This window comes from Paenibacillus foliorum, from assembly GCF_013141765.1.
GTDB lineage: Bacteria > Bacillota > Bacilli > Paenibacillales > NBRC-103111 > Paenibacillus_S > Paenibacillus_S foliorum.
Genome location: NZ_WHOD01000109.1, coordinates 115,343 through 173,013, shown reverse-complemented (window position 1 = coordinate 173,013; position 57,671 = coordinate 115,343). Strand labels below are relative to the sequence as shown.

Annotated in this window: 49 protein-coding genes (2 of these 49 running past the window's edge); 32 read left to right on the top strand and 17 right to left on the bottom strand. The window is 43.6% G+C overall.

Going from position 1 to position 57,671, the window contains the following annotated elements:
- The 13 genes from GC093_RS29555 to GC093_RS36510 form a co-directional block, all read left to right on the top strand.
- Positions 1-141 carry the 3' end of an ABC transporter permease gene (locus GC093_RS29555; RefSeq protein WP_171655527.1) on the top strand. 702 nt of this gene lie to the left of the window's left edge, so only the last 141 of its 843 coding nucleotides appear in the window; its start codon lies off the left edge, out of view; it ends in the stop codon at positions 139-141.
- Between the two features lie 146 nt (positions 142-287).
- Positions 288-1,610, top strand: a complete 1,323-nt coding sequence (locus tag GC093_RS29550; RefSeq protein ID WP_171655526.1) for a hypothetical protein — start codon at positions 288-290, stop codon at positions 1,608-1,610.
- Entirely contained in the window at positions 1,607-2,074 is a 468-nt protein-coding gene (locus tag GC093_RS29545; RefSeq protein ID WP_171655525.1) for a hypothetical protein, read from the top strand. Before GC093_RS29550 ends, GC093_RS29545 begins: the two co-directional genes overlap by 4 nt.
- Entirely contained in the window at positions 2,071-3,165 is a 1,095-nt protein-coding gene (locus GC093_RS29540; RefSeq protein ID WP_171655524.1) for a CehA/McbA family metallohydrolase, read from the top strand. The genes GC093_RS29545 and GC093_RS29540 overlap by 4 nt, the downstream gene beginning before the upstream one ends.
- A gap of 18 nt (positions 3,166-3,183) precedes the next feature.
- Positions 3,184-3,945 (top strand): MgtC/SapB family protein, encoded by a 762-nt coding sequence (locus tag GC093_RS29535; RefSeq protein ID WP_171655523.1) that lies wholly within the window; start codon positions 3,184-3,186, stop codon positions 3,943-3,945.
- Between the two features lie 194 nt (positions 3,946-4,139).
- Positions 4,140-4,310 (top strand): hypothetical protein, encoded by a 171-nt coding sequence (locus tag GC093_RS29530; protein ID WP_171655522.1) that lies wholly within the window; start codon positions 4,140-4,142, stop codon positions 4,308-4,310.
- 221 nt (positions 4,311-4,531) lie between these two features.
- Complete coding sequence (locus GC093_RS29525; protein WP_171655521.1) at positions 4,532-5,269, top strand: helix-turn-helix domain-containing protein; 738 nt, start codon at positions 4,532-4,534, stop codon at positions 5,267-5,269.
- 3 nt (positions 5,270-5,272) lie between these two features.
- Positions 5,273-6,748, top strand: coding sequence for a sulfatase family protein (locus GC093_RS29520; RefSeq protein ID WP_171655520.1), 1,476 nt, complete (start codon positions 5,273-5,275; stop codon positions 6,746-6,748).
- Between the two features lie 185 nt (positions 6,749-6,933).
- Complete coding sequence (locus GC093_RS29515) at positions 6,934-8,112, top strand: MFS transporter (protein WP_171655519.1); 1,179 nt, start codon at positions 6,934-6,936, stop codon at positions 8,110-8,112.
- A 150-nt stretch (positions 8,113-8,262) separates the two neighbouring features.
- Positions 8,263-8,568, top strand: a complete 306-nt coding sequence (locus GC093_RS29510; RefSeq protein WP_171655518.1) for a hypothetical protein — start codon at positions 8,263-8,265, stop codon at positions 8,566-8,568.
- A gap of 35 nt (positions 8,569-8,603) precedes the next feature.
- On the top strand, positions 8,604-9,515 hold the full coding sequence (locus GC093_RS29505) for a helix-turn-helix transcriptional regulator (RefSeq protein ID WP_171655517.1): 912 nt from the start codon (positions 8,604-8,606) through the stop codon (positions 9,513-9,515).
- 63 nt (positions 9,516-9,578) lie between these two features.
- Positions 9,579-9,962, top strand: a complete 384-nt coding sequence (locus tag GC093_RS29500; protein WP_171655516.1) for a GyrI-like domain-containing protein — start codon at positions 9,579-9,581, stop codon at positions 9,960-9,962.
- Between the two features lie 204 nt (positions 9,963-10,166).
- Entirely contained in the window at positions 10,167-10,295 is a 129-nt protein-coding gene (locus tag GC093_RS36510; protein WP_281365342.1) for a hypothetical protein, read from the top strand.
- Between the two features lie 89 nt (positions 10,296-10,384).
- Here the strand turns inward: GC093_RS36510 and GC093_RS29495 are convergent, their stop codons facing one another.
- From GC093_RS29495 to GC093_RS29470, 6 genes are all read right to left on the bottom strand, one after another.
- Positions 10,385-11,476, bottom strand: a complete 1,092-nt coding sequence (locus tag GC093_RS29495) for a GerAB/ArcD/ProY family transporter (RefSeq protein ID WP_171655515.1) — start codon at positions 11,474-11,476, stop codon at positions 10,385-10,387.
- A gap of 79 nt (positions 11,477-11,555) precedes the next feature.
- Positions 11,556-11,777 (bottom strand): hypothetical protein, encoded by a 222-nt coding sequence (locus tag GC093_RS29490; RefSeq protein ID WP_171655514.1) that lies wholly within the window; start codon positions 11,775-11,777, stop codon positions 11,556-11,558.
- The gene (locus GC093_RS29485; protein WP_171655513.1) at positions 11,777-12,967 is read right to left on the bottom strand and encodes a Ger(x)C family spore germination protein; all 1,191 of its coding nucleotides are present in this window, start codon (positions 12,965-12,967) and stop codon (positions 11,777-11,779) included. Before GC093_RS29485 ends, GC093_RS29490 begins: the two co-directional genes overlap by 1 nt.
- Positions 12,964-14,070: a GerAB/ArcD/ProY family transporter gene (locus tag GC093_RS29480; protein WP_171655512.1), complete on the bottom strand. Its 1,107-nt coding sequence runs from the start codon at positions 14,068-14,070 to the stop codon at positions 12,964-12,966. Before GC093_RS29480 ends, GC093_RS29485 begins: the two co-directional genes overlap by 4 nt.
- Before the next feature lie 32 nt (positions 14,071-14,102).
- On the bottom strand, positions 14,103-15,641 hold the full coding sequence (locus GC093_RS29475; protein WP_171655636.1) for a spore germination protein: 1,539 nt from the start codon (positions 15,639-15,641) through the stop codon (positions 14,103-14,105).
- A gap of 228 nt (positions 15,642-15,869) precedes the next feature.
- The gene (locus GC093_RS29470) at positions 15,870-16,673 is read right to left on the bottom strand and encodes a helix-turn-helix domain-containing protein (RefSeq protein WP_171655511.1); all 804 of its coding nucleotides are present in this window, start codon (positions 16,671-16,673) and stop codon (positions 15,870-15,872) included.
- A gap of 117 nt (positions 16,674-16,790) precedes the next feature.
- Between GC093_RS29470 and GC093_RS29465 the strand changes: the two genes are divergently transcribed.
- Positions 16,791-17,228 (top strand): chromate resistance protein ChrB domain-containing protein, encoded by a 438-nt coding sequence (locus tag GC093_RS29465; RefSeq protein WP_171655510.1) that lies wholly within the window; start codon positions 16,791-16,793, stop codon positions 17,226-17,228.
- Positions 17,229-17,233: 5 nt separating this feature from the next.
- Here the strand turns inward: GC093_RS29465 and GC093_RS29460 are convergent, their stop codons facing one another.
- Positions 17,234-17,728: a Chromate resistance protein ChrB gene (locus GC093_RS29460; protein WP_171655509.1), complete on the bottom strand. Its 495-nt coding sequence runs from the start codon at positions 17,726-17,728 to the stop codon at positions 17,234-17,236.
- Between the two features lie 263 nt (positions 17,729-17,991).
- Positions 17,992-18,768 carry a COG4280 domain-containing protein gene (locus tag GC093_RS29455; RefSeq protein ID WP_171655508.1) on the bottom strand — a complete coding sequence of 259 codons (777 nt, stop codon included), beginning with the start codon at positions 18,766-18,768 and terminating at the stop codon, positions 17,992-17,994.
- Positions 18,769-18,979: 211 nt separating this feature from the next.
- Between GC093_RS29455 and GC093_RS29450 the strand changes: the two genes are divergently transcribed.
- Positions 18,980-20,260 carry a VTT domain-containing protein gene (locus GC093_RS29450; protein ID WP_312886632.1) on the top strand — a complete coding sequence of 427 codons (1,281 nt, stop codon included), beginning with the start codon at positions 18,980-18,982 and terminating at the stop codon, positions 20,258-20,260.
- A gap of 48 nt (positions 20,261-20,308) precedes the next feature.
- On the opposite strand, the gene GC093_RS29445 is transcribed toward GC093_RS29450, so the two are convergent.
- Complete coding sequence (locus GC093_RS29445; protein WP_171655507.1) at positions 20,309-21,202, bottom strand: LysR family transcriptional regulator; 894 nt, start codon at positions 21,200-21,202, stop codon at positions 20,309-20,311.
- A 258-nt stretch (positions 21,203-21,460) separates the two neighbouring features.
- On the opposite strand from GC093_RS29445, the gene GC093_RS29440 reads away from it, so the two are divergent.
- From GC093_RS29440 to GC093_RS29405, 8 genes are all read left to right on the top strand, one after another.
- Positions 21,461-22,510 (top strand): YeiH family protein, encoded by a 1,050-nt coding sequence (locus GC093_RS29440; protein WP_512699099.1) that lies wholly within the window; start codon positions 21,461-21,463, stop codon positions 22,508-22,510.
- A 70-nt stretch (positions 22,511-22,580) separates the two neighbouring features.
- Positions 22,581-23,714, top strand: a complete 1,134-nt coding sequence (locus GC093_RS29435; protein WP_171655506.1) for an amidohydrolase family protein — start codon at positions 22,581-22,583, stop codon at positions 23,712-23,714.
- An 80-nt stretch (positions 23,715-23,794) separates the two neighbouring features.
- Complete coding sequence (locus tag GC093_RS29430) at positions 23,795-25,057, top strand: MFS transporter (protein ID WP_171655505.1); 1,263 nt, start codon at positions 23,795-23,797, stop codon at positions 25,055-25,057.
- Positions 25,058-25,114: 57 nt separating this feature from the next.
- A complete protein-coding gene (locus GC093_RS29425) occupies positions 25,115-27,544 on the top strand; it encodes a S9 family peptidase (RefSeq protein WP_171655504.1) in 2,430 nt (809 codons plus the stop codon).
- 821 nt (positions 27,545-28,365) lie between these two features.
- A complete protein-coding gene (locus GC093_RS29420; RefSeq protein ID WP_171655503.1) occupies positions 28,366-28,761 on the top strand; it encodes a Fur family transcriptional regulator in 396 nt (131 codons plus the stop codon).
- Positions 28,740-29,513, top strand: a complete 774-nt coding sequence (locus tag GC093_RS29415) for a winged helix-turn-helix domain-containing protein (RefSeq protein ID WP_171655502.1) — start codon at positions 28,740-28,742, stop codon at positions 29,511-29,513. The genes GC093_RS29420 and GC093_RS29415 overlap by 22 nt, the downstream gene beginning before the upstream one ends.
- A 132-nt stretch (positions 29,514-29,645) precedes the next feature.
- Complete coding sequence (locus tag GC093_RS29410; RefSeq protein ID WP_171655501.1) at positions 29,646-29,888, top strand: glutaredoxin family protein; 243 nt, start codon at positions 29,646-29,648, stop codon at positions 29,886-29,888.
- A gap of 21 nt (positions 29,889-29,909) precedes the next feature.
- A complete protein-coding gene (locus GC093_RS29405) occupies positions 29,910-30,476 on the top strand; it encodes a peroxiredoxin (protein ID WP_171655500.1) in 567 nt (188 codons plus the stop codon).
- Positions 30,477-30,576: 100 nt separating this feature from the next.
- On the opposite strand, the gene GC093_RS29400 is transcribed toward GC093_RS29405, so the two are convergent.
- The 5 genes from GC093_RS29400 to GC093_RS29380 form a co-directional block, all read right to left on the bottom strand.
- Positions 30,577-31,521 carry a DUF4871 domain-containing protein gene (locus GC093_RS29400; RefSeq protein ID WP_171655499.1) on the bottom strand — a complete coding sequence of 315 codons (945 nt, stop codon included), beginning with the start codon at positions 31,519-31,521 and terminating at the stop codon, positions 30,577-30,579.
- Between the two features lie 4 nt (positions 31,522-31,525).
- Complete coding sequence (locus GC093_RS29395) at positions 31,526-32,077, bottom strand: RNA polymerase sigma factor (RefSeq protein ID WP_246315620.1); 552 nt, start codon at positions 32,075-32,077, stop codon at positions 31,526-31,528.
- Between the two features lie 1,620 nt (positions 32,078-33,697).
- Complete coding sequence (locus GC093_RS29390) at positions 33,698-34,795, bottom strand: citrate synthase/methylcitrate synthase (protein ID WP_171655498.1); 1,098 nt, start codon at positions 34,793-34,795, stop codon at positions 33,698-33,700.
- A gap of 104 nt (positions 34,796-34,899) precedes the next feature.
- The gene (locus GC093_RS29385) at positions 34,900-36,720 is read right to left on the bottom strand and encodes an ATP-binding cassette domain-containing protein (RefSeq protein ID WP_171655497.1); all 1,821 of its coding nucleotides are present in this window, start codon (positions 36,718-36,720) and stop codon (positions 34,900-34,902) included.
- A gap of 14 nt (positions 36,721-36,734) precedes the next feature.
- A complete protein-coding gene (locus GC093_RS29380; RefSeq protein ID WP_171655496.1) occupies positions 36,735-37,562 on the bottom strand; it encodes an energy-coupling factor ABC transporter ATP-binding protein in 828 nt (275 codons plus the stop codon).
- A 98-nt stretch (positions 37,563-37,660) separates the two neighbouring features.
- On the opposite strand from GC093_RS29380, the gene GC093_RS29375 reads away from it, so the two are divergent.
- Both GC093_RS29375 and GC093_RS29370 read left to right on the top strand, forming a co-directional pair.
- On the top strand, positions 37,661-38,245 hold the full coding sequence (locus GC093_RS29375; RefSeq protein ID WP_171655495.1) for a biotin transporter BioY: 585 nt from the start codon (positions 37,661-37,663) through the stop codon (positions 38,243-38,245).
- A gap of 388 nt (positions 38,246-38,633) precedes the next feature.
- Positions 38,634-39,383 carry an MBL fold metallo-hydrolase gene (locus tag GC093_RS29370; protein WP_171655494.1) on the top strand — a complete coding sequence of 250 codons (750 nt, stop codon included), beginning with the start codon at positions 38,634-38,636 and terminating at the stop codon, positions 39,381-39,383.
- A gap of 67 nt (positions 39,384-39,450) precedes the next feature.
- Here GC093_RS29370 and GC093_RS29365 read toward each other — a convergent pair whose 3' ends face one another.
- On the bottom strand, positions 39,451-40,437 hold the full coding sequence (locus tag GC093_RS29365) for a CapA family protein (protein ID WP_171655493.1): 987 nt from the start codon (positions 40,435-40,437) through the stop codon (positions 39,451-39,453).
- A gap of 134 nt (positions 40,438-40,571) precedes the next feature.
- Here GC093_RS29365 and GC093_RS29360 point away from each other — a divergent pair, with 134 nt between their 5' ends.
- Positions 40,572-41,324 (top strand): YheC/YheD family protein, encoded by a 753-nt coding sequence (locus GC093_RS29360; RefSeq protein WP_171655492.1) that lies wholly within the window; start codon positions 40,572-40,574, stop codon positions 41,322-41,324.
- 197 nt (positions 41,325-41,521) lie between these two features.
- On the opposite strand, the gene GC093_RS29355 is transcribed toward GC093_RS29360, so the two are convergent.
- Positions 41,522-43,348, bottom strand: coding sequence for an ABC transporter ATP-binding protein (locus GC093_RS29355; protein WP_171655491.1), 1,827 nt, complete (start codon positions 43,346-43,348; stop codon positions 41,522-41,524).
- The gene (locus tag GC093_RS29350; protein WP_171655632.1) at positions 43,332-45,086 is read right to left on the bottom strand and encodes an ABC transporter ATP-binding protein; all 1,755 of its coding nucleotides are present in this window, start codon (positions 45,084-45,086) and stop codon (positions 43,332-43,334) included. The genes GC093_RS29355 and GC093_RS29350 overlap by 17 nt, the downstream gene beginning before the upstream one ends.
- Positions 45,087-45,818: 732 nt before the next feature.
- Here GC093_RS29350 and GC093_RS29345 point away from each other — a divergent pair.
- The 6 genes from GC093_RS29345 to GC093_RS29320 all read left to right on the top strand — a co-directional run.
- The gene (locus tag GC093_RS29345; RefSeq protein ID WP_171655490.1) at positions 45,819-49,031 is read left to right on the top strand and encodes an S-layer homology domain-containing protein; all 3,213 of its coding nucleotides are present in this window, start codon (positions 45,819-45,821) and stop codon (positions 49,029-49,031) included.
- Positions 49,032-49,193: 162 nt separating this feature from the next.
- Positions 49,194-49,871, top strand: a complete 678-nt coding sequence (locus tag GC093_RS29340; RefSeq protein ID WP_171655489.1) for a response regulator transcription factor — start codon at positions 49,194-49,196, stop codon at positions 49,869-49,871.
- On the top strand, positions 49,868-51,229 hold the full coding sequence (locus tag GC093_RS29335; RefSeq protein ID WP_171655488.1) for a HAMP domain-containing sensor histidine kinase: 1,362 nt from the start codon (positions 49,868-49,870) through the stop codon (positions 51,227-51,229). Before GC093_RS29340 ends, GC093_RS29335 begins: the two co-directional genes overlap by 4 nt.
- Positions 51,230-51,741: 512 nt before the next feature.
- Positions 51,742-54,837 (top strand): efflux RND transporter permease subunit, encoded by a 3,096-nt coding sequence (locus tag GC093_RS29330; RefSeq protein ID WP_171655487.1) that lies wholly within the window; start codon positions 51,742-51,744, stop codon positions 54,835-54,837.
- Between the two features lie 15 nt (positions 54,838-54,852).
- Positions 54,853-56,112, top strand: a complete 1,260-nt coding sequence (locus tag GC093_RS29325) for an efflux RND transporter periplasmic adaptor subunit (protein ID WP_171655486.1) — start codon at positions 54,853-54,855, stop codon at positions 56,110-56,112.
- Between the two features lie 36 nt (positions 56,113-56,148).
- Positions 56,149-57,671, top strand: partial view of an S-layer homology domain-containing protein gene (locus tag GC093_RS29320; protein WP_171655485.1) — the 5' portion only. 871 nt of this gene lie beyond the right edge of the window; the window shows 1,523 of its 2,394 coding nt (coding positions 1-1,523); the start codon lies at positions 56,149-56,151; its stop codon lies off the right edge, out of view.

Sequence of the window (57,671 nt, the reverse complement as noted above, 5' to 3'; positions counted from 1 at the left end):
GTCGCGATGCGCCAAATATTTTCAGTCTATCAGGACACACAGCTCGCGAGCGCAAACGCCGTTTTTATGTTCATCCTTTGTTCTTTGATGGGGTACTTCTATATTCGTACGATGATAAAAGATGATAAGACAGCGCATTAAAGCTGAACACGCACCTTTCCCTTCGACGGACTTTACTGAAAAGGTAAAGCTTTTAAAGGGAAGGTGTTTTTTTCTAAATGCTTGAGAGAACATAATGCTTACAAAGTTAGTTTCGCTAAAGCGAAACTCTTAGGAGGGAATAGCAGATGAAGCAGCATATCGTATCAACTGGAGCTTTAGGGTGGAAAGAAGTCAATGCGAATGCAGATTTTAGAATGGAAATAGAGCTTGCTGAAGCAGGAATTGTAGAAATCGACTTGTTAGCTAAATCGGAAAGCGATTGGCGAGTGGCGGATTATGAATCAGCTGTGCTGCGTGTTTGGATTGAGAGGGAATATAACCAGGATTGCGTTCTCTTTTATGGGAATCGACCTTTAACTTATACAAGATTATTGGGTTACATGCAGCCGGGCACCTATATGCTTAGGTTCGCTTTTAATCCGGATATCTCGTCCCCGCAGGTGAAAAGGGCTTACATTGAATCGATTGATGTGAAGCTGGTTACTGAAAATAATTCAGAGCTGTTCGAAATTTACAAGCATACCCCCGTCATATACGGGCGCAATGTGTACCATCCTTATGAGGGACGATATACGGATACTCCGCTGCTGATGTTTTATTTCACAGAGCCTTTGGAGCGGGGAAAAGCAATTGAGTACCAAATGATGTTTTCACATGAGGATGAAGGGACTCCTACTCCTCTGTTGATGAGTAAGTGGGGGCGCACAACAGATATTGAATGGGTGTACCGTGTGGAGCTTGACGAGCAAGGTGAAGTGCAGAAGGCTACCTTTCAAGGGCCCGAGCATGTTACAGGTGACTTTAAGGGCAGTACCGCAATGGGAGGACATCCGGTGCTTCAGAACGCAACAACGAACGGAATGGTGGATGATACGATCACATCCAAGTATCGGTTTCTGCTGCCCCCTGTTTATGAGTGGAATCAGCAGGTTGAGCCGAGAGAACGGGTAATGGATGCATTTCCGTTTACTTATCAGGTGACTGCATGGGAAATGCTGCGCCAGTATCCTGCGGAATTACCGGTTTTGAACAATTCGTTCCACCTAGCAGATTTGCGTAGCTACTTGTATGTACAATCGGCCAAGGTGACGGAAGACCCCCAGAAGGAAACGTCCGTTGATATTCAAGTTAAGCTCAAGGGAGTGGGCGGATGGTTTTCAGGCAGCTTTGGTGACCTGAGACTGGATAATTTTCGCTGCGCCTACGATGGTCCCTACTTTCAATTTTCGACAACGGTCAAGCTTCCAGATGGGACTTGCTATAACGATATAGAAGAAATTTGCGCCGTATGGCTGCCAGGCGGGGAAGAGTCGGTTACGGTTCCTGAATTTAAAGGTTTTTTTCTGGATGAAGATTACGCGCCCCAACAGCCGATTCGCAGTTCTGATGTGGCCACAGTGACGAAAGAGCAACCAAGACAAACTTTATGGCGGGGGGACGGACAATGAATACGCTGCTGAAAGTGGAGGGCGTGGTTACTCCTAGCTGCTCCAAGAGTCATATCACCTACACGCTGCACTTGCATCGGGAATGCCGAGAGCTTCACGTGGAATTTGCTTACGAGCCCAAAACGCTGGATGATGAATTGAAGTCACAAGAATTGATAATGGAAGGACTAGATCAATACATACAAGATGAGCATCGCAAAGCATATGCGGATAACTGGCGAAATTATTTGCCATTGCAAAATTTGCTTACACTGTCGTTCGATGATGAATTTGGGTTTCGTGGTGCGGGACATCGGCATGATCCTGTACAGCATCTGATTATTTCACCCGAGGAGGCCTCTCCAGGACTGGTACCTGGAGTATTTCCCCGGGGGCAGCTAAGCATAATGATCAACATTCATTGCGTTGTTACCGAGCAGTGTCGGTACCGGATGCATGTCTGGGAAGGACGGGACATACAATGACTAAATGGCTGCCATTTGAACTTCACTGCCATACGTTTCACAGCGATGGCAAACAGTCGTTGGCCGAGCTTGCCTTGGCTGCACGAGCTTTAGGGCTGCGAGGCGTTGCCTTAACGGACCATAATACAATGACAGGGCTGGCAAACCGTGAGCAGATTGTTGCAGAAACAGGAGTGGAAGTGATCCCAGGACTTGAATGGACCACATTCTTCGGACATATGCTTACACTTGGAATTAAGGAGTATGTGGATTGGCGCAACCTGAGTCCCTTTCATATTCACCGAGGAATTGAAGGGGTTCACCGTCAGGGGGGACTTGTAGGAGTAGCTCATCCGTTCCGTGTCGGAAGTCCGATGTGTACGGGCTGCTACTGGGAATTTGAAGTGTCAGATTGGAATGAGGTTGATTATATTGAAGTATGGTCGGGATTGTTTCCTTCCATTCAACGCAATAATGCCCGGGCTTTCGCAATGTGGACGGAGCTGTTGAATCGGGGACACCGGATTGCAGCGACAAGTGGACGGGATTGGCATGTTTCGGATCCGGTGACGGAGCCGATTTCAGCGACATTTCTAGGGATTCGAGATGGTGTTGACGAAAGTAATGGCGAACACAAAGCTGAGGATTTGAGCGAGGGCAGCAGTTACGGCAAGAGCGAAGGAGCAGGAGCAGAGAGTCGAGTACACGCTCACAGCCTAGTCAGTGGAGCACTGGATGCTCTACGGCGAGGTAATGTGGCTGTGTCGATGGGGCCACTTCCACAGCTGAGTGTGCTTGGGTCCGATGGTAAGTGGGCAGGCATCGGCGATACTATTGAGCTGTCGCAGGTCAAAGGAATGCAGCTTAAGGTAACCGCTAGCATTGACTTTACTGCGAGAGAAGGCCACTGGGAGCAGCCGGATCAGGTGCTGCAGCTGAAGCTTGTCAGCAACCTTGGGGAGCTCGCTGCTGTAGAATTGACGCAAGGGCAGCCGAAAGCTGATCTGATGTTGGATGTGAACGGCGTTCATTGGCTGCGTGCTGAGCTATACGGTGCATTTTGCAATGCGCGAACTATGATTGGTTTTACGAATGCGATTTATTTTAATTAGAGGAAGTGAACTATCAAGATGGGAACTACAACTCTTTGGACGATTTCGCATGGTGAGCTCTTGCTCAGGATGGTGCTGGCGGTTCTGTTCGGTGGTGCTGTTGGAATGGAACGCGAGTGGAATAATCATGCTGCAGGCTTTCGTACTCATATTCTGGTCTGTTTGGGCTCGGCGACTATAATGCTGCTGTCCATTTATGGATTCTCTGAATATGTCAACGAGCCTAATGTACGGATCGACCCGGCCCGTCTTGCTGCACAAGTAATCAGTGGTATCGGCTTTCTGGGGGCGGGAGCTATCCTGCGTAATGGTTCGGTTATAAGCGGCTTGACGACAGCTGCATCTGTATGGGTGGTAGCGGCGATTGGTTTATGCGTCGGGGCTGGATTTCTATTTGCAGCGTTTTATACAACCATGCTGGTGTTGATCAGTTTATTCGTTCTTAATAAATGGGAAAAGTACTTGATGCGCCATCGTAGAAATCATGAGCTTACAATTAAAGCACTCGATAATCCCGGCGTTCTTGGCAAGCTGGCATCAGCATTTGGGGAGCAGGGAATTCAAATCGTTAACGTCAAAATGGTTTCTGAAAGCGACTCGTCCCAAGAAAGCAGGGAGAAGCCGACTTTGCAGCTGCGTTTCAGCTTGAAGGTTCAGAACCCGACAAAATTCATAGCTGCAATGGAACGGATCAATACGATGGACTTCGTGCTTTGGATGGAATCGGATGGTAAGCTTTTGGTATTTCCGCACCAGCATGGTGTTGAACACGCAAATTAATTAGACAAAATAATACAAAAGAGGGGCGTGCTGAAGCGGGCAGCTCCTTTTTTGATGAAAAAAACAATATTTTGTGAGCATATACCTACTTAATTTATATTTCCATTTCGAATTCCTATATATAGGACCTTTAGACCGGCATACTCATCATAGATTGTACATCCAGGGATCATCCCCAAAAGGGAGAGAGTAATATGACAAGAGATGAATTTGAGAAAAGTTTTCAAGAAATAAATTCATCATGGGAATTAGATGATTTGGTATTTAGTCCACAAGAGAAGGAATTAATTCGGCAGGTATGTATGAATGAAATTACAATGGAGCAATACGATGCTATTATAAAACAACTAACTCAATTGGTTTGATTCGTAGAGACAGATGGAGTAATACATTGGGCTTTATTCCGATAGACAATAGCTATGAATATAATCTTGTTGGTGAATATATTCCTGAAATAAGAGACTAGAGGCATGCAGTTTAGACGGCATGCCTCTTTCTTTTTTTCTTGACATCATCAAAAACAAAAAAATAAAATAATGTATATAATACTAACTGATACTATATATAATACTAGGCGGTGGCGTTGATGTCTTCAGCCCCAGGTTTGGAAAGCGGATTACGTATATTAGAGATTTTGAGAGAATTAGAAGAGGCTAGTTTTCTTCAGTTAAAGCAGCAGCTGGATTTAAGTCCTGCTAGTCTAAGCCGTTATTTGAAAACGTTATCAAATAACGAATGTGTAGAAAAGAATGAAAGACAGCATTATGTACTCGGGAGAACATGGAGGAGGCTGCAATCATCTTTGACAGAGACTCACTTCGAACCGATTATTGCCACGGCACTTGAAGATGTAAGCTCTACATTAGGGATTACGTCCTTGTGGATCCGTATTATTAACGGGAACATGATTTGTCAGCACAAGAGAACAGTGCCGGAGGGATTAGCCATGCAGGATGTGGGCTCTGAACGAACGGACTATATGATTCACCCGTGGGGATTTCTTTTCCTGGCGAGTCAAAAGGAGGATTACCGTCGCTTTTTAATAGAAAATGCAAGTGTATCCCCCTTATTCCATGATTACAGACCCCCATCTGAAGTACTGCTCCATTACATCTCTGAAGCAGAGAATGAAGGTATCTCAGATGACCTGGGCACCATTTTTCCTCATGTCAGAAGGATAGCAGTCCCTATACTACGGGAAGGCAAAATGGTAGCCGCCATCGCTGTCGGAATGATCGGCACGACATTTCCAGAAGATCGCATACAGAACATTAAGTCCTGCCTTCAAAATAAATCTCATCAAATAATGAAATTGGGGGTTTGAAATATGGGGACGAACCACAAACAGGGAGCATCCGAGAATTTGCAGAAAAAACCGAATATTATTTACATTCTTGCCGACGACATGGGCTATGGAGATTTATCATGCTTGAATCTAAATTCCAAAATCCAAACCGTTCATTTGGACCGAATGGCCAATGAAGGTATCTCATTTACCGACGCACATTCCTCGTCAGCGGTTTGCACCCCATCGCGTTACAGCATTCTGACAGGTCGATACAATTGGCGATCTTCTTTAAAAAGGGGAGTATTGGACGGGTATTCCACTCATTTAATTGAAGAAGGTAGGCTGACAGTAGCTTCTATTTTGCAAGAGTCCGGCTACAAGACTTCTTGTATAGGCAAATGGCATTTAGGTATGGATTGGTCAAAGAACGGTGATGGTCCAGGCGATATCGATTTCAGTCAACCCATCAAACGAGGACCCAATGATTATGGATTTGATACCTTTTTCGGAATTAGTGCATCTCTAGATATGCCCCCTTATGTTTACATAGAAAATGACCGCGTCACTCAAATACCTGATCGGATTACGAAGAATGATGGTTCGAAAACGTTCTGGAGGGAAGGGCCCACAGCAGCGAACTTTAAACACGAAGAAGTAATGCCTCTGCTCACTCAGCTAACATTGGATACGATCGAGGCCCATCAAGATGAGCCCTTTTTTATTTACTTCCCTTTGCCAGCACCACATACCCCTATTCTCCCGACTGAGGAGTTCTTAGGTAAATCTGGAACCAATGATTACGGCGATTTTGTATTGATGTGCGACGATGTTATCGGTCAAATTCTGAATAAACTAGATGAGTTAAACATCGCCAACAATACCATAGTGATCTATACAAGCGACAATGGTTGTTCTCCGCGTGCTGATTACGAGGAGTTAGCCGCTGTCGGCCATAACCCGAGCTACCATTTCCGTGGACACAAAGCGGACATTTATGAAGGTGGGCACCGTGTTCCTCTCCTTATTAGATGGCCTGATCGGATTCAGCCTAATCGACTATCGGATGAAACGGTATGTCTGGTTGATCTAATGGCTACTGTGGCAGAATTGCTGAGTTTTTCTCTCCCCGAGCATGCGGGAGAAGACAGTGTCAGCAATCTTTCTATCTGGTTTATGGAAGAACACGACAAGCCTGTTAGAGAAGCGATGGTTCATCATTCTATAGATGGTTCCTTTTCTATTCGAAAAGGAAGGTGGAAGCTTGAACTATGTCCAGGGTCCGGGGGGTGGAGCAGTCCGCGGCCTGGTCAAGAACCGGAAGGGGCTCCAGCTTTCCAATTGTATGATCTAAATGTGGATGTGGGCGAAACTGACAATGTTGTCAATGATCGACCCGAAATAGTAGCAGAGTTGAAATCCTTGCTTACGCGATATATAGAGAAGGGCCGAAGCACACCAGGTGCCAAACAGTCGAACTCGGAAGCAGAGGTTTGGCCGGGATTGCACTGGCTGTAAGTCATACAAATAAGGTTGGAACTCGTTTTTTCATGTGATTATGTTTATTAACGATTCAGCCAAGTGGCCGATTTAAGTGGTAACTTTTATTTTTTTGCTTGCCCGCTTGTAGTGTCAACCCATTTCATTTAAAGTAGTAACAGTCGGAAGCATCCGTATTTAATGTGAAAATGAGGGATTGACAAGTGAAGGTTTTTTTATGGATGGGCTGTTTATCGTACTTTTTAATCGGTTTGGCACATGTGGTGATTGGCTCGCTGCTGCCAGATTTCTTGGCTTATTACGGAAAAGATTACACGGCCGGCGGGCAGTTGATTTCTTTGCAGTTTGTAGGGTTCTTAGTTGGGGTACTGTCAGGCCCTTGGTGGTCAGCTAAGCTCGGCAAACGAGGAGCGTTGCTTCTGGCGTTATGTTTCTTGAGCTCTGCTGAGTTGGTATTCGCTATGCTGCCTGCCTGGGGATTGGTATTGGTGATAGCACCCTTCGCCGGCTTCGGATTTGGCATGATTGAGACTGTGATCGGAGCGCTTATTATGCAAGCCGCAGAGGAAGAGCATAAAGCAGCGATGATGGCTCGTGTGGAAGTGTTTTTCGGAGTAGGGGCATTAGTGATGCCACTATTGGCCTCTATGTTCATAGCCGAAGGCTGGTGGAGAGGGGCGTTTTTGACGCTTGGCTTGTTCACCGTATGTATGCTCCTTCTCTGGTGGTTTCTGCCTCTTGGAGTCTTGCGCGAACGCATGCAGCGCGGTTATGAGCCAACGGTAGCTACAGATATGGTTCGTAAAGGCTCAATGGGCGTTTTCCTTCTTTTTATTCTTATCTTTTTGCTGTATGTAGGCGGCGAGATGAGCTTGGCAAACTTTTTGCCATCGATTCTGGTGGAGAACTTCGGTGCTAGCTCGGAAATCGGTGCTATATCGGTAACTTGCTTCTGGGGAGCGATGGCAGTTGGACGCTTGTTTGCCGCAGCTTTTTCCCGAAAGATCGGTTACTCACGCTACCTGATGCTCGGCAGTGCCGGCTTCTGTATCCTTGTTGCCGGATTGGCAGTTACCACAGGCATAACATTGGCCTTTGGAATCATCATTCTGCTAGGCCTCGCCATGTCAGGCATGTTTGCAATAGCGTTGGTGTACGCCAACAGCTTCTTCCCAGGGGCGGAGGAGCGGACAACGAGCGTACTTATTGCATCCGGTGGTATTGGCGGCGCCACGCTTCCTCTATTGACCGGATGGAGCATGGATACCCTATCGGTATCGTGGTCGCTGTGGGTGCTGGTCGGCTTTGCTTTTCTTATGCTTCTGTTCGTTTGGGTAACTTCACGGATGCATCGTAGGGCATTAGAAACCGTAACGAGTTAAGATGGATTGGATAAAGAAGTTGTAAATAAATAGTGATAGGAGCTTCCTTCTGGGAAGCTTTTTTTTCTACGACAGCATAATTAACTAACAGGCATTTCCAATCTCTTGTCGAAGTATATAGGTCAAAATTTACCCTAGGAGATGACCTTCATGCTTGAGAAAGATAGATTGGGTGTTGCGCCCAGAGTTTACTTCAGACCTGAGTTTAAAAGTTGTCCTCACTGTGAAACAAAATTGCGGAGAACCCATACAGCGTGGGAGAAAAAGATTGTCACAAGATGGAATCATCCATGCCAGCCTGAAAAAGGGAATGAAACGCTTTATGTTTTACGAGAAGTATTCAGTGGCACGGTGCTCACCGCACAAAATATGAAGAGCGGAACAGCTGAAGAACTGAAGACACTTACTCAAGAAGAGTATGCGCGGATTTGTGACATCGAACGAAAAATTAATTAGGCAATATGGTAATTTGATCAGACGAGGAGGATGCCATGAAAACAGCGAGAATGTTCTCCATACTTATCTATTTATTGAAGAAAAAATTAGTTTCTGCCGATGAACTAGCCAATGAATTTGAAGTGAGCAAAAGAACGATCTATAGAGATATGGATGCTCTATCAGCAATCGGAATCCCTATTATTTCTTATCTAGGAAAAAATGGTGGTTTCACATTAATAGATAACTATCAACTAGATAAATTTACATTTAACGAAGAGGAAAAGAAATTTTTATTAGAAGGTTTAACATTAAAAAGTGAGTTATTTGATAACAATCAATTATCCGTGTTACAAAGAAAAATAGAGCTTTTGAAAGAAAATAAGGAAGAATTTCATTCTAATATTACAATAACATCATCTACATTACACCGAGAATCGATAGAAGAAGAAACCAAATTGAAGATAAAAAAAGTACTCTCTATCATTGATGATGGGCATAAAATTTGTATTCAGTATGTGTCACAAACAGCCAATATTTCGAGTAGAATCATTCAACCTTTAAAATTAAATTTTATGAATGGAAGTTGGTATTTGGAAGCCTTTTGTGAATCCAAAAAAGCTTTAAGATTATTTAAATTGACTAGGATAAGAAGTATGGAGGTCATACTTGACAATACTCGAAATGTTTATACGGTGGAAAATGAGTACTTGACTCCTAAGTCCGTTAAAGTTGAGGAGATTATATTGCTGTTTTCCAAAAGTGAACTTGGTAAGTTATACGATTTTTTTACGGAAGATGAAATATCAATCCTTGAAGATGGGAGTATAAAAGTAGCCTTTCATTATGACAGTGCTAAAAATGTATTGCCATTTCTACTCATGTTTGGCAGACATGTAAAGATATTATCTCCGCTTTGGCTTAAACATGAATATAGGAATGAAATTAAATTTATTTATGAAAGCTGACAGACTGTTGTCATCATATGAATGTTATATTTTCTATATCAAAATTAGTAGGAGGAAATATACATGCAAGCAGCAGTAACTGAAAAGCTTATTTATGGTAAAAAAATAAGAACCAATAATCAAAATACAGACAAAATACTTAGTCTGTGGGAAGAATTTCTTCGTTTAAATGTAAAAGGTGATATCTATGCTGTTTATAATAATTATTCAAGTGATTTTACAGGTGATTATGATTTGCATATTGGTTCTGAAGAGAAATATATTGATGAAAGTAGTGTCCTCATTCCAGCAGGAAACTACCATGTTGTAGAAGTGGATAATACCGACCCACAGGGTGTCTTTCATGCTTGGGTGGATATTTGGAAAAGTGATATTAGAAGAGCCTATAAAACTGATTTTGAATTCTATTCTAAAGATGGAAGTATAAAAATATTTCTATCCATTTAATCATGAATAGGAAAAAGATCCACAACCCTTTGTTGTGGATCTTTTTCTGTCATTAATAACAAATTATCGATTGCGTTGTAACACCAAATATCCGCTAAAACTTATCGCAGTTTTTTTTGGGTTGATTGAAGTAAAAAGAGCAACTTTACTACAGGATTGCACGTCATATATTTTACAATATATTCCTAGTGGGGGATCCATTATGTGGAAACTCTTATTAACAGCTGGTTTATTCATTTTGTAGTCAGCATACCGGAGTTTGCGGTAACATTAGATGGAGTTTGGCGCGACGATTTAACGTCAAGACGTGCCTCAGGAATCGGACGTGTATAAAGATAGTTCCGGACAATTACATATCAGGCATTCTACTGGTGATTGGGCAGGACGAGTGTTTCATACTTGATCCATTATTAGGCAGTACCTCATCGACCTGCATTTATTTTTTTGCGTAAAACGGCTGTAATAAGCAAAAGCAATGGAATCAACATCAGCATCAGCGGTATTTGAAAAGGAACTACATACCTTAAATGATCACCAAATATAGAGTAATCCGGTATACCCCACAAGCTGAATAAAACGGCAAGAATTCCAATTGGAAACACGATCGGCCGGTAGTCCGACAAATTCAAACATTGGGCGAATGATAGAACGGTCACATAATAAAAAACGGCTATCTTAATAAAGTTTCCTAATACCCACATGGCCAGAAGAAATGATTCTAAATTTTCCAGGAAGTAGCTGAATCCTATATACCGGAATGCTACTAAGATGGGATAGGTTTTGTTACCTACGTCCGTACCTAGCAAAAATAGTGTGATTGTATTTACAAAGGTCATACTCAAGCTGACAGCACACAATGAAAGGATGCCCCATTTTTTCGCATTCTCAGGATCTGTTAAGGAGGGCAGGAAAAAGGTCATCATAAAAAACTCACATACCCACGCCTGTGGAGTGGCTGTTGCTTGGATCACAGGGATTAAGCCGCGGCTTAAGATTGGGAATAAATTGTATACATCCAGATCGGGAATAAGAAACAGCAGAAATAGTAAAGGCAATATGAAAAAAGGCGTGAAAATCACAGCGGATCTTGCAAGCAGCTCTATACCGCCACGAACGGTAAAAGCACAAAGCAGAGTAATGGACGAAATGATAAGAAGAATCGGGGTTTTGAAAAGGAAATTGCCCGTTACGAAGTCGGCATATTGCCGGATAATAATTCCAGTGCCATGATTAAAGTAAAGGAAATAGATGAAGGCCAGAATTTTTCCAGGTATTTTACCGATGATTTGTTCACCGTATTGAATTATTGTTTGATTAGGATACAGCTGATGCAGCCGCGTTGCGATATAAATGGTTACAAAACCAAATAAGGTAGCAAGAAACCCTGTGAGCCAAAGATCATTTCGAGCATACTGGGATGTAAGGGTTGGGAGCGTAAGAAATCCGGTAGCTAATACTGTCGGATACAACAAGACTCCTAACTGAAAGGCGGAAATTTTCCCCTTCTCCAACATACATAATCACCCCCTATTGGATTTATTTATCAGCTCATTCGAAGTTGGTTGTCTATAGCTATTCTTGGCAATATAGGGCTTACGATTCGAGCAAAGGCCGAAAGGGCTTGAAGATGAAATGCAGAAATGTAGTTGGGCCTGGTGTTTTAGGCAAATCCAGCATAGACATGAACCAAACGAGGAGGAGCAGCGATATTAATACGAGCTTATCCTTCTTTGGCATAGTTTTAAGTCTTTTCCATTCATACCAGGTGATCAGCAAAACGGCAATCGTAACCCCCCAGAATACACTCCATCTCATTATTCCTTCACCTCTTCTTTAGGTACACCTGCTGGCGAGTTGATAAGTCCGGGTCGGAGTATGTGAGCTTCTACTTCAATCTTTACGGCAACCTTTGGAAATATCTCTTTCCAATTTTTTTTATCCTTCTCCCATTGTTTAGGGTATTTTCGATGAAATTCCTTGGCAAATTCAAAAACGTCCACTTCCCATTTGTGCTGAACCTCGTTAACGGCTAGCTGAATACGTTCTTTGACATCTTTTGCAAATGCCTTGTCGAGAAGGACTAACAGTTCTGGGTTCATGGGGTTTAATACAGTACTGTTCTGAACGATATCACCGTGCGTCTTCACTTTTATGGTCATTGTCCATTGGTCTCCTATAATTTGGGGAATTAGCTTGACCTTTGCTTTCACCGGATTTAAAGACACGAGTCCTTCCATATCATCCGTTTTATAGGTAACCGTGTATTCTTCGATTTCATTTCTTACCCACATAACGCCTCTCGTTACCTTGCCTGAAAGTTCACCTACCATAGTGTCCTTATTGAAAATAGCGATCCCCATCATATAGGGGATGGTCTGTAGTGGACCTGACGATTTTTTCAGTGGCAAAATCTTAACGATGGGGAGTGCCGCCGACTGAGAGTCCCCTCTTAGCATCATGCTCAATTGTTCCAAAGTCACCCTGAATCCAACCTTCAAGTCGGACAACTTCCGAAGTGCATCCGATGAGGAACGTTCGATTGACGGGAACACTTCTAGAGAATCTGCTGCTTTTCCTTTGCTGACAAACATATAAGCTCTCTCTCTAGGTTGAGGGTGCCGAACTAGGAAATCAAATTGCTTACGGATTCCTTCCTTGGCTAGTGATTCACTGAAAATAAATATTTTGCATTGGCCCCAGAACAGCTTTCGGGGAGTTTTTTGCTGAAGTTTGGACAGGGCGTCAGCGATATTGATGCCTTTCTCAGTGTTTATGGATGTCTTCTTAGCTGTGCCTCCTCCGGATCCTCCTCCTCCCATCATTCCGCTCCCGCTTTGATTCTGAGGAATGATAATTTGAGCTGTCGCCTGAATCATGTTGTTCTCCGCCTTATCGAAAGCTAACGCTGTAATAACCGATAAATCGTTGAGCTCCGTACGATCCCAGCAGCCTCCAAGCAATAGGAAAGGCGGGAGAACCAGAGCTAATTTTATCCATATGTTCATGGGGTAGGATCGCCTCCTGCAGTCGCTCTTCTTTTGCGTAATACGGCCAACATAAGTAATAGCAGCGGAATAAGCGTCAGGATCGTAGGTAGTTCGAACGGGGTTACGTAACGGTGCAATTCTGCTAATGCAGGAAAACTAGGCAGGTCCCACAAGCTTATGATTGCAATTAGAAGTCCAAGCGGAAAGACGGTGGGGCGGTAATCCGACAATTGAAAGCATTGCCCGAACGAAAGAGAAGCCATATAGTAAAACCCGCCTATTTTAATAAAGTTTCCGACCACCCACATTGCCAATAATAGAGATTCTAAATTTTCTATAAAGCTGCCAACCCTGATAGAACGGAAAGCTACCAGAACAGGGTAGATTTTATATTCGGAATCTGGGCCCAGTAACAATAACACGATTAGGTTGACATAAGTCAAACTCAAAACGACGGTACTCAGTGAAATTAGTCCCCATTTTCTTCCTTTCTCTGGATCTGTCAAATAGGGCAGGAAAAAAGTCAAAAGGAAATACTCGCTAAACCATGCTTGAGGCGTTGCAGCTCCTTTAATTACGGGGACCATACCTTGGCTAAGAATAGGAAAAATGTTGTTTGGATCCAGTTCAGGGAAAAGAAGCAGCAGGATAAAAATCGGTACAATAAAGATGGGTGTGAGAATCACAGCACTTCTAGCCAATAGCTCTACCCCACCGCGTACAGCGAAAGCTGCGAGCAGAAGGATTGAGAAAATGACCAGTAATAAGGGAGTCTTGAAAAAAAAGTTACCCGTAACAAAATCCGCATATTGTCTGGTGATGGTTCCGGTCGTGTATGTCAAAAAAAGAAAATAGATCATGGACAAGATTTTTCCTGCTATTTTCCCAATTAGTTGTTCACTGTACTGGATGATAGTTTGCTTCGGATACAGCTCGTGCAAACGAGTTGCTGCGTAAATGCTAACAAAGCCAGTTATAGATGCGATGATGGGTGACAACCAATTGTCATTATGGGCATATTGAGCTGAAAGGGCAGGGAGAGAAAGAAACCCGGTGGCCAATATTACTGAATACATGATCAACCCTAGCTGGAAGGCTGAAATTTGACCTTTCTCGAGCATGAACAATCCCCCCTTTTTCTGAATTAAGGCTTTCAGTTCCGTTCAGGTCCAGGTTTTTGATCGGATGCCTGCCGGTACTTGTTGTACTCCCCTGTTAAGTGCGGACGCTTATTCATCATCCACCAAGGAGCTCTAAATAGGACGTCTTTCATTTCATCCATTTTAGGAGTCGATATGGATGACAGGTAAGGAACACCGAAGGACCGCAAGCTGCACATATGAAGGACAATGGCGATAATTCCCATCATAATCCCAAGAAGTCCGAGTGTCCCTGCGAGAATAATCAATGGGAAGCGCAGCAGACGCAACGCTACTCCAGCGATGTAACGAGGAACCATAAAGGAAGCAATACCGGTAATCGCAACAACCATGACCATGGGGGCAGACACAAGGCCGGCCTGTACGGACGCTTGACCGATAACGAGTGCTCCGACAATGCTGACTGCAGCGCCTACCTGTTTGGGGAGTCTGACGCCTGCTTCACGAAGTGCTTCAAAGGTTATTTCCATGATCAGAGCCTCGATTAATGCAGGAAAGGGCACTGATTCCCGTGAACTCGCCATGCTGATTAACAAGGAGCCAGGCACCATTTCTTGATGAAAAGTAAGAATGGCTACATAGACGGATGGAAGCAAGATCGACATTAAGAGAAAAAAATAACGAAGCCAGCGAGTGGCTGTAGAGACCACGAAACGCTGGTAGTAATCCTCTGCTGCCTGTACGAGGGAAAAGAAGGTTGCAGGGGCAATTAATACAAACGGTGTGCCTTCAACCAGAATAGCTACCCTTCCTTCCAGCAAGCTGCCGCATGTCACATCGGGGCGTTCCGTACTAAGCAGCTGAGGAAATGGAGAGTAGGGGGTATCCTCAATCATTTCCTCAATATATCCGCTCTCCAGAATGCCGTCGATTCGAATGCGTTGCAGCCGAGTCCTGACTTCCTCGACCAGCGTCTGATCCACCAGACCCTCGATATAAGCAATGACAATATTCGTTTGCGTGTAATCGCCGATTTTCATCGATTCCAGCTTAAGGCTTGGACTTTTGATGATACGGCGTAATTGCGAAGTATTGATTCGCAGCGTTTCTGTAAAACCTTCACGAGGGCCCCTGATTACCATCTCGGCTGCTGGTTCCTCAATCGCCCGCTTCTCCCATTTGGTTAATCCTAATGCAAGACCTGAGGGCTCGTTATCACGCAGCAGAATCGGATTACCGTTAGAAAGATACTCAATACAGGATGAGAATGTGTTGAATTCATTAGCTTGAGAAACTGATATTTTACGCTCGATTAGCTGCTTAAGATTGGTGGTTTCCCCGGCTTCTTCCTTCATTAAAGGAGCAATGACATATTCTTCAATGCCTTCACAGTCAGATAAGCCATCAATATATATCAGGATGGCATTTATCTGTTCACCGATTAAAAAGGAACGAAAGACAACGTCCGTACTATTGTTATAAATAGAGCGGAGCAGCTGTTCATTTTGCTGCAAGCTTGAATAAAGCTTCTGCTGCAGCGGATTGTTGGCGGGCTTCTGCTGTTCCTTACTCTGGCTCTGAGTCTGGTTCATTTTCAGCCATTTATTTAGGTTTTTGAACAAGTGATGAACCCCCATTGGGCTAACAACCCTTGATAAAGTCGTTAATTATAGTAAACCAAATGCTTCCTTTTCATACAAAATAAAGATGGGGAATATTTGTGATGGGCAGCTCAGCTTTTTTAATAGAAAAAACAGCAAACAAAAACCCGCTTGAGCAAGTTTGCTCGAACGCGGGTTTCTTTGGCTGGGTCATGTGAATTATAGAAATTTCCTGATATATTCATCAGGGGTTATGCCTATGATGCTTTTGAAATCTTTGATGAAATGGGATTGATCATAATATCCGAGGTCCATCGACAGCTTCAGCAAATTGTGATTTTGATTGAGATCCATGGATTCGGCAGCATTTTGCAATCGATACAGCTTGATGACCCATTTGGGGCTGACTCCGACGTATTGTTCAAACAATCGCTGTAGCTTTCTTATGTTAATGTTGAGCTGCTGGCTAATGTGGTCGACTTTAGTAATCTCTCGGTCTTCGATAATCTGGTCTATGACTCTATTTATTAAAGTAATGTTTTCGTCCCTCGCAGGAAGCTTTTGCCGTATCATGTGCTCCGCAAGCTCAACCATCTTGGAGTCTTCTTGTTGGTTGAGGATTGTATCCTCAATTGCTCGGGCATCCACATCAAAAACGTTCTCGACCCCCATTGGATTGCCATTTAACACAGAGACTGATTGTCTAATGAAGGGGTAGAAGCCTCCTGGCTTAAATTTCACGCCTAGAACATGTCCCTTTTCCCGAATGAGATAGGAGGATTTGTTTTTCGGGATGCCATAAATAGCTGTCTTATTAGGCTCTATAATTAGATTTACACATGGATTAGGAACAAGCTCTTGATTATAGGGAGCATGGCCGGTTAAATCCCAGCTTACGACCCAGAAGTGCTTGACGAAAAAACCAATATCCTCGGAGGGAGCGTAACGTGAGAGGGTGAATTTCTTTTCGCCTTCTACCAAATTCAATATACCCATACTAGGCTTCAGAGCATTTGAGTTCATATTCGGGTACTCCTTCTTTTCATCTTCATGTTATTAAAACTAATGTGATAATACGATTAACAAGTTATAATCAAAGACAGCAGTCTATAGAATCCGATTAGGGTAGGAGTGATCTAAGTGAAATGGGTGACAAGAGAGAACGCGAATGTTGAACGTGTAGCTTGTCCATGGCTAATAATGAAATTTATTGATCCGGAAGCGATTTTTGAATTCGTTCCCAATGATACAAATCCTGCAGCCATTACTGACGGAATTCCTTTTGATATGAAAGGGGTGGAGCTGGGGCATCATTCAGGAAGCTGCAGCTTTGAAACTATGCTCATCAAGTATGAGTTGACGAACAATCTGGCATTGGTACTGATGGGATCGATCATCCATGGAGCAGATATTCCCATTGACATTGATATTACCCCTGAGTCAGCAGGCTTGCGTGCTATTGCCTTTGGTTTTCATTATTTGGGGATCGATGATCATGAGAAGATAAGGCTTCAAATACCGATGTATGATGCATTGTATGCATGGTGTGAGAGAAAAACAGGGACAGGCAAGCTTTAAATGAACTAGAATCGGAGCAATTGTTTTCTGCATTGATCAAGCAGCAGTCTGACTTTACGTCCAGCCTCTGCTTCAAAATAATCCCGAGCTTCAATTATTTGAAATTGACGTATGGTTTTCTGGAATTCTTCTCTGACTCTTTGGATTTGTTCATCATCGAATTCCCAAGCTTCTTCTTCCTCGAAATATCCTTGCAGCCGCTTGATTCCTGGAATCAATTCGTTATATTCTTCGGTGCGAGCCGAGTTAAACTGATCGATCATCTCCTGATCTTTGTCAGTCGAGAAAGTATTGGACAAAAACGTGGATTCTTGACCTCCGAATTCACGAACCTTTTCACCTAATGCACCAACAAATAAGTGGACATCATCTGAATCAGGAAGCAGGCATACTCCATCTTGGAGATAAATGGATCCGAATTTTTTGAGCTCTCTCCACAAGTAGGCACGATATTTAGTGGGTTGCGGAGGCACTTTATAAATAAAAATAATCCACTTCATAGAAGATACTCCGTTCTGTTTTAACCCTAATAATACCATATATCAAAAAAAGCAGCACCCCAGCCTACGCGGCAGGAGTGTTGCTCTTTTCGAATCCATATCAACGCATTTTTTTTCGATATTCCATGACAAGACTAAGAGGAAGTGTTAATAGGGTAAGTATAGCTAATAGCCATGCCCCGGCATCGGAGCTAAAATTATTATAAATGAACAAGCTCGTGACAGTGATGGATAGAAGTATACCAATAGCCAACCACCAATCGTCAATTATAAGTCCCAAAATGGTTTGAAGCACTGTTTTCACGGTTTCTCACCCTCCGATTTTGCTGATTCCGCAGAACACCTACACATAGAATGGATACGAGCAATAAAGCAGCAGTCAGAACTAATATGGAGACATCCTCGTGCCACCACTCAACTCCTACACCTTCACCAACCCAGAATATCCCGAAGCTGCTAAGCATTAACCCAACTACAAATTTCATTGTATTTTCCGGAATCATAGCCAGAGGTTTTCTAAGCAATATTCCGGCAATAATAACAATGACTATCCCGATAATACTCCCAAAAATGGCTGAGCTGAGTTCATTTGCCGCTAATCCTAATGTAAGAACAATAAAAATCGCTTCAATTCCTTCTAACAACACAATATTAAAAGTAGTTGTAAAGCCGAACCAATCCATTTGCTTACTAACAGAACGCTCATTTTTCTGGCGACTTAATTCTTCCTCATACGCTTCATTCTCTAGGTGCAAAGCCTTTAAACCGGAATAACGCAATATGGCTTTACGAAGCCACCGCATCCCGAACATCATCATCAAGATACCGATGACAAGTTGAAATGCGCTAACGTGCACGTAGCTCATCAAAGGAACTCCGAATAATGCGACCAATGCCGTAAGTAGCAAGATAGCAAGGGCCATACCCGAAAGTGAGCTCTTCCAGCCTTTCGTTACACCTACAGCCAATACAATTGTAAGGGCTTCCACAAATTCGACTGCTGTACCTAGAAAGCTTGCTGTGATTACATAAAGATTCACTCGAATAGCTCCTTTCCACACTTGTAAATAGTAACAACTGTTATAATGTAACAACTGTTACTTTCAATCTAAACGAGATAGCCGTATTTGTAAACATTTTTTTTAGTGGAATGGAATCATGTGATTTTATTCGGTTATGAAAAATTTCTGGTTTATTAGGGAATCATACTTTATTGCAAATGGATAATGATTTAACTAGTGGAGGATATTAGTGCTGAGTTTCATACAGAATCTAATGAATCAATACGCGTATTATGTTTTGGGAATTGCCCTTATGCTTGAGCTTCTAGCTCTACCTATACCGGGAGAGGTCCTCATGACCTATGCAGGACTTCTGGTTTTTGAAGGGAAAATAAATTGGATTCTAAGCATCATGACAGCGGGCATAGGGGCTTCAATCGGAATGACAATTTCATATTGGCTCGGATACAAATTGGGCGTCCCGTTTTTTGAAAAGCATGGTTCAAAGATCCATTTGGGACCGGAAAAGCTAAAGAAAATATCGATATGGTTTGAACGCTACGGGAACAAACTCTTAATTATTGCTTTTTATATTCCTGGATTTCGGCATTTCACAGGGTATTTTTCGGGAGTTACGCGCATGCCTCTTCGAACCTATATGGTTTATGCTTATACGGGAGCGTTTATTTGGACAGGAACGTTTATTTCATTAGGGAAAATTCTTGGTCCCCAATGGGAGCAGTTTCATCATTCAATCACAAGGTATTTGATCATTGCGGGGATCGTCTTGGCAGTGATACTACTGGTTGTTTACGCGTTTCGAAGATACAAAAACCAGCTGTATGATGCAACTGTGTTGGGCTTGAACAAAGGTGTTAAAACCTTTCATACCCTAGGTCGAGTTAAATTTCTAATCTTAGTATCCGTCGGAGTCTTTCTTACTCTCCTCATCGTAATGGCGGGCTTGGTGCAAGACTTTCTGGAGAATGAATTCGTAGAATTTGATGCGCTCACATCCTATATCATCCATGCTATTTTTGATGAAAGCTGGGCAGTATGGATGAATGGATTTGCGTATTTAGCATCGTTTCAGATACTCCTGACGGTTGTAGCCCTATCACTTGTATGGATTGTAGTAAAAGGAAAAGACCGTATGCTAGAAGCTGGATTCTTATTGTTTGCATTAATTGGTGGTGAGATTTGGGACGAGGGAATGAGGCAGCTTTTTCACCGTTCTGGACCTAACAACTTATTGAATACATTCCCAAGTGAACAGACATTAAATACTATCATTCTCTTAGGTATGGCCGTGTACATCATTGTTCGACATGTGAGGATTGCAGGGGCTCGAACCGCTGCATTTCTGTTTGTCCTTGCCGTTTCTTTTCTGGTTGGAATCAGCCGTATTTATTTTGATATTCAGTATCCAAGCGATGTGGTTGCGGGATATGTATTTGGCGGTTTTTGGCTCAGTTTAAATGTTGTTTTACTAGAGATATTCCGCTTGCTTAGAAAAAATAAGATGAGCTGAAGCGATTAGTAAATGAAGTCCCAACCAACCAACCACCCATAGCAAAGGTTATGCAGGGGGTTGAGGTTGGGAGAGCAGCTTTTGCACAAACATGTTCATTGCCATGGTCATTGCCGTTTTTTTGCCGTGAATCATCAGGAAATCCCGAGTAAATCGTGTTTCTTTGATCGGTATGTCGCGAATCTCGCCGGAGTCCAGCTCTTTGCGCACGACTAGTCGGGATAAAATAGCGATTCCGAGCCCCGCAGCTACGGATTCCTTTACACCTTGGCTGCTGTTGAATATATAGGCTCGTTTGACTGAGAGAGAGGCATCATGAATGAATGCATCGCTGAAGGCACGTGTCCCTGATCCGCCTTCTCTAAGAACCCACACCTGATCTTGCAGCATCTCTGGTTCCACTAAGCGGAGCGAAGATAGCGGGTGGTCAGGCGGAGCGACTAAAATCATTTCATCCTTCATATAGGGTAAGACCTCGATATCTATTTGGTTCACACTGCCTTCTACCAGACCAAGATCAAGTTCATTAGTGCGCACCGCTTGGATGATTTCTTCCGTGTTGCCAATGTTTACTTGAATATCGACCTGAGGATATAAGCTGGTAAACTCGGCAAGCAGCCGTGGCATGACATATTCGCCTATGGTAAAGCTCGCCCCGATTTTGAGGGAGCCTGTTACCGCGTTTTGCAGCAGCTGAATTTCTTGCTTTGCGTTATCATACAGGGATAAAATTTGCTTTGCTTTGTTATACAGGATGGCTCCAGCTTCGGTCAGCTTGACTTGCTTGGGGGAACGATGCATCAGCTTAGCTCCCATCTCCTGTTCCAGATTTCGAATATGCAAGCTAACTCCTGGTTGAGAAAGATTGAGAAGCTCAGCGGCTCGTGAGAAGTTGCTTTGCTCGGTGACCGTTACAAATACCTTAAGTGTTTCGACAATCATAGATGTAATCCTCCGTTTTACTTCCGGTTTTAACCGCGCTATGCACCGCTAATATAGTATCCACATTGTAGCTTTATTCCTTTTCTAGAACAATGCACAATCATTAGTATTTCTGATGATACTAATAGCAGATATGTATTTCACTTCCTTGTTCAGCTGTTTTATAGTGGAGCCATATAGAGGTTGCGTGGTTCTGATGAACGAAAGTGATCATTATTACAAGGCAAGCTCTTTCGCCAAAATTAAGGAGTGGTCACGATGGGACAGACACAAGCACACACACTTCCATTTAATAATATGAAAAAAGGAGTTGGCTTCGCCCTAGGATTAGGTCTCACACTGCTCCTCGCAGCTACGGCCAAGTATTTATCAGGTTTTCCTTATTTAACTATCATGGGTCAGCTGGTTATTGCAATTCTGCTTGGTATTGCATGGAGAGCGTTAATAGGAGTACCGACACAAGTCATGCCGGGCATTTCTTATTCAAGTAAAAGGCTGCTGAGGTACGGTATAATCCTGCTGGGTATGCGGCTCAATCTAGCTGATATAGTTCATGCGGGGCCTAAAGTGCTGGCTGTTGGTGTGATTAACATCGTATTTACGATCTTCGTAGTTTACGGTTTAGCTCGGTTGATTAAAGTGGAGAAAAGGTTAGGTATGCTGACTGCATGCGGAACAGCCATATGCGGAGCGGCAGCGGTCGTAGCTATTGCGCCGCAAATTAAGGCAAATGATGAGGAAACAGCGATAAGTGCGGCAACCGTAGCAGTTCTGGGTACCATTTTCACTTTGCTTTACACGGTGCTTTATCCATTTCTCGGTCTTTCGTCATCCGGATATGGGGTTTTCTCAGGTGCCACTTTACATGAAATTGCGCATGTAATTGCAGCTGCTGCCCCCGGTGGCAAAGAAGCCGTTGATATGGCAGTGATTGTGAAGCTGACTCGAGTAGCTTGTCTGGTTCCCGCAGCCATTCTGATTGGCATTTGGGCCAACCGATTGGAAAGTAAAGAGTCGGGTGTAACGCATAAAACAAGCTGGAGAGCAATCCCGGTTCCATGGTTTATTCTCGGTTTTCTCGTTATGAGTGGTGTCAACACATTGGGTATCTTCTCCGTAGGGGTAACGAACCAAGTTATCACGGCCGCTTATCTGTTGATAGCTATGGCAATGGCTGGTTTAGGACTGAACGTGGATCTTGTTTCCTTCCGAAGACTAGGTATGAAACCATTTGCCGCGGGGCTTGCTGGGTCGGTACTTTTATCCGGATTAGGCTATCTGCTCGTGGTTCTGTTCGGGCTTGAATAAATCTTGTTTACAGCTTAGCTCCAATTGGATTATTATGTAATAATATGTAAAATAAAACGGGTGATGGGCTATGTTATATAAGAAGGCTGTGTTAGTTCTAGCAGCTGTTATTGTGTTGGCTGGAGGAATAGTAACAGGTAGAGAGCTGTTTATTCTCAATTCGGGTAAAGACCAGCAGATTTCGAGTGATAATATCTCCAAAGAGGCAGCTCCAGTATCGGCGTCAGCAAAGCCCCCGTCAACTATACCAATTAAAGGCTTGGCAGACTTGGTAAAAGAATATGGCGACCTTCCGTTGGCTGACGCCCATAATCATGACGCCGGCGGTTACGCCTATATGCGAATGATTGAGACGTGGAAACGAACGAGTGTCGATCGGATTATCTTGTTCGGCAACGTTTCTGATCCTAGCGCTGTAGAAACCGATGCAATAGCCTGGAAAGCCTATGAAGAGTATCCTGCACTAGTAATCCCATTTTTCTCTGGTATAAATTTGAAGGATGCTTCAAGTCTGGAGGTGGTCAAGCTAAATCTGGAGAAGGGCTATTTTGGTATTGGAGAAATTGCAGCCGCTTCTGTCAATTCTCCCGCTCTAAGGAATGTTCCTTGGAAAACAGACCATGCGATGGATGGTTTCTTGCCGCAGATATACGAGTTGGCCGCCCAATACAAGGTTCCGTTGCTCCTACATATTGACCCTCCATCTGGTGGGCCCGTATATCAACTGGAGGAAGCATTAGAAGCTTACCCCGATACGCAATTTATATTTGCACACGCGAATGCTTATAATTCTCCTGATAACATTCGGCAGCTGCTAGCGAAGCATCCCAATTTATACGCGGATTTTTTTGCGGGCTTCACGGCTTCCAATCCTGAAAGCGCAAACAAGCTGGAGCACTTTGTACCTGTGATGAAAGAATTCCCGGACAGGTTTATGCTTAGTACGGACTCGGGCTATGGTTTGAAGAGCGAGGAGTTAGCCATTGAGGGGATGTACCGCTTGATAGACGAATTGGGAGATAAGGCATTGGCAAGAAAGATTGCCTATGACAACTTGGATGCGTTGATCAAATATCAACCAGCAACAGCAACACAGCTTGAGGCCATACGGAATATGAAGCTTGCTGCTGGTCAAACCTACGATGCATCTGGCTTAACGAAAGTTGAAGCAGCAAAGCTTCTTCTAAAAAAAGTGCCGAAATAAACTTTTTCTCTTGACGCTTCCATAATTTGTGCATACAGTGGACAAGTACACAATTTTACCAGTAAAGAAGGAAAGTTCGAATGGAAACTTGGAAGCGCAATCTTTACATCTTATGGTTCGGATGCTTTTTTTGCTCGGCAGGCATTGGAATGATTATTCCCTTTTTGCCACTGTATGTTCAGGAATTAGGTATTCATGACGTTAAGGAAGCTGCATTGTGGTCAGCCATGATCTTCGGAGTCAATCATCTGATGATAGCGCTGGTGTCTCCCTTCTGGGGGAAATTTTCGGACCGATATGGGCAGAAATTGACGATGGTCCGATCGGGCTTCGGCCTTGCGATTATCATCGCTGCCATGGGACTGGTTCATACTCCGATTCAACTGCTGCTGCTTAGAGCTTTGTTCGGGACAATGGGCGGCTTCAGCACATGTGCTGTTGCTTTGGTTGCTATTGAGACTCCCAAACAAGAGGTCGGCAAAGCGTTGGGTATGCTGCAAACGGGACAAGTGGCAGGACAGCTGCTCGGACCTTTGCTTGGCGGAATACTTGCGGAGTGGCTCGGAATGCGTAATTCATTCTTTTTCACAGGTTTATTCATTCTGATTGCAACGATATTGGCGATTGTCGGCGTTAAGGAAACGAAGACCTATCGAAAGTTTGAGTTTACTTGGTTTAAGAAAAAAGAGGCTGGATCGGAACCGATTGAAAAACGCGATGCTCCTAAGAAAAAGCAGCTTGGCGAGGTTATCAAGCAGTCTCCTGTGATTTTGACTTTATTCGTGTCTACCTATTTGATAGCTGCGAGCTTTCAGAGCATCAGTCCGATGATTACATTGTATGTCAAAAGCATGCATATCGAGGAACACATCGAAATTATGGCCGGTCTGATTTTTGCATCCAGCGCTTTAGGAACAATAATCGCGGCACCTTATTTAGGGAGATTGGGAGACCGGATTGGCCATCTTCCTATTCTGCTCTGTTCCGTATTTCTGATTGCCATTCTGCACATTCCACAAGCGAGTGTTACGAATCCATGGAGCTTGATGTCTATTCGCTTTATAACGGGGTTGTGTGTGGGTGGGTTAGTGCCGTCTATCGCTTCTTTGCTGCGAAACTTGACTCCTAAGGGTATCCAGGGAAGCGTATTTGCTTATAATGCAAGCGCCAATTCTTTGGGGAACGTATCAGGTGCGATGTTTGGAGGCTTGGTTGCGAGCAGCTTTGGTATTTCTATTGTGTTTTATATCATTACAGGCGTATTTTTTCTTCATTTTGCCATGCTGGCGATCCAATATAAAAAGATAAGCACGGCGAGTAAAAGAGGGGAGTCCGAAATGTAAACCCACTTTGACTTACTCTAGACATGGAAATGGATATTATTATGAGGGGTGTTATAAGTGAAGCAGAAATTATCAATGTTCATTTCCATGTTTTTTGTATGTACTATTTTGACATTATCTATTCATGCTTATGCAGAAACAGCTCCAAAGAGCTTTTCGGATGTGAAAGAAAATCATTACGCAAGTAAAGAGATATCAAAGCTGGCTCAGCTAGGAATTATCGAAGGTGGATCCGACGGGCTCTTTCATCCGGATAGTGAAATAACTCGTGGAATGACGGCATTATGGTTAAGTAAAGCATTGAAGCTAAAAGAGCCTGTGTCCTTAAAGGGATTCATAGATATTCCCGAGAGCAGTACCTATTCGCTTGCCGTTAATGCGCTAAAGGAAAATGGGATTGTTCAAGGTGACGAAGGACGCTTTAATCCAGAAGCACTCTTAACACGTGAACAAATGGCCAGCTTGCTGGTAAGAGCCTTTAAGCTAAAAGAAAACGGAGTCAACGTGTGGTTCAAGGATGAATCATTAATTGGGGAGAGCCACTATAAGGATGTTGTCCGGCTGAAGCAGCATTTAATTACCGATCAGCTGGAATATTTACCGAAGAACCAAGTAACCCGAGCTCAGCTTGTGCTTTTCTTGAGTAGGGCAATCTCGCAAGGCGAGACGGGTAAGGATGAAATCCCATTAAGCGATTTCCTGCGTAAATCCAAGACTAAGGGAATTCAAACTTCACCTGATGGGAAGTTCACCGCTTATTTAGAGGAATTCGAAGGTCATTTGCAAATTTATGTGGAACAAGACGGCGTAGAGCTGGATGCGCGGCTTACTAATATGAAGGATCGGGATATCGAGGACTTCTATTGGTTCAATAATGATAGGATCCTTTATATTTCAAGTGTGCATGGTTTGGAAGATTATCACGTGCATTCGGTTGATCCGCAAGGTAAAGAGGATAAGGATCTAACGCCTTATGACAATATTCGTGCAGACATTATGGAATCCTTATCCTATCTGCCGGGACACGAAAATGATGTTTTACTCAGCATAAATAATCGGGATCGTACGGTTTTTGATGTACAGCGTTTGAATGTGAAAACGGGTAAGATGGATTTGGTTGCCGAAAATCCTGGCAATATCACAAGCTGGTTAACCGATGTTTATGGAGAGGCCAGATTGGCGGTTGCAAAGGATGGCGTTAATTCCAAAGTATTGTACCGCAGCGCGGGTCAAAGTAAATTCGAGCCTATATTGGATGTGAATTTTGGAGATACCTTCAAGCCTATTATGTTCTCCTTCGATGAAAGCCAGGTTTTTGCGCTATCCGATATAGGGAGAAACACCATGGCGTTGGTCAAATATAATTTAAATACTAAAACAATGGGCGAAACGGTCTATGAAAATCCGGATGCCGATGTAACCAACATCGTAATCTCTTACAAAAAACAGGCTATTCTGGCAGTGAAATATGAAACGGATAAAGTTCATTATCATTTCTTGGATAAAGAATTCGAACAATTGCATCAAGCTATAGCTAAGAAGCTGCCTGGGCAGCAATTTGTTATAACAGGCAATCCACTTCCAGAGACCAATGTGAATTTGTTTGCTTACAGTGACCGGTCTTCTGGTGTCTATTATCAATACAACCGTAAAACAGATTCGATAAAAAAAGTAAAAGATACTCTATCGTGGATAAAAGAAGATCAATTAGCTGAAATGAAGCCTATTTCTTATGGGGCACGTGATGGCTTGACCATCAATGGGTACCTTACATTGCCCAGAAATGCAGGGGACAAAAACCTTCCTTTCGTCATTCTTCCTCATGGGGGGCCGTGGGTTCGCGATTCTTGGGGTTATGATAGAGAGGTACAAATCTTAGCTAACCGGGGATATGGCGTTCTACAAATGAACTTCCGCGGTTCAACAGGCTATGGGAAAACTCTCTTTAATGCAGGTAACAAGCAATGGGGTCAAGCGATGCAGAATGATATTACGGATGGCGTCAATTGGCTCATTAAGGAAGGGACTGCGGATCCTAAGCGTATTGCTATTTACGGAGCTTCCTATGGTGGATATGCTGCTCTTGCAGGGATGACTTTTACGCCAGAACTGTATGCCGCTGGCATCGATTATATGGGTCCATCCAGCCTGCTTACATTCCTGAATACAATGCCTCCTTATTGGGACAAAAAGAAAATGTATAGGCAAGTCGGAGATCCTGAGCTGGATAAACAAATGATGGAGGCCTATTCACCGCTGCTGCATGTAGATCGAATCAAAGCTCCAATTATGTTTGCACAAGGCGTTAACGATCCAAGAGTAAATAGGAAAGAATCGGATCAAATGGTTATGGCTATTCGCCAACGCGGAATTGATGCTCCTTATATGATTAAGGAAAATGAGGGCCACGGCTTCCGCAACTATGATAATCAGATGGATTTCTACACGACTCTGCTAAAATTTCTGGACACTCATCTGAAGAAGTAGGAGTTACATAAGTTAATACTAAGCAGGCGACTCATTGGGCAGCTTACTTAAAACCCTCGCCTCGGCGGGGGTTTCTTTGGTTAGGTCAAGTATAAAGGCTATGCAGAACTAAAGATTGAAGAAGATGCAACCTGTCTTATTTACACGAGAGCCTAGGTTGATTTAAGCGAACTCCTTGGCAGGGGGACTTTCTATAAGGGTAGCGGCGAAGCTGAGGCTCTGCTATAGCCATGAAGGAGTTGAACGGAACTAAGAGTTCCGTTATTCAATCTGTCGCCTCCGATTTAAGGCGATAGCGGAAGTAGGAGTTCCGCTATTTGCGGTGAATTGAGCTATTATGCACAAGAACAGAGGACTAACGGAACTAGGAGTTCCGTTAGTCCTCTGTTTAGTGTGCTTTCTCGAGTATAGCGGAACAAGTGCTTCCGCTATACCTGCACTGTCCGTGACTGCAGTATAGGGATAGCTATTTCCTCTCGAAATCAGCTTCTAAGATCAAATGGTTGACTTCAGAAGAAGGTGGTACGTTAACTATTACAAGATAATGAATCTCATTCATTCATAACGGTTAATGGGTGTGGAATGGAGGTGAGATAGCGTCTGTTTTTGAAAATCGTGTCCCAATAGCTGCCAAGCGATAAAATCAAGGAACACAACTTCAACAGCTGCCGTATTCCCACACCCGATTACCTTCTTAAGCACAACGTTTGGGTTTAGACAGGACGAGCCATAGGATGCTTATTCCATTGTATAACGCTTGACTTAGACTGAGTATAAGTTTAAACTTAATCTAAATATATTGGATTCACGGAGGTTTTCATATGAGCAGAAAAGGGCAGCTTACCATACAGCGAAAAGCAATTTACGATATTTTGACAGAAAGTAAAGATCATCCGACGGCTGCTGAGATTATTGATCGGTTGAAACAGAAGGAGCAGCATTTAGCCTACGCTACCGTATACAATTCTTTGCGTTACTTGACGGAAGAGGGATTGATTCGCGAGCTGAAGCTAGATGGGGATGCGAGTCGATACGATGCCTGTACGGAAGATCATCAGCATATCGTATGCAAGGTCTGTGGGAGAGTGGACGAAGTGTTTACTGTAGTCCCACAGGAATGGTTGCACACGGTAGCTGTCGAAACAGGTTATACCATTGAGCAGCAGCATGTTCTGGTGAAAGGAGTGTGCCCAGAATGCAAAGAGAAAGGGAACTGAGCTCACCTTTGAATGATTCTATATTATTTCAATCCAAGCTCCCTGAACCGGCGATAGGAGCTTATTGTGATACTACACATCGTATTGTAATCATAAGTCCGTTACCTTATTCCTTGCATGAGCTGGTGCGTGAATTGACGATCCAATGCTATGATGTGCTGGTATTTCGCCATTGGGATGAAGAGGCGCTGTCTGTCCTGCCTATCGATCTGATGATTGTTGATTTATCCAAAGAAACCAAACTTGGAGCAGCGGCTCCACAGCCATTGCGAAACCAAGGGGTTCCAATGTTACGGCTTGTTAATACGGAGATCCTCTCATCAGAGGAGGTGAATAAATCATCTTCAGAGGGCCTTGTGAACTTAAGCTTGGAGAGCAGCACAATCGAGCAGGTGCTTAATCGGGTTCATTCGATGCTAGCTCAAGGAAGTCGGCAATCTGGACAACGGACTGATCAAGCTCAGCTTAAAGACCTGACTGTCGATTACAACCGGGTTGCAGTCTATGTAGGTACTGCAAGGATTGACGTTACCAAGACTGAATTTGATTTGTTAAAGGCGCTGCTTGACGCGGGAGGTAAGGTGCTTAGCCGGCAAGAATTGATGGATCGGGTATGGGGGGAGCAATATTTTGGCGGCAGCAATACGGTTGATGTTCATGTGAAAAGCTTGAGGCATAAGCTGAAGGACGATCCCAAAGCCCCTAAATACATCGCAACCATACGAGGTGTAGGCTACCGAATTGCAGATTAAAAAGGACTTCATGAAAACTTCATCATACCTTCATCAAATCTTCATGATGAATACAACCTAAGATGTTAAGCTGTCTTTAGAGAAAATTAGATTTAGTTTAAATATAAATTAATGCCTAGGAGGATATAAACTATGTCAACAGCAACCCAACAAGTCATTGTATATTCCAGCAACACCTGCACCTATTGCAAACAGCTTAAGCAGTATTTGAACGAGCAGGGAATTGCTTTTGAAGAAAGAAATATTGATACTAACGATGCATTTATTGATGAGCTTCAAGCTATGGGAGTGAGCTCGCTGCCGGTAACGGTAATTGGTGAAAACAGAATTATAGGCATGAACACTACTCGCATCCAAAAAGCACTGGCTCAATAAGAGAAGAAGGAGAATACACACATGACTCAACTACAAACTCAAACAGCAGAAATCGTAAAAATAGGTTTACAAGCACCCTCCTTTAATCTTCCATCGACACTTAACATGGAGACTTTGGAGGAAAATGTTACTCTGGAAAGCTACCGCGGCAAATGGTTGATGCTCTTTTTCTGGCCATATGATTTTACTTATGTATGCCCAACAGAAATTATTGCTTTCAGTGATCATGCTGCTAGCTTCCGGGACCTGGATTGTGAAATTGTAGGGGTTTCGGTAGACAGTGTCTACACCCACCGCGCATGGACCCAAACGCCGCGTGATCAGCAGGGAATTGGTTCTATCGATTATCCATTGGCATCCGATTTCAAAAAAGAGACGGCCAGAGCCTACGGTGTACTGGATGAAGCTTCAGGAGCCGCTCATCGAGGATTGTTCATCATTGATCCTGAAGGAATTGTTCGCTATCAAGTCGTGACAGATATGAACGTTGGCCGCAGCGTGGAAGAGACGCTTCGTATCCTTCAAGCTCTTCAAGCGGGTGGATTATGCCCGGTTAACTGGAAACCAGGAGAGAAGACTTTGGGGTAATGGTTAACAATTGACTATTGTGGGACAAGCATTAAACAAGCTTTATGAGAAAACCAAGAATCTCGCTTCGAGTAGAAGCCGATTCTTGGTTTTTTGTATGTCAGTTTACTTCCACAACAATGGTTTCAAGCAATCGATTATCGATATAGGGCAGCAATCTCCAGCGTCCTTTTTCCGGCAATGACATCATGGATACGGCAGTTCGGTCAGCGCCATTAAGTGCTCCTGCCAATGATTCGGTTGAAAAAACATCAATGATTTGATCTTCGCCTTGCTTCACCGCTCTTACGAAGAATTTGCCATTAAGCTCCTTTTCTTTATCCCAAAAGTGCCACATGTATTTCTGGGGGGAATTCGCAAGGAAGCCGGCATCGATGAATCCTAGCTTTTTTTCCACACCTCTCATCCTATAATTTGCCGATTTGAATATAGAGGTGGGTTCCCATGAAGGTTCTTTTAAGGTTAATTCGACATCGCCATACAGCTTACCATCAAGCTCAACCACATAACGCCACACGCCACCTATGGGGAGAGCGAAATGGGTCCCAAACCGTTCTAATCCTTTATATCCGCTGCTAGGCTTTGTGATTTCAATAGGGGCTACCGCAGTGACCTTCAGCCCTGATTTCTTATGAATGGCATAGATGGTAAGCATCTTTCCCTGCAGCTCATTGAAAGGAGCCGTAAAATGAAAGATATACCCAGCCGGATTGCCCGCGGTTAATTCTGGTTGAGGGAAAACGGCAAAAAGCAACTTTCCATGCTCATAATACTCAGTTCGATCTATGGGATCTTTAGTGGTTTTATTGAAAAATGAAGCTGCATGGGTTTGAGCCCAGTTGTTTAAATCGGAAATTCCAAAAATGAAGAGTACAGCCGCTACCAGACTTAATGAGATAATGACTGTTGCTATGGGGACATGTCGAGAACGTTTTGAATCCTTCACATTCCTCAAGATTTGATTAGTTAGTTCCTTAGTAAAATGAAGCTGGGAAAAAGGAGAGGGGGTCATACGTTTTGCCCAATCGGGTTTATTTGGATCCATCGTTTCACACCTCCAAGCTACTATTATTTTCAAGCAAAACGACTACTTTTTTCTTTGCCCGGAATGATCGAGATTTGACAGTACCTTCGGTTATTTGAAGCAGCTCAGCGATTTCTTTGATGGTTAATCCATAATGATAGTCTAGAATTATAACTTCACGAAATTTGCGTGGTAATTTCATAACAGCCATCCAGAGCTCTTGGGACTCTATTCGGTCAAACATTACTTTTTCGGCTGATGGTGAGGTGTCCTTATGGAAGAAAAGGGTGTCTATTAGAGTTACTTTTCTAATGAAGGCGCTTTTCATATAATTAAGCGATTTGTTTCTTGTGATGGTTAGAAGCCAGCTTTTTACGCTGCATTCGCCGCGGAACGAATAAAGCCGGTTATAGGCTGATAGAAAAACCTCCTGTGAGATATCATCTGCGGCATCACTACGTTTGGTCAGGAAATAGGCGAAATTCCACACATCCTCCCCGAAAGTAACCATCAGGTCGCGCAACACCTCGTTTCTGTCGTAGCCGGATGCCAAATAATTTAAGTAATGCGGCTCCAATTTGTATCACCTCTATTAATAAGACCATTCACTAACGATAAAGTTCCCGACACCGCAAGAAAATTATTGCGATAGCGAGAATGGAAGGAGTGTAGAACGAGAGTAGAGCAAGTGTGAAACGAGTGAAGAGAGAGAGCAGGACGAGACGGAGAGCGAGTACAGAGCCTGAACGGAGTGAGTATAGAGCATTAACGGAGCGAGTACAGAACGAATCTGTAATATGATCTTGGATTATCGGACTTTGGAAGGTGGATATGGGGATGGATATGGGGATGGATATGGATATGGAGATGGAGCGGAGATGAGATGGAGCGGAGATGAGATGGAGATGAGATAGAGATGAGATAGAGATGAGATAGAGATGAGATGATGGAGATGGAGATGGAGATGGAGATGGAGATGGAGATGGAGATGGAGATGGAGATGGAGATGGAGATGGAGATGGAGATGGAGATGGAGATGGAGATGGAGATAGAGATGAGATAGAGATGGAGCGGAGATGAGATAGAGATGAGATAGAGATGGAAATGGAAATGCAGATGCAGACGCAGACGCAGATGCAGTCCTGTGAACCCTAAAGGATTTGAACGGAACTGAGAGTTCCTTTATTCAAACTGTCGCATCCAAATGAAGGCGATAACGGAAGTTGGAATTCCGTTATTTTGGCGAAAATGAACACTTTGTACAAATACAAAGAGATAACGGAATTAGGGTTCCGTTATCTCTTTGTATTTTGGGATTTCCAGGAAATAGAGGAAGCAGTACTTCCGTTTTGGTCCCTCTTGCGTGGAGCACCATGGCTCTTGTCACGAAAGTTGATAACCAAGCTCTATCTTATGGATCAATTCTACGGCTCACGGAACGTCAGTACTCTATTTTCATATATCCCGTCAAAATTATGGAGTTACGGAACTACGATGCATTATTCGATCTTTAATTAACGGAAATGCCATTATTCAAGCAAATAAGTGATCGTCGTTCCGTTTGACTCGGGAAATGGCGTTCAATTACTAAAATAGCGCATCTCACTTCTCTTAAGCAAGTGATCTACCGCTAAAAGGGTGGTAAAGACACGTTGTGCCTAATTGTACATGATACACTATATCAATGCGAAGCAGCGATGGCTGGTTGGATCGAAGTCTCGCAAAGAAGTACTGAAGTCTCGCAAAGAAGTGCCGAAGTCTCGGTAGAAGTACTAAAGTTTCGCTAGAACGTACCGTAGTTCCGCTAGGACGTACCATAGTCCAGCTAAGAAGTATCAAAGTTCTCGATAAAGAAGTAAGGAAGCAACGCAAAGCACTGAGTAGAACAAGAGCTGGCTTGGAGGAGCTGGAGGAGCTCGACCGTCCGCCCCAAGTCGTCACCTCTGGTGACTTCTCGCAGATATAGCCTTCCTTTGAAAATCATGTTCCAACCGCTGCAAGTCGATCTTTTAAGGGACATGATTTCAAGAGGAGCAGAATCACACATCCTTCCTTCCAAAAAGCATAAACGTAAGTGTACACTAAGAACGCCACAAAAACGCGTGTGTTCAACCGACCATCATGCATCGCCACAACGTGCGCTCAGGATCCGAGCGCGTTGGAAAGATAAGCTTTTCTTTATAGGCTGCTGCAAGTGCTAAAGCTGCTCCGGCATCGGTCCGGTGTAAACGGATTGGGGACGAAAAATGCGGTTGATTTCTGCTTGCTCCAGTATATGTGCGGTCCAGCCAACCACACGCGCGGCGGTAAAGGCAGGCGTAAACAAGCTGGTTGGCAAAGCTATGGCTCGCATGATAGATGCCGCAAAAAATTCCACATTAGTATAAAGCCGGCGGCCTGGTTTATATTCCTCGAGTAGGCCTATAGCGGTTTTCTCTGTATGAACCGCAAGATCGAACCATGGGTCATTGCCGGACAAAGCCTCCGTCACTTGGCGAAGCGCTTCAGCTCTCGGGTCTCTCGTTTTGTAAACGCGATGACCGAAGCCCATCAGCTTCTCGCCCCGCTCGAGCACTTGCCGTATCCACGCTTCCGCGTTGTCCTTCGTTCCGATCGCATCGAGCATGGCGATGACTCCGGACGGAGCGCCGCCGTGAAGCGGACCCTTCATCGCCCCAATTGCTGCGCTGACAGCGGAAGCCATATCCGATTGCGTCGACAGAACGACGCGCGAGGCGAATGTGGATGCATTCATGCCATGCTCCATGCCCAAGATGAGGTAGGCATTCAATGCTTTAACATGAGCTGGGTTTGGCTGTGCGCCCGACAGCATATATAGAAAGTTAGCCGTATGCCCTAAGCCGGTATATGGCTCCATACAGGGTAATCCAGACTGTCTCCTGTGCCAGTAAGCTATGAGCGTAGGGAGCAATGCTGTCAATGCGACAGCTTGCTCAACGGTTGGTGGCCAGCTCGGAGCATCGTCTGACATGGCTGCGAATGTTGTTTGCAATACATTCATAACCGGCATTGAGGCAGGAAGCGCATCTAATATATTTCTGATAGAGTCCGGGAGCACGCGGTTATTCTGAAGCTTCAATGTGAATGCTTCCAACTGTTCCTGATTCGGTAGCGAACCGAACCACAATAAATAAGCAACCTCTTCATACTCCTTACTGATTGCCAGCTCTTTGGCCCAGTATCCGCGGTAGACCAAATGTCCTTTTTCCCCGTCAACAAGGCTTATATCCGTTTCTGCCGCTACAATTCCGTCCAAACCAGTTACTTTTGCCATTGCAGTCACCTCTTAATCATAATGATCAAATTATATCTCATCATTTCGATAAAGTAAATTTATATGTTTTTATATACTATATAAATTTCATTTATTAATGTGGGTTATTTCAAGTCACAAATGATCAAAATAGCTAATAATAGGACACCTGTAACTGTTGTGAACAGATCTCGGAGGTGAAAAGGAAGCCTGTTGTAGGATAAGCGCGAGATGCGCTTTACTCGGTAACCTCTCGCCTCCAAGGCAAAAGCCAAATCCTCGGCATGCTTCATCATCGATAGGATTAACGGGATCATGAATACATGAGCATCGCGTACTCTTATGGAGCCTTGCTTTACATGGGACTTGCCTCTGGCTCGCGTTATTAGCGAGATTCGTTCAATTTCAGCAAAAAGCGTGGGAACGAATTTCAAGAGCAGGGATGCGGAGAACGTAAAGGCAGCAACGGGAATGCGAAAATACTCCAGAAATGAGAAGGCCTGTTCTAGCCCGCGCTGCATTTTCGATCCGCTAGTTGTTACAGCGAACAAAATTCCGAGCAGCATGATCAGAAGAAATACCGATAATTGCTTGGTGGTTTGAGCTGCTGAGATTATTGAGAAACCAACAGCAGCTACTTTTATCGAGTTTGGATAAAAAGTAAGAGTAAGTCCGGATATAAAGGTCGATATGAGAATAAAGATCAGGAATGGCTTTACAGGTTTTAGAATAGTACGGGTAGGTGCACCTGATAAATACATACAAATACAGGTGATAATTGCAGCGGCACCAATACCATACCATTGATCTTGAATCAAGATTCCACTAGAAATCAGTAAATAAAACAGCCATTTGGTGATGGGATGCAGCTGCTGCACAGCTGCTATAAGAGCTCCTGTGGCAGATACCTGTTCTGCGGATGGCTCTGCTGCTTCATCATGTAGTGCAGCTTCCTCTGCAGCTGAAGTTGAAGTATTCTCGTCACTGTTATCTTTCATACTTGCATGACTTACACTGCTAAAGTATGAGACCACTGTCGGCATGATTGTAGCTGAGTTGAGCTGCAGTGAGTTACTTGATTCTTCATGAGCTGTACCTGCAGTGAGCTGCTGGATTTGCCGAATTATGGCATCGGCTGACTCATCCGGGGTTAGTGGCGTTCCGGATAATGTTATTCCTTGCTCATGCATGATGGTAGTTAGCTCAACCGATGTTGGCAGACCTATCTGGGCTTGAACGAGTATGCTCGGATTGTCGCACAGCTCCTTCGGAGTCACATCAGCTGCGATAGCGCCCTTGTACATCACGAGTACACGATCCACCACGGGAAGGAAGGTGTCAAGGTCATGACTGACCAATACAATACCGCCATTATGAATCCTTTTATGATAATCAATAGCTTCCAGAAGATGAGGAATACTTGATGGATCAATACCTGCGGTAGGTTCATCCAATAACAGCCACTCCGGCTTGGTTGCAAGGCTTGTAGCCAGTGCAATCTTACGTTTCTGTCCATCGGATAAGGTGAAGAAGGATTGAGCTAGAAATTCCTCTGGCAGCTTCAATTGATTCATAGCTTCGTTTATTCTAGCGGTGATCTCCTGCCTAGACAAACCCAGAGGACGCAAGGAATAATAAAATTCTTTGCGGATACTCTCGGCAAACAGCTGCCTCTCTGGGTATTGGAACAAGATGCTCATCTTGAATTTAACAGCGTTATTCATCCGTTTGCCGTTCCATAAGGATTGACCGTCGTAAGAAACGGAGCCTGCTTGAATCGGGATCAAACCAGCCACAGCATTAAGAAATGTAGACTTTCCCGAGCCTGTCTGACCGATTACGAGTGTAACCGTACCTTTTTGCAAGCGGCAGTTGATATTTGTAAGTATATTCTTAACTTCAGATCGATTACTATTGTTGCTGTTATTGGGCCTTCCTATTGTCATTTGCTCGATGATTATCATAAGTGTAGACTCACTATCTTCCCAAGCTCGGCTGGGGTTACCGGCATAGAAGCAAGCTTGAGACCTTTATTTATCAAAGATAGAGCCACCTGAACCGTGTAGGGAGGGATGAAGCCTAGCCGGTCACAGCAGCTTTGGCTCTGTTCATCCGTTAGGTAGAAGAAATCCCGCGTGGACCCATTGTACGCGACTCGTCCTTGATCCAAAACCACCATTCGGTCAGCCCAAGCCAGCTCATCCATCCATTGGGTAATCCAGACAATGGTTTTCCCTTCACCGTGCAGCTCCTGTGCGACCTGTACTATGTTATGTCGGGACCGTGGATCCAGCATAGAGGTGGCTTCGTCGAACAGTAGGACGGCAGGATTCATACAGAGACAGGAGGCGATGGATAGCAGCTGCTTTTGTCCACCGGACAGCTGTGAGACAGGACTATCGGTCATTGCCTCGAGTCCTACTTTTCGAAGTGCTGTGAGGGCTCGTTGGCGCATCTCAGCTTCAGCTATACCGTAATTTTCCATCCCAAAGCATACATCCTCAAAAACAGTCTCACCAATGACCTGCATATCCGGGTTCTGAAATATAAGCTGAATCGGAGGCTGTTCGGGAATGTTAAACCTAACTTCTCCAGATGATACGGGGGTCAGCTTGGCAATCAGCTTAGCCAAAGTGCTTTTACCGCTTCCGTTCGTTCCGACAACAGCAACCCATTCTCCTCGGTGGATGGTCAGATCAACATCTTTTATTATAGCTGGCGCATCTTCGGACGAAGGATGAGTAAAAGAAACATGTTCAAGCTTAATTAAATCGTCTCCAAAGTTCATTGAAATTTTCTCTTTTCTATATGATTGGTTTATGCTAGAATATCAATTGTCAACTTGTTATACATATTTAAGGTTAACAAATAAAAGGAGACTATGCAATGAAAATGAATCTGAGTTTGCGTGGTATGGTATTTAGCGCGTTGTTTGCAGCTTTACTTGTCGTTTCGAGCTTTTTGAACATCCATTTGGGATTTACACCCGTTCCTATCAGTATGCAAAATTTAGTCGTGATGCTGGCTGGCGCTATTTTGGGACCCTTGTATGGATTTTTCAGTATGGCGTTAGTGATTGTATTAACCGCAATAGGCATTCCGTTGCTGCATGGAAGCGGCGGTCTAGCTTTAATTCTGGGACCAACAGGTGGATTTATTTGGGCTTATCCCTTTGCAGCTCTGCTGATCGGGTGGGCGGTTAAACGTATTAAAGGTCAAGGACCGATAGCCTTTCTATCGCTCTTTATTGTATTAGAGCTGTTTGGCTCCTTGCTGCTTTACGTTACCGGAGTGCCATGGCTCGCCCATGTTGCAGGCTTTTCGATGCAAAAGGCGCTTGTTCAGGGATGTTATCCCTATTTACCAGGTGATGCGGTCAAAGCTGTTGTTGCAGCACTGATTGTTATCCCTGTTCGTAAAGTGTTTCCTGTTGCACGGATTATAGGAACAATCAATACTAAGGCGGTTTGATGGGGCTGATCCTGATCCTGATCCTAATCCCATCTGCCTAATAACTTAGGAATGTATAACTGAATATAGCATGCGGAACAGGAAATCGAAAGCACATACACATGAGCAAGCCTAAGATCCAAATACCAACCAAATATCCGTTCACTCTTTTGCAGATAAGGGTGAGCTTTTTTTGTGCAGCTTCAAAAAATGGATGACAAACTGGACAATTTATCAAATTTCAAACATATGAAATAGATGAAAGTGACTTTGATAGTATTGAAATAAATATTTAACTTGACATTTTATATAAAGTATGATATAATTAATATTTTTTTGACAAAGCGTTATCCTGCTAGTATGATTAGTTTTATAAACATTACTCAACCAATCATTCTGGAGGGATAGTATGCATATCGCTAGCGGCATAGAGATGTTAGAAATATCGGCAACCGTGATGGGCAAGCCGGATGTTATTCATCCAACACTGATCTGGGACGAGGATACTGCTGTTTTAGTGGACACAGGATATCCAGGCCAAATGCTCCCGATTATTGAGGCTATGGAGAAGGCGGGTGTACCGTTTGGTAAGCTGAACAAAATCATTATGACACACCAAGATTTGGATCATATTGGAAGCCTGCCGGCTATTATCCAAGAGTCTCCTAACAAAATTGAGGTGCTGGCGAATGAAGTGGAGCAACCCTATATCCAGGGCGAGAAGCGGTTGGTTAAAATAACTCCTGAGGCTATTGCCAAGGCGTTACAATCATTGCCTCCTGAAGTGCCGGAGGAATGGCGTAAAGCCTTTCAATCCGTACTGGAAAATCCGCCAAAGGCCGGCGTTGACAGAACAATATCCGATGGAGAGGAATTACCGTACTGTGGCGGAATAACGGTCATCAACACGCCTGGTCACACTCCCGGACACCTATCCTTATATCATAAAAGCAGCAAAACTCTAATCGCAGCGGATGCTTTGGTCATTGTCGATGGGGAATTGCTGGGATCACAGCCCCAGTATACTTATGATTTGAACTTAGCAGCAATGTCCATCAAGAAACTCACACATTACGACATCGAATCGATAATCTGCTATCACGGTGGCCTTTACAAGGGAAACGCAAACCAACGCATTGCGGAATTAGCCAACGAATGAACATATAACACGAACAATGTTAATTATTTAGCCTCTTTCTTCGGATATCGTCGCCGACTCTCCTACATTACCGGGTTCCATGCGCCGGCACAACACTAAAAACGGTCCTCTCTTTTACTTTTCTTCGTTGAACGAGAGTGGGAACACGATCGATTTTTGAGATATCGGTAATCCCACGGTTATTTTTTATTATGGTTAATGCCAGAATCATTCCTCTTGTTGTATTCGAATTTTTTTTCAGCCGCGTCGACACGAAATTGCCTAAGGATGAAGCGGCGACTCGATTTCTAACATGACCATCGATGTCCTTCACTTTTGCAATAGTAGCTTGGTGCAGTACATGGGGGTGTGCGCCTAAAACCACATTCACGCCTTGTTTAAATAATAATTGAATCAATTGTTTTTGACTTTTGCTGGGGTAAGGCATGTATTCCTGCCCGAAATGAAGGTATACGATGATGAAATCTGTTTTATTCTTCAATTTGCGTATATCAGCTACGAGTTTCTTTTGGTCGATTCGGTTGACGAACCACGGTTTCGGTACACGTATGGAATTCGTTCCTTTCGTATAGGCTAAAAATCCAATATTCAGCCCCTTCGCTCGTAAAACCAGATGCCGATTGGATTCCTTAAGGGAACGGAAGGTTCCGGTATGCTTTAGACCATGTTTATCGAGGACGCTTAATGTTCGCTTTAAACCGGTTACTCCGCCATCCATGCAATGATTATTTGCAGTGGTCAATACATGAAATCCGGATTTTTTAAGGGCAGATGCCAGAGTGTCAGGACAGCTCAATACAGGATAACCTGTTCTCGGATTCCTTCGCTCGTTCGGGCAATTACATTTGGGGCGCTTTCGGATAACTTCCTGGTACCACTTTTTCCCGGAGAAAGTCGTTTCCAAATTCCCAATCGTTATATCGTGCTTCCTTAGATAAGGTGCAACCTTCTCAAAAATAGGATCAAACGTGTATGCACCTGATTGTTTTGCTGAGGCAATGATTTCGCTTTTCATCAACAGATCTCCGACGGCGGCAATCGTTATTTTAACCAACGCATTTCACTCCTTCCATGAGCTCACTTTATTCAATGTAAGGGTCTATTGCTTGCAAGATAGGCAGTAGTACTGCGACCTGATCACAGGCAGCCGAATAGGATATTGAAACGCATGAGTGAGGAGACTGATCCATGAAAGAAAGTCATGCTGCCGTTCCTTCCAAAACGAATAGGCCTGCAAAAGGTATCAAGTGGGATCATTATCGTGAACTAAAAAATGATAGCCATATTGTCAAGCACCTTCCCGACACAATGAAACTTAGCAAACAATCACTATTTTCCATGCTATCGCGATATACAACCATTTATTTAAAACCTAATCGAGGAGCTTTTGGTGTGGGAGTTATGCAGGTTCGAAAGCTCGATCAAGAGAAACAACCCCGTTTTCGTGTTCATGTGGGAATTCTGCAAAGAACGTTTCGTTCGAAGAATGAGGTATACGCATTTGTTTTGGCGCGCAGGGTGGGTAAAGATTATCTGGTCCAGCAAGGCATAGAGCTGCTCCGATGGAATAAACGTCCGTTTGACCTTCGTTTGATGATCAGCAAAAAAGATGATAACACTTGGCGTAATTTAGGGTTTGTTGGGCGCGCAGCCCATCCGAAAAAAATCGTAACGAATATCCGCAGCGGCGGAACCGCAGTATCCATAGACGACTTGTTAGCTCCATATACCAACCAAACCAGTAAAAAAAAGATTATAAGAAAATTAAACCAACTGGGTAGGCGCATATGCGGGCAGTTGGAAAAGAATTATCCAGGTATTCGGCTTTTTGGGATTGATCTAGGGATGGATCAAAATTTAAAGCCTTGGGTTATCGAAGCTAACACCCGACCCGAGAAAATATGCTGGAAATGCATGCGGAAGTTATATAAAAAGGTTTAAGTTTAAGTGACTTTTGTGCACAACTTTTGCGTCAACAGAACAGCAGACTCGTGATCGATCTCAAATAGGCCTCCACATTCTTCGGCTGAATTGGCTGAAGGATGTGGAGGCCAAAGGATATGAGTTCTTTCTCGGCAAGCAGCGCTCGCAATATAGGCATATGGCCAGTCTGAAGCAGGACTTCTGTGGGAGTGACGCTACACAGCGCCCTGAATATGCTTTCCTTGAGAGTATCGGTATAGCTGCTCATAATAGCCATGTAAATCCAACAAATGCTGATGGCTGCCGGCTTCTACAATTTGTCCTTGCTTCATGACAATGATACGGTCGGATTGCATAATGGTCGATAGACGGTGAGCGATAACGAGAGTGGTTCTGCCCTCAGATACGACCTGCAGCGCAGATTGCACGAGCTGCTCAGTTTGTGAATCCAAGTTAGCGGTTGCTTCATCCAAAACAAGAATTTTGGGTTGGAACACGACAATTCTTGCGAAGGATATTAGCTGCCGCTCTCCAGCGGACAAGCCGCTGCCGCGCTCCGACAGCATGGTGTTATAGCCGTCCTTCAGCCTAGCGATCAGCGCATCTGCACCGACAAAGGTGCAGGCGTCTACAACCTGCTCGGGAGTAATGCTTTCGTCGAATAGACGGACATTATCGATTATAGTGCCGGAGTACAGATACGGCTCCTGCTGGACAAGTCCGATCATACGATGCAGTGTTCTTTGCGGGATGCTGCGGATATCGGAGCCATCAATCTGGATGCTGCCCTCTCTCACATCATAAAACCGGCAGAGCAAGCTCATCAGCGAGCTCTTGCCTGCACCGGTTGTACCCACAATCCCAATCATTTCGCCGGGTTCAATATGAAGGTCCAGATCCGAGATGACAGTGTTATCGTCGGAATAACCAAACTGAATATGATTATAGTCTATACGGCCTTTTACAGCAGAAAGATCAATTTGCGCGGGAGACTTATCATCTTTAATTTCCGGTTCGATAGTAAAAAGCTTATACAGTCGATCCATAGATACCGTAGTGGATTGCAAGGTGCTCCATTGCTGCGAGATATTGTTAATCGGCTGAAAAAACTGGCGGATGTACGTGATGAAGGCATACAGCACACCAAATTCAATCGAATGATTAAACACAGCCATACCGCCGATATAGGCCAAGAACGCTACAGATAGGTTGCTTAAAACATCGAAGGAGCGGTTAAAAAATACGTTGGTACGAACTTCACGCAAATTAGCTTTAAAATAGCTTTGATTGCGTTCCATGAATTGGTTTTCTTGTTCTTTTTCCTGATGGAATGCTTGGGTTAAGTTCATACCGGCTAAATTTTCAGCAACAAAAGCGACCAACCGCGATAGCCTTGTCCTCGTGATTTGGTACGTCCTACGCATATAAGATCGAAACCCGATCGCTATACAGGCTATAATCGGCAGTATAATCATGCTGTAGCCTGCCAACACTGGATCTAAGTGAAACATTAGAATAATGATAAAAATTAATGTCATACCGTCGCGGATCAGGCTCAGGAACACTTGATTGAAAAATTGATTCAAGGTTTCGGTATCGCTGGATACGTGGGTGACTAAGCTGCCGCTGTGGAACCGGTCAAAAAAAGACATATTCAGTTTAGTAATATGCCCGAATAAATCCTTACGGATGCGAGCGACAATGCTTTGGCCGGTGAACTGAAGCAGATTATTTTGCAGATACGTGAAGCCAAAGCTGGTTAGCGCCAATAGCAGATAGATGCCGCCCAAGATCAGTAGGAAGCTGAAATCATTGTTACCGGTTAATAGATTATTATCAATGGCTATTTTCACCAAATAGGGCTGCAGTAAATCAGCTGCAATGGCGAGCAAAGTACAGAAGAAGATCGCAATAAACTTGGAGCGGTGCGGCTTTGCATATCCTAGAGTAAAGCGAAGGGCTGCGCGACGATTCTCCTTACTAACATGATATCCGCTGCTGATTTCTTCATCTTGCTTAATCGCCTTATTGTCCTTCGGCATAACGTGTCCCCTCCTCCTGAATAGCATATAGGGAAGCATAAATGCCATCCTCTGCCAGCAGCTGTTGGTGTGTCCCTTGCTGCACAATCTTACCCTCATCCAACACGACAATAATATCCGCATGCTTGATGGCGCTGATTCGATGCGCGATGATGATGGTTGTTTTGTTTTTACGGCTTAATCGCAGGTTTTCAATAATTTTGGTTTCTGTTACCGCATCCACTGCGCTTACACTATCATCCATTATTAATATAGGGGCATTTTTTATAAATCCCCGAGCCAGACTGCTTCTTTGCCTTTGTCCTCCCGATAGGGTGAAGCCTCTTTCTCCGAGCTTGGTTTCGAACTGATCGGGAAACTCCAATATATTATCGTAAATTTGGGATTGCTTAGCGGCTAACTCCACAGAGTTAAGGGAAGAGTCACGTTTGAAAAAGGCAATATTGTCGCGAATCGTCGTACTGAATAGAAAGCCGTCCTGCGGTACATAAGCAATTTGATTGCGTAGACTTTCTAATGTAGCGTCATGAATATCTTCGCCTCCAATCCGAAGGGTTCCTTTCGGAGGATCGTAGATACGCAGCAGGAGCTTGACGAGCGTCGTTTTTCCGCTGCCGGTTTTTCCGATAATGCCCAAAGTTTTACCGTGCTGGATGGTCAAATTAATGTTTTGCAGCGCATCTTGAGTTGAATTAGGGTATGCAAACGTTAAACCTTTCATATGTATATCTGCAGATTGCAAATCCAGCGGTTTGGCTGTTGGGGATTCAACAATATCCGGCTGTACAGATAACAGATTGTTCAAACGGTCGAGAGAGGCACGGGCCCGCTGCATAGCATTGATCACGTTCCCAATTTGCTGCAATGGGTTTACCATCATCCTTAAGTAGAGGGTTAATGAAACAAAATTACCGAGTGTGATTACATTATGAATAGTTAAGTATCCACCATATACAATAGAGATAATGAGTGACAATGCACCTAAGAAGGGAAGTAATGCTTGAAAAATAGATGTTATTCTAACTAAACGCAGTTGGTTTTCGAGAATTTGATCGACTGTTTTTCCAAAACGGCCTCTCATAATCGGTTCAACAGCGAATTTCTTCGTTACCCTGACGCCGCCAAATTGCTCCTCAGCCGATTCCGTCATTTTTGCCAATGATTCTTGAACCTTTGTTGATCTTTTTCGAATCGAGGGTCCGAAGTAGATAACGGCGAATGGGATGATCAGAAGAGGGAGAACACAGACTGCAATTAAATAAATCGGAATAGCGCTTATAACCATCATCATGATTACTGAGATAAGCAGTATGATGGAGTTAACTGTTTGATTTAAGCCCATAGACATGGCCTCGCGCACCGCAGTAACATCATTCATTACGAAGCTGAGCAGCCTGCCGACGCCATTCTTGGAATAGTAGCTCTCGCTCAATGTTGTGAAATGGTTGAATAATCTTTTCCGAGTGTGGAATTCAAACCTTCGACCTAGCCGCATCACCATATACTGTCCTACTCCGAACAAAATTCCGTACCCAAGTCCAATGGCCAACAAGATGAGACTGTAGTCCTTAATAATGGCCTGAGTAATTCCTGTTGCCTGAAGATGATCGGTGAAATTACCAAGCACTCGAGGGTAGTAGGATTGAATAATGTTGGCTACCGCCATAAATGATATTGCGGAAATGTACATTAACCAATGAGATTTCATGTAATCCTTAAGTAGTCTTTGAGCTTTCAATGGCATTCACATCCACATCCTGTAAATTTAAACGTTTCCAAAAACTAATTATACTTCGCTTGCCTGTATATTTCACCCGCGTTAAGCAGGCGTAGCAGTTGTATTTCCTGTGATATCGTTTGAAATCCTCAGTATCATCATATAATAGGTATTTATCTTCCGAATGCTCGATATTATGATCTGTTTTTCAACTATTCTATAATTGGACTTTGCGTTTCTTCTTTATAATGAAGCGATACATGTATCAGAGGCCTGTATATGAAAAAGGCTATTTTGCTTTTATTCAAGGAGATTCAGCATTGGAAATTTGTTAGTGATGACTTGGGTGATAGATTCATAGTATACTCATTCTTGTAGCAAGCGAGCAACATGAGTTGAGCGAGAACGAGTTAGTAGAAACAATAACCGACAACTAAGCAAGCCGCATTTGATGATTGTTGCTAGATGAACAATTAGCCTAATGAGGTGATTTGCCATGAGTGAATATGAAATTCCACTGTAAGGCAGCGTTGGGAAATTGTTATCGATGACTGGTTGATAGATTCATAGTATACTCACTTAGGTAGCAAGCAAGCCGCACGAGTTAAGCAAAATAAGAAAAAGCCGCAGCCGCATTTGTTGATTGTCCGTTTGACGAACAATTATTTGAATGAGGCATTTTGATTTGCACATTTTGTTCAGAAACATGCTTTAACAACAAAAAAAACTAACTACATGGAGGAATACAACTATATGAAAAAGAGCCTATCTATGATATTATCCCTTGCTATGGCATTCTCGATGTTCTCATCTGTTGCACTTGGTGCAAGCGCAGCTGACAAATCATCTAAAGATTTTACAGATCTTAAGGATTTGGATACTGCGACCAGAGCACAATTCGACGCCATGATCTCGGCTGGTATCTTTGATGGTGTTGCTGAAGGCACTTTTGGTTTAAATGATAAAATGAACCGAGCTCAATTCGCTAAAGTAGCAGCGTTGGTTTTCGGATTAAAAGTAGATACAACTTTGAAAACTTCAAGCTTCACCGACGTTTCGACAGCAGATCCTGCTAACGGTTATGCATTGCCTTACATTGAGGCTATTGTAAATGCTGGCATCACGGACGGATTTGCTCCTGGTCAATATAATCCTGCTGGAGAAGTAACTAAGGAACAATTGGCTGCTTTCTTGATCCGTGGTCTTGGAATGGATGCTCAAGCCAAAACAACTACAGCAAAAGAAGATAAAACAGTGTCCACTTGGGCTAAAGGTTATGTGGCTCTAGCGATTGAGAAAAAATTAATGGCAATTGGTGCTGACGGTATGTTCGGCGGGATGACTTCAGCTTCGCGTCAACTGCTTGTAACTTCTTCCTATGCAGCCAAGCAACAGTATGTTAAAGCTCCAGCTAATGGGGTATATGCTATTGAATCTTTTAAAGCGACTAATGCTAACGAATTTACACTTCAACTGAACGGTGCCATTGCAGATCCGACTGAGCTGAAATTGGATTTGAAAAGAAATGGTACAGCAGTAACTGGATATAAAACAGCTTGGAGCGAAGATAAAACAACAGTTGTATTGACTATGGATTCTAAATTTGACGACGAAAAATGGAATGTTACACTTAGCGGTTTGAAAAACCTGGATGAAGAGAACTACACAGCTGAAGTTGAAACTAAGAGAGAAACGATGGAAAAAATCGATTTATTGACAACTAGCGATACATTCCCGAATAATCCAGGTCAAAAAATCCGTGTTGATTTCAAAGCGACCAATCAATATGGCAAACAATTCTCTATGTCAGCAAGTGATTTTGACATCTACACAAGCAAAGGCACGCAAACACCTATCGGTGGCGAGCAAGCATTCTATGTGACATTGCCGAATGATTTGGAGCGCAATGACCATATTTCGCTTACTGTCTTACACAAGGACAGCAACAAGCAAGTAAATAAAGTATACTCAATTGGTGACAAGTCAATTGCTACTAAAGTTGAAGCAGGAGATCTGTTGAATGGTTCGGGTAACAAGATTGAAGCTATTGATGCTAACGGCTATGCTTACTTGGATATTAAAGCTTATGACCAGTATGGCTTCCGCATTGAAGATAAAGATGCTCTTAACAGCGGTGTGATAGTGTCTATTACAGATAACGACTTAGAAAAAGGTAATGAGGGTGATTCTTCATCAGCATTTGTTGATAACGCAGTTGGCGATGAAGCGGCAGATTTGAAGCTGCGCTCGGTTTCTGATACTGAGAAAGAATTTAACATCTCCTTATTCCCTAACGGTTCTTCTCAATCCGTAATGAAAACAATTAAAGTGGCAGCCTTCAAATCACCTGCCAAAATAGAATTCGGCAGCTATAACTACAGCTTGACTAAAGGTGATGCTTTAACAGGTGATGAAGCAACGGATAACAAAATGTTCATGCCTATCCTTGTTAAGGATGCTCAAGGAAACACTTTAACAGGTCAAGAAATTTATGATAACCGAGATAAGCTTACCGTGTTTGCTAGTGGTGGTATTAGATTGGCTAGCGATCCTATATCGAATTCCGGTTTACACAAAGGAATGATCGCTATCGATAGCATTGACAAAAAAGGTTCAGCAACTATTACGGTTCAGCTTAAAGATGACGCTGGGGTCAGAACAGAAAAAACTTTGAATGTTAATGACGAGCGTAAAGCTGATACTCTTAAGTTCTCCACAACGCCTGCAAAATATATGATCGCTGGTGCTGACAATGAATTGAAATTGAAGCTCTATGATCAATATGGCGGCGAGATGAAATATGACAACACTAATCAATATGTAATTAGATATTCGTTAACAGCTAATTCAGGAGATGCAGCGAGTCTGGCAGCTACTAGCTTGTCCAGTGTGCAAAGAACAGATGAAACAAACAATGAGTCGGCTCGTAAATATACTCTAAACCCGACAACAGTTGGCACACCGGTAACTCAAGATTTGAAGCTTGCTCATGATGCTGCTGATACAAGTGTAGATTCCGCTTTTGATAAGTCGTTCAAGTTCTATGCAGGAGCTAATGCAAAAGCAGCTAGCTATTCCTTTAAAGCAACTTTGTATAAACAAGACAGCCAAGGTTTAGTTTCGATCGGCGATAAAAAATATGTGGAAGTAAATAATCTTACAACAACTATGGAAGTGCTCGATCCTTCCAATGTAAACAACAAATTGACTTATGAAGCTTATTTAGACAAATCCAATAACACAGTACTTGCAACTGACGATTACTTGAATGCTGGTACAGGTGCGGCTGGAGCAACAAACGTCTATGATAACTACAAAGGAATTGCCAAAGAAGTGAAAATCCGTGCTAAAAAAGACGGTTCGGAAGCTGTAAAAGTACCAACTAGTGTGGTGTCCATATCAAGCAGTGACTCCCAAGTTGTTGATACAGCTACTAAAACAAATTGGATAGCTGGCGGTAAAGCAGGTAAAGCTAAGCTAACGGTTCTGTACTATGATGGCAAGAAAGATATCGCAAGCTCAAGTATTGATGTTGAGTCTAAAAATGAAGGTCCAGTAGTAAGCGAAATTGCTCTTAAGAAATCCAGTAAAACAGTAAGCATGTCCGATATGCAAGGTAACGGTATGTATCTGTGGGATGCTAAAATGGCTGAAAAAATAACAGTAAAAGATCAATTTGCAGGTGAATTTGTTGCTGAACATGCTCCAGGTACCTTGAATGAAGAAGCAAAAAGCAACGACAGTATGCTTGTCAAAGCTAATGGTACTGGATATAACAACAATGAAGTGCTGAAAGTTAGCTTCTATGTATCCAACATCGTAGGAACGAACCCAAGTGCTATCCATGTAGATCCTGCTACAGGATTAGTAAAATACAACGGCGAAGCTGGTGATGTTACTAGCTTTAGAGTGAATGTAGTAGCTCCAAGCGGAGTGACAGCTTCCTTCGACGTAAATGTAAAGTAATTCTAACTTCATAATCAATCAGCTCTAGCCCTTCGTGGCTAGAGCTTTTTTCTTTTGTAGAAAATGGAGACAAACTCTAATCTCGAGTAGATAAGATACGTGAAGTCGGGAAGCCTAAGCGTATACGTTTCGCAAATACGAAACTCCCAGGAGGAATTAGAGATGGCGAACCTATTGGTTGTTGATGACGACAATCATATCCGGGAGCTCATGGTAACCGTATTGCGGCAGGAAGGGTTTGATGTTCTGCAGGCAGCTCATGGTCGAGAAGCGCTCGTCTTTATGAATACCGCTAAAGTAGATTTGGTTATCCTCGATATTATGATGCCAGAGATGGATGGATGGGAATTATGTATCCAGCTGCGCAAATATTATCCGGATCTTCCGCTTCTTATGGTTACAGCCAAAGGAGAGACGGGACAGAAGGTGAAAGGCTTCGAGCTCGGAGCTGACGATTATTTGGTAAAGCCGTTTGACCTTATAGAGCTTGTAATTCGAGTGAAGGCTCTCTTAAAGCGTTATAAGATTGAATCGCCACAATCTGTTCAATGTGGTGCTGTGGAGTTGAACCGACAACATTTTGAGGTTATTTCAAGAGGGGTGCATCTGACTATTCCTTTAAAGGAATTTGAGCTGTTATATATGCTTGCTAGCTATCCTGGTCAAATTTTTACACGAAATCAATTTATTGAGCAAATCTGGGGGATTGATTATGAGGGGGATGAGCGAACTGTCGATGTTCACATAAAACGCTTAAGGGAAAGGTTTCCTGAGGAAGAATCCCGTTTCAGCATTACAACCATTCGCGGGTTGGGCTATAAGCTTGAGGTGAGGCCTTGATTAAAACGTTGTATTTCCGTGTTGTAGCAACCTTTTTGGCAGCTGTAATTGTCGGGCTTATCTCTACATTTTTCATAACAACGTATGTGTTTCGTGACGAATTAAGAGATGTGGCAGAAGAAGAAATGATTGCAAATAGTAAGGAAATCTTGAATATATACAGCGTTCTCAAGGGGCAGGATGCAGAGAAGTATTTGAACAGCATCAGCATGATGATTTCGTATGAAATTAGTTTGTACGATGAGCAAGGGCAGCCTAAGCATTATGGGAGTTCTAGAAAGAATGACCCGATTGTTATTTCAGATGAAATGGTACGTGCAGTGAGGAACGGTGAGCCCTACAGGTTTGTCGGAGGGTCCTTGGACAAGCTGGTTGTAGGTTTACCTGTTCAATTAGGAAAAGAGCGCTATGCGATGTTCGTTCATTTATCCGGGAGTAAGTGGGAAGGATTAATGAAGCGGATGCTGCTGATATCGCTTGCTTTAGTTCTATTAGCTGGGAGTGTGTTTATATTCGTAGCTGCACGTTATTTGGTCAAACCCCTGAGAGCTATGACTGAAGCCACGCGACGGATGTCTAAGGGAGATTTCAATATCAAATGGTCATGGCCAAAACGGAAGGACGAGCTAGGTGAGCTGGCGCATAGCTTCGGAGAGATGGCTGCTGAATTGAAACAAATGGAACAGATGCGGCAGGATTTTGTTTCCAATGTGTCTCATGAGATACAATCTCCGTTAACTTCAATTTCAGGGTTTTCCAAAATTTTGAGGAAAAATAATATTTCAGAGGAGCAGCGAACTCATTATCTCGATATTATCCAAAAAGAAAGCGAGCGGATGTCCAGACTCAGTGAAAATTTGTTAAAGCTGGCTTCGTTGGAATCGGAGCATCATCCCTTCTATCCCAAAACTTATGCTTTAGACGAGCAAATCCGGCAGGTCATTGTTGCATGTGAGCCGCAATGGTCAGCCAAAGGTATCCATTATGAACTGAATTTGCCAAGCATCAAAATTTACGCTGATCAGGATCAGCTGTATCAGGTGTGGATGAATTTGGTGAGCAACAGCATCAAGTTTTCTCCCGAGCAGGGGACGATTAGTATAACTATTCGTCTAACTATAAATGAAATCGAAGTGATAATTTCGGATGAAGGCATCGGTATTTCGTTGGAGGATCAAGAGAGGATTTTTGAAAGGTTCTATAAGGCAGACCGATCACGAAACCGAACTGTGGGGGGGAGCGGGTTAGGATTGGCTATTGTTATCAAAATTGTACGACTTCATGGAGGGACAATTAGTGTGAGTAGTAAGCCAGGGGAGGGCGCTGAGTTCATAGTCAGGCTTCCTGGCATCAACTGATGGTCAATCTTTGGGTCAATCCCCCCATCCCCCCCCTTGTTCTTCAAGGGGGGCCCCAGGGCGCTTGCGCCCCTGGACCCCACAAGCTCGGTGTATGGAGATCGGATTGGTGCTTCGATGGGACTGTGGTGGTGGGACCGCGTCGGTCGGGGCTACTTTGGCTTCGCGAAGGTTGCCCCTCCACGCTTGGTATGCTTGCGGTAACGGGCTAGTGCCGGGAGAAACTTGGGTGCGCTTAAGAGCGCGTTCGTCCGGGGGGGGCTTTGCTTTGCAAGCTCGCCCCCGGACACGCTTACAGTCTGAAGCTTGAGTTTTAAACACATTTGTTTATCCAAACATATATAACCCGAAAGGATCATGACAAGAATCATGGTTCTATTTACCGTTTTTTTTATTTCGTTTAATTCATATTGAGTCCATATTCATGAATTATATTTGATTTTATAAAAGCTAAGCCAATACTTACGAAGTAAGTTTTGCCAAGGCAAAACTCTAAGGAGGGAATCAACCCAATGAACAAGCTAACCAACTTCTCCATGAAGAATATAGCTGCAGTGTTAATTATCATTGCGATGCTTGTGGGAGGAGGCATATATTCAGCTTCAACGCTGAAAATGGAAAATATGCCGGACATTTCATTCCCGGTCGTACTGGTAACTACCACTTATCAGGCCTCACCTAAAGATGTCATGACTGAAGTGACCAAACCCATAGAGGATAAATTAGCGAATATGGAAGGGATCGATAATTTAACCTCCACTTCGAGTGACAATATGTCCACAGTCATAGTCCAGTTCAAACAGAACGTGGATGTTGACAAAAAGAAACAGGATATCGAAGGTTTGATTCAGGATGTTAAGCTTCCGGCCTCATCGGCCAGACCTAAGGCATCCACATTCGGCTTTGCATCGATTCCGGCTTATTACTTAGCGGTTTATGCGGATAACGGTATGAGTCAGACGGAGCTGGATAAGCTTTATGAGGATCAAATCAAACCCGGACTGGAAGGAATTAATGGAATCGACCACATCGATTCTATTGGAGCAAGGGAAACCTCGCTTGACATTGAAATGAATGCTGACGCACTGGCAAGCTTCGGATTGACGCCAGCACAGGTAAGTACAGCACTAAAGAGTACCTTGGCTAACGGTGCCATTGGTACGGTCGATTTTAACGGAAACACCAAGGTAGCACGAGTAACCAGTGACATTGACAGTCTGTTTAATTTAGAGAATATGCAAATTCCCATTAGTAATGGAAGTACGATAACACTTAACCAAGTAGCTAAAGTACAAGCCATAACAGACTCCGAGTTTATTGCTCGTCTGGATAACAAACCAGCGCTTGGTATTCATTTATTTAAAACAAGCGATGCCAACGCAGTTGATTTTTCTGACGAAACCGATGCTTTGATCAAAAAATGGGAAACAACAATGCCGGATATTACTTTTAAATCGGTATATAACAGTGCGGATCAGGTCAAAGAATCCGTTAATGGCTTGCTGAAGGAAGGAATTATGGGGGCACTGCTTGCTTCCTTAATGATATTAGTGTTCCTGCGCAATGTGAGAATGACGTTAATTGTTCTTGTCTCCATTCCGCTTTCGATCTTAATTACGCTGCTTGTTATTTCACAGCTGGGCATAACGTTGAACACAATGACGCTGGGCGGTATTTTCATAGCCGTTGGACGTGTAGTTGACGATAGTATTGTCGTTATTGAGAATATATATGCCTCCTTGCAAAAAGCGCAGGAGCGCAATGAATCAGTCATCAAGCTGGCAACGAAGCAGGTATCTATGGCGATTACCTCTTCCACGCTTGCTACTGTAGGGGTTTTTGCTCCAATTGGAATGGTCAGCGGTATTGTAGGGGAGCTGTTCCGTCCGTTTGCGATTACTGTTGCCTGCGCGCTGATGGCTTCCTTGATCGTAGCACTAACGGTTATTCCAATGATGGCTAAGCTGTTAGTTCTAAAGAGCGGGAAAATTCCTCATCATGATGAAACGAAGAAAGGCAAGGTTACCGTTTTTTACGAAAAAGTGCTGAAATGGAGCTTGTCCCATCGTATCAAAACATTGCTAATTTCAGGCTTATTGTTTGTTGTATCACTGGCATTGATTATTCCGAATTTGGCAGTAAGCTTTATTCCAGGAAGCGCAACCGAGCGACAAATGTATTTCGAGGTTAAGCTTCCTTATGAAACTTCAATAGAATCGACGGATCAGATTTCCAAGCAATTGGAAGCTATGATGCAGGAAGCCAAAGATAAAGATGGTCAGCCGTTGTTTACTTTCGTAGAAGCATTGGTTGGCTATAACGGTAAGGATGAGCAGGTTGCTTATGTTTCCGAAATTTATACTGAGGTTAATGAGAAAGCAGATCCGGATCAGGTGAAGAAGGATTATAAAGAATTCATCTTATATGAGCTGCCTAAAGGCTCGGAAGTAACACCTAAAACCTTGGCAGGCGGCGGGGGCGGCATTTCATCAACAGACTTCGCCTATTCATTGAAAGGTGACAATCAATTGCTGCTGGAGCAAGCATCGGTTGCTGTTAAGCAAAAGCTTCAAGATTTTCCAGAGCTAAGTGATGTCGATGACTCCCTTAGTGATTCGAAGACTCAAGTGCAGATTAATGTTGATCAAAGTAAAGCAAGAACAATGGGGCTAACGGTTTCACAAGTTAAGGATACAGCCCGCGGTTGGATTATGAAGGAACAGCTGGGTGACATCCAATTTGACAATCAGACTTATACAACAACGATTCAACTGGCCAAAGCAGATAAAAATTCAATGGATAAAATAGGTCAAATTCCATTGCGGACCTCTTCCAATTCCACTGTTTATTTGAATGAGGTTGCCAAAATAGAAGAGGTGGAAGCACCTGTAGCATTACAACGGGAAAATAAAGAGCAAGTGGTGAAAATTACAGCAAAAATTGATTCGGCCAATAAATCAGCAATCAGCAACAAGGTTTCTGCCGAATTAGGCAAGCTGGAGCTGCCAGATGGCGTATCGCGTGAGGTCAAGGGCGTTAGCGCAGATATTAATGAAAGCTTTACACAGCTTTTTGTAGCTATGGCTGCTGCTATATTTGTAGTGTATCTGGTTATGGTTCTTGCGTTTGGTAATGCAGGGGCGCCATTCGCTATATTGTTCTCGCTGCCTCTTGCGGCGATTGGCGGATTGCTGGGCTTATTCATAAGCGGTCAATCTCTCGATGTCACTTCAATGATCGGATTTATGATGCTTATCGGGATAGTGGTCACTAACGCTATTGTGTTGATTGACCGTGCTCAACAGCTTCGTGAGGAAGGCTATACCGTGCGGCATGCATTAGTAGAAGCAGGCTTAGTACGATTGAGACCGATTATTATGACAGCTGGAGCAACTATTGTTGCTATGCTTCCGTTAGCGCTAGGATTTTCCAAAGGAACACTGATTTCTAAAGGTCTCGCAGTGGTGGTAATCGGTGGTCTTACAACATCAACGATATTGACATTGATTGTTGTACCTGTTGTCTATGAGCTTATTGAGGTCATGAAGGACCGTATAAGTAAAAGATTTAACCGCAAGTCAAAGGCTGAGAAATCAATAGAAATGTAAAGGAGTGGACATGTGATGAAGAACAGTAAAAGTAAAAACGATAAATTTCTGCGTGGTGCACGGACAGCGGGCCTTCTTATTGTCATTGCGGCTGTGGCCGTAGGATGTTCAGCAGCGCCTGGAGCGGGGCAGTCGGCCGCTGAACAGCTGCAGAATAAACCAATCAAGGTAGCTAAGATTAGCTCGCAGAGTATGGGAAACCCAAGAGAGCAAGTGGCTGATGTGTTGGCCGTGAATCAGGTAGATGTTATGCCTAAGGCTGACGGTCAAGTGGTAGAGGTTGTGAAAAAGAAAGGCGACCTGGTACAAAAGGGAGACGTCATTCTTCGTATTGATACCAAGGATATTGCACTGCAAATGGAAAAGAGCCAATCCTCGTTAAACAGCGCACAGCAGGCGCTTGCGAAATCAGCCGAGGATTTGAGCAACAGCAAGACAGAGCTGCAAAATTCAGTTGCGAAATCACAAACCCAGCTCGAAAATGCACAGAAGGATTATAACAAAATGCATAATGATTATGATGCAGGTCTTGCAACGAAAAAACAGCTGGAGCAGGCAGAAACTCAGTTCAATAACGCGAGCAGAGATTTAGTGCTGTTGCAGGATAAATTGAATTCACTGGAAAGTACCAACTCGCTATCCGGACCGCAATCACAAGTAGAATCAGCTCGACTAGCTCTGCAGGATGCAGGAAATACGCTTGATAATTATGCGGTAAAATCGACAATTGACGGCGTACTCTCTGAATTGACAGCAGAAGTCGGAATGACTATTTCACGCAGCAGTAAGGTGGGCCAGGTTCAACAGACCGATAAGCTTAAAATAAAAGCGGAGCTGACAGAGTCAGCCGCTAAGCTGGCAAGAAACAAGCCGGAACTGGTTTTCTACTCTGCAAGTAATCCTTCTCAGAAGCAGAAGGCTCAGGTAACCTATTTCGCGGATATGATGAATGCTCAGACGAAGATGTACCCAATTGAACTAGAGGTAACCAATACAGATGCTTCTATCAAGCCAGGTTCCCGTGTGCAGCTTCAACTGACTAGCGAGGCAGAAGAGATGGCACTTGCAGTTCCAAGCCTGAGCATCGTAAGGGAAGGCAGTGATGCCTTCGTGTATATTCTAAAAGCCGATACCGTAGAGAAGCGTAAAGTTAAGCTGGGACGGGTTAAAGAAGCGAATCAGGAAATCTTGGAGGGTGTTAAAGCGGACGAGCAGGTCGTAGTCTCTGGTCAGCATCAGCTGAAGGATGGACAAAAAGTGCAAGTGGCGAAATAACCCTAGTATGACTAAATATTTGGGAGGAATTCTATAATGAAAAAGAGTCTATCTATTATACTATCTGCGTCTATAGCGTTCTCCATGTTTTCATCTATCGCTTTTGGCGCTAATATAGCTAAGTCTTCCGCTGATTTCACAGATTTGCAAAATTTGGACGCCGCTTCGAAAATCAAATTTGATGCGTTGATTTCAGCCGGCATATTCGATGGAGTTGGTGACAGCACTTTTGGTTTGAAGGATAAAATGAACCGGGCTCAATTCGCCAAGGCTGCAGCGCTGATCTTCGGTTTACCTGTGGATCCATCGTTGCAAATGTCCAGCTTCAGCGACGTGCTTGCGGACGATCCTGCAAACGGGTATGCACTTCCCTACATTGAAGCACTCAAAAAAGCCAATCTAACGGATGGGTTCGCAGCTAATTTATACTATCCTGCAGGTGAAGTAACTAAAGAGCAGCTTGCTGCTTTCTTAATCCGTGGTTTGAATAAGGAAGCTGAAGCTAAGGCCATTCAGGGCGTAAGTGACAATTCTGTTTCTGATTGGGCGAAAGGATATGCCGCTCTGGCTATTCAATTAAAGCTAATGGAAGATGCTGTTGACGGTACGTTTGGAGGCACCTCGGCAGCAACCCGAGAACTGCTGGTTACATCTTCTTATGAAGCAAAGCAGCAATACGTTCCGGTATCCGGGGATAATAAAAATGAGGAAGAAGCAGTCGGCAGCTTACCTGGCGAAGGACAACTATTGGCAGTCGATATGCCCAGCTATGCTTTGACAGCTAACACTCAGGCACAAGTAAAGGGCATCTTGCAGGAGAAAACATCCAGCGGTTGGCAATTGGGGGCATCTATTAAATTAACCAATACTTCAAGTTCAACAGTGCGTATACCTGATTATGAGCTTCGGCTAAAAGCATCGGACGGAACAGTTTACACGCTGAAGGCAAGCTCGGACAAGCCCGTTTCCATAGCTCCCCAAAGTAAAGTGGAATTAAGCTATATGACGGAGGTTGATAAAAATACGGACTTCCAATTGACCAATCTGCTATGGGTTGATGTCGATGATGAAGTGTATCCTAAGCAGGAGACGATACTAGCGGATGCTCCAATTGATTCGATCGTGTGGCATGGAGCCAGTGCTTCCATCCAAGACCCGTCTTTAATGGGGGCTTGGGGAGCTGCCTTCACGATTCCAGGAGAGACTTCCGCGTTGCAATATACAGCATCCAATGTAACCAAACAATTTACCGGGCAAGCTCCGACCTATAATATACAGCTTAGAGTGAAAAATACAGAGAACTACGCAACTACCGTTCCTGATTTTACTTTGAGCGGGAAAGCTGAAGGGCGTTCATTTATCGGGAAAAGAATCGAGCAGTCCGCTCCTACTCTGAATCCTGGTGAGCAAAAATATATCAATTATGCCATTGCGGCAGAACCGGATGCTCAATTGTCCGCCTTTTATGTCCTTTCAACCCATTCTTTTTTAAAGCAAGGGATGAATGCTCCAATCCAGTTCTACACAGGCAGACTTGGAGTTAATCTTCCTAGTCCGGT

Excerpts from the sequence above, each read along its gene's own strand:
- GC093_RS29550 (WP_171655526.1), top strand. The coding sequence starts at position 288 with ATGAAGCAGCATATCGTATCAACTGGAGCTTTAGGGTGGAAAGAAGTC.
- GC093_RS29545 (WP_171655525.1), top strand. The coding sequence starts at position 1,607 with ATGAATACGCTGCTGAAAGTGGAGGGCGTGGTTACTCCTAGCTGCTCC.
- GC093_RS29540 (WP_171655524.1), top strand. The coding sequence starts at position 2,071 with ATGACTAAATGGCTGCCATTTGAACTTCACTGCCATACGTTTCACAGC.
- GC093_RS29535 (WP_171655523.1), top strand. The coding sequence starts at position 3,184 with ATGGGAACTACAACTCTTTGGACGATTTCGCATGGTGAGCTCTTGCTC.
- GC093_RS29530 (WP_171655522.1), top strand. The coding sequence starts at position 4,140 with ATGACAAGAGATGAATTTGAGAAAAGTTTTCAAGAAATAAATTCATCA.
- GC093_RS29525 (WP_171655521.1), top strand. The coding sequence starts at position 4,532 with ATGTCTTCAGCCCCAGGTTTGGAAAGCGGATTACGTATATTAGAGATT.
- GC093_RS29520 (WP_171655520.1), top strand. The coding sequence starts at position 5,273 with ATGGGGACGAACCACAAACAGGGAGCATCCGAGAATTTGCAGAAAAAA.
- GC093_RS29510 (WP_171655518.1), top strand. The coding sequence starts at position 8,263 with ATGCTTGAGAAAGATAGATTGGGTGTTGCGCCCAGAGTTTACTTCAGA.
- GC093_RS29505 (WP_171655517.1), top strand. The coding sequence starts at position 8,604 with ATGAAAACAGCGAGAATGTTCTCCATACTTATCTATTTATTGAAGAAA.
- GC093_RS29500 (WP_171655516.1), top strand. The coding sequence starts at position 9,579 with ATGCAAGCAGCAGTAACTGAAAAGCTTATTTATGGTAAAAAAATAAGA.
- GC093_RS29495 (WP_171655515.1), bottom strand. The coding sequence starts at position 11,476 with ATGTTGGAGAAGGGGAAAATTTCCGCCTTTCAGTTAGGAGTCTTGTTG.
- GC093_RS29490 (WP_171655514.1), bottom strand. The coding sequence starts at position 11,777 with ATGAGATGGAGTGTATTCTGGGGGGTTACGATTGCCGTTTTGCTGATC.
- GC093_RS29485 (WP_171655513.1), bottom strand. The coding sequence starts at position 12,967 with ATGAACATATGGATAAAATTAGCTCTGGTTCTCCCGCCTTTCCTATTG.
- GC093_RS29480 (WP_171655512.1), bottom strand. The coding sequence starts at position 14,070 with ATGCTCGAGAAAGGTCAAATTTCAGCCTTCCAGCTAGGGTTGATCATG.
- GC093_RS29475 (WP_171655636.1), bottom strand. The coding sequence starts at position 15,641 with ATGAACCAGACTCAGAGCCAGAGTAAGGAACAGCAGAAGCCCGCCAAC.
- GC093_RS29470 (WP_171655511.1), bottom strand. The coding sequence starts at position 16,673 with ATGAACTCAAATGCTCTGAAGCCTAGTATGGGTATATTGAATTTGGTA.
- GC093_RS29460 (WP_171655509.1), bottom strand. The coding sequence starts at position 17,728 with ATGAAGTGGATTATTTTTATTTATAAAGTGCCTCCGCAACCCACTAAA.
- GC093_RS29445 (WP_171655507.1), bottom strand. The coding sequence starts at position 21,202 with ATGATTGTCGAAACACTTAAGGTATTTGTAACGGTCACCGAGCAAAGC.
- GC093_RS29440 (WP_512699099.1), top strand. The coding sequence starts at position 21,461 with ATGGGACAGACACAAGCACACACACTTCCATTTAATAATATGAAAAAA.
- GC093_RS29435 (WP_171655506.1), top strand. The coding sequence starts at position 22,581 with ATGTTATATAAGAAGGCTGTGTTAGTTCTAGCAGCTGTTATTGTGTTG.
- GC093_RS29430 (WP_171655505.1), top strand. The coding sequence starts at position 23,795 with ATGGAAACTTGGAAGCGCAATCTTTACATCTTATGGTTCGGATGCTTT.
- GC093_RS29420 (WP_171655503.1), top strand. The coding sequence starts at position 28,366 with ATGAGCAGAAAAGGGCAGCTTACCATACAGCGAAAAGCAATTTACGAT.
- GC093_RS29415 (WP_171655502.1), top strand. The coding sequence starts at position 28,740 with ATGCAAAGAGAAAGGGAACTGAGCTCACCTTTGAATGATTCTATATTA.
- GC093_RS29410 (WP_171655501.1), top strand. The coding sequence starts at position 29,646 with ATGTCAACAGCAACCCAACAAGTCATTGTATATTCCAGCAACACCTGC.
- GC093_RS29405 (WP_171655500.1), top strand. The coding sequence starts at position 29,910 with ATGACTCAACTACAAACTCAAACAGCAGAAATCGTAAAAATAGGTTTA.
- GC093_RS29400 (WP_171655499.1), bottom strand. The coding sequence starts at position 31,521 with ATGGATCCAAATAAACCCGATTGGGCAAAACGTATGACCCCCTCTCCT.
- GC093_RS29390 (WP_171655498.1), bottom strand. The coding sequence starts at position 34,795 with ATGGCAAAAGTAACTGGTTTGGACGGAATTGTAGCGGCAGAAACGGAT.
- GC093_RS29385 (WP_171655497.1), bottom strand. The coding sequence starts at position 36,720 with ATGACAATAGGAAGGCCCAATAACAGCAACAATAGTAATCGATCTGAA.
- GC093_RS29380 (WP_171655496.1), bottom strand. The coding sequence starts at position 37,562 with ATGAACTTTGGAGACGATTTAATTAAGCTTGAACATGTTTCTTTTACT.
- GC093_RS29375 (WP_171655495.1), top strand. The coding sequence starts at position 37,661 with ATGAAAATGAATCTGAGTTTGCGTGGTATGGTATTTAGCGCGTTGTTT.
- GC093_RS29370 (WP_171655494.1), top strand. The coding sequence starts at position 38,634 with ATGCATATCGCTAGCGGCATAGAGATGTTAGAAATATCGGCAACCGTG.
- GC093_RS29360 (WP_171655492.1), top strand. The coding sequence starts at position 40,572 with ATGAAAGAAAGTCATGCTGCCGTTCCTTCCAAAACGAATAGGCCTGCA.
- GC093_RS29355 (WP_171655491.1), bottom strand. The coding sequence starts at position 43,348 with ATGCCGAAGGACAATAAGGCGATTAAGCAAGATGAAGAAATCAGCAGC.
- GC093_RS29345 (WP_171655490.1), top strand. The coding sequence starts at position 45,819 with ATGAAAAAGAGCCTATCTATGATATTATCCCTTGCTATGGCATTCTCG.
- GC093_RS29340 (WP_171655489.1), top strand. The coding sequence starts at position 49,194 with ATGGCGAACCTATTGGTTGTTGATGACGACAATCATATCCGGGAGCTC.
- GC093_RS29330 (WP_171655487.1), top strand. The coding sequence starts at position 51,742 with ATGAACAAGCTAACCAACTTCTCCATGAAGAATATAGCTGCAGTGTTA.
- GC093_RS29325 (WP_171655486.1), top strand. The coding sequence starts at position 54,853 with ATGAAGAACAGTAAAAGTAAAAACGATAAATTTCTGCGTGGTGCACGG.